The following is a 56,366-nucleotide window of genomic DNA, read 5'->3' as shown; positions in this document are numbered from 1 at the left end:
ACCGCGCGTTCCGCCAGGCCCGGCGTGGACATGTGGTAATCGATCCGCCATCCCGTGTCGTTGTCGAAGGCGCGCCCCCGGTACGACCACCACGAGTACGGGCCGGCGACCTCCGGATGGAGCGCGCGCACGACATCCGTGCAGCCGCCGTCCTGCGGGTCGAGGACCCGGGAGAGCCAGGCGCGCTCCTCGGGCAGGAACCCGGAGCTCTTCTTGTTGCCGCGCCAGTTCTTCAGATCGGCCTCCTGGTGGGCGATGTTCCAGTCGCCGCAGACCAGCACCTCACGCCCGGCCGCCGCCGCCCGCTCCCGCAGATCGCGCAGATAGGGCAGGAACGCCGCCATGAAGCGCTCCTTCTCGTCCTGCCGCTCGGTGCCGACCTCCCCCGAGGGCAGATAGAGGCTCGCGACCGTCAGACCGGGCAGGTCCGCCTCCAGGTACCGGCCGGACTCCTCGAACTCGGGTGTGCCGAAGCCGACCCGCACGCTGTCGGGCTCCCGGCGGGTGAGCAGCGCCACCCCGGCCCTGCCCTTCGCCGAGGACGGTGCCCAGAAGGCGTGCCATCCCTCCGGATGCCGCACCGCCTCGGGCAGCTGCTCGGGCTCCGCGCGGACCTCCTGGAGGCAGACCACGTCCGCGTCGGTGGCCGCCAGCCACTCCGCGTACCCCTTCTTGGCCGCGGCCCGCAATCCGTTCACGTTGACCGTGCTCACCTTGTGCACAACATGCTCCTCATCGGTACGCGCGTCCTTCGCACCATATGCCGGTGCGGCCCGCGACCGACCGCGCCGTCGTCGCCGCCCCACGCCTGCGGCGCCCGCCCTCGGCGGTGGGCTGCCCTGCCTGTGACCGACGACACGGAGCAAGCGTCCGTCCCGCAGCGGCCGACCGGCCGGCCCCCGGCGCTTCCGCCCGCTCTACGATGCCCGCATGCAGATCGTTCCCGTCGGTTACGACCACCCGGACGCCCGGAAGCTCAGCGACCTCGTGCTCCAGGAGTACGCGCTGCGCTACGGCGATCCGGAAGGCGATGCGACGCCGCTGGACCCGTCGATGTTCCAGCCGCCGCGCGGTCTGTATCTGCTGGCCTACGACGCGCAACAGCGGCCGGTCGCGACGGGCGCCTGGCGGGCGCGGGACGCCGCGCACGGGCCGGACGAGGAGGACGAGAACTACGCGGACGGCGACGCCGAGCTGAAGCGGATGTTCGTCGTGCCCGAGGCGCGCGGCCAGGGCCTCGCACGCCGGATCCTGGCGTTGCTGGAGGACGACGCACGGGAGGCGGGCCGCGCCCGCGTGGTGCTGGAGACGGGGCTGCAGCAGCCGGAAGCCATCGCGCTGTACACGTCATCCGGATATATGCCGGCTCCCGCGAAGTTCGGCCACTACCGCTTCCACAGGGAGAGCCGCTGCTTCGTCAAACCGCTGCGCGGAACCCACTGACCGCACCGGAACCTGCGGGCCGTCCGACAACCCGGTCAACAGACGGGCGCGGCGCCCTCTCCGGTCACATCCCCGAACCCGTTCACATCCCCGGTCACGCCTCTGGCGAAGTCGGCGGCCTGTGCGATGCCGATCTCCTCGACGGAGACGACCCGCACCCCGGGCCCCACCGCGTCAGGCCCGCCCCCGGCCAGCCGCGCGGTCAGTGCCCGACCGGGCGGCAGCTCGATCCACCGGTCGGCGCCGGTCCCCCGCAGGGCCGCCGTGACGGCCTCGTGCCGGACCGGCAGCGCGACGGAGCGGGCCAGGTCGTCGAAGACCCCGTTGGCGTCGCCGTGCAGGCACAGACCGCTGGTGCCCGCCACGTAGGGCAGCGTGTGCGCCCGCCGCGGCACCGTGGCCAGGTGCTGTGCCATCCGGATGCCCAGATCGTGCAGGGGCTCCTCCGCCCGCTCCAGGAGTCCCGCGCGCAGCCGCACCGCCCGCAGCGCCTCCGGGAAGGTGAGGAGCCCCGCGACGACGGCCGCCGCGTAGCCGCCGAGCCCGTGGCCCGCCACGGCGGCCGGGAGGACCTCCTCGTCCTCGACCAGCGCCCGGGCACCGGCCACCCCGGCGACCAGCAGACTCACGTGCCGCGCCACCTCGGACCCGGCCAGCGCCTCGGCGGTGTCCAGCTCCGCGACCCCGCCCGGATGGTCCCACTCGGCCTCGGCCAGCACGGTCGCCGAGGCGGCCGTGTCCGGCAGCCGGTGCAGCATGCCGGCCCGCAGCGAGTCGGGGCCGGGGAAGAGGAACGCGACGCTCATGGGGCCACCCTCACCCGCCGCACCCCGCCGGTGCCAGTCGCAGCACCGCACGGATCGCGCGGCGCGGCACCGGACGGGACGGGACCGGTCGAGGATCCGGGCCGCGAGGGCTGCCGTCGGGACGAATCCGCAGGTCGCGCGGGTGCCGCCGGACTGGGGATGCCGGAGCCCGGGAGAGCGCGGATCGTGGGTCGTATGACGGAATACATCGTGTGCGCCGACTTCACCGACCGGGGAACCGGGCCGGCACAGCACGCGCTGGAGAAGCTGGAGCGGGCCCACAGCCAGGGTGCGCTCGACCTGCGGGAGGCCCGGGTGATCAGCCGGGACCCGAACGGGCACGCCGAGATCCTCGGCGAGGTGGACCACATCAGCGGCGCCGCGGGGTTCGCCGTCGGCAGCCTCGTCGGTGCGCTGGTGGGCCTGGTGGGCGGGCCGCGGGGTGCCCTGCTCGGCTTCACCACCGGGGGCCTGATCGGCGGCGGCCACGACGCCCGCCGGGTCGTGGAGACGAACGAGGGGCTGGAGGAGCTCACCGCGGAGATCCCGCCCGCGAGCACGGTGGTGGTGGCCGATGTGAAGGAGACCTCCACAGGTGCCGTGCGGGAGGCGCTGGGACCGGGTGTCAGCCACTATCTGGCGGCCGCGGTGCGGCAGGAGGTCGAGGACATCCTCTCGAAGCCCCAGTCGTGTCCCAACGCCTCCGACGCGCCCACCGGATCCGCGACCACGGGGCACGAGCCGGGGCGCTTCGGCGAGGGCGAGAGGGAACGGGCGAGCGGCCGCGAGACGCACTGGTGGCGGCGCTAGCGGAGACCGGCCGCGGTCGGCGGGGCCGACGGGGCGGATGGCGCCCGGAGCACCGGCGAGGCCGGGGCTTCGGGGGCGGGACCGAGTCCGGACGCCGGGCCCCGGTGGCATCGGCAGGGCGCGCGGAGCGAGGGAGTACCGGATGGGCCTGGCGTGGGGCGTACTGATCGTCTCCGGGTGCCTGGAGACGCTGTGGGCGACCGCTCTGGAGGCGTCGGACACTTTCCACCGGCTGTGGCCCTCGGTGCTCTTCCTGGTCGCACTCGCGGCCAGCATGGCGGGCCTGTCGTACGCCGTCTCGCAGATTCCGCTGGGCACCGCGTACGCGGTGTGGGTGGGGATCGGCGCCGTCGGCACGGCGCTCTACGGGATGGCCGTGCTGGGGGACGCGGTCTCCGTGGCACGGCTGCTGTGCCTGCTGTTGATCGTCGGCGGTGCGGTGGGGCTGAAGCTGCTGCCCTGAACCGGGCCCGCCGCCGCTCCGCGGCGCCCGGAGCGTGTCCCAGGGACGCCCTGACCGCCAATGGCCGTACCACTCGGGGACATTGTTTACATGCCCCTGCCATGCCGCTACGTTGACGCCCGACCACCGCCCCCGACACTCCGCGAGTCGTGCACCCCCCACCCCGTCCCTCGGGAAGGCAGGCACCCATGAGACCCACTCGCCACGCTCGGACCGCACTCCTCGGCGCCGCCGCGGCCGCCGCACTGGCGCTGACCGCGCCGGTGAACGCGCAGGCGGCACAGGCGTCCCCCGCGACCCAGCAGAGCCCCACGCGGGCCGCCGGGAGCCCGCAGCTCCTCGCGAAGCTGACGCACTCCCAGGCGACGTCCATCTTCCGGTCCGCCGGGATCACCTGGACGTCCAGCGGCGGCTGTTCGGACCGGAACAACTCCACCTGCACCTCGTTCCAGGGGCTCCGGTCGCAGACCGCGGACGGCGCCGTCACCCTCAAGAGGGCGTCCGGCTGTGCCGTCCGGCTGACCGGCGGCACGGAGACGGGGCACGCCTCCGGCACCTACAGCCACTGGAACGGCTACAAGCTCGACATGTCCCTCTCGAGCTGCCTGGACAACTACATCACCGGGGCCTTCACCTCCATCGGCGGCTCCAAGTGGAAGTCGGCCTCGGGCAACATCTACTACCGCGAGGGCAACCACTGGGACGTCACCTACTACAACTGCGGCGGCTGCTGAGCGGTACGCGCCGCGCCCTCCGGCAGCCCGGCGAGGAACTCCCGCACATGCCCGAGCCACACCTTGCGGTCCTGCTCGCCCAGGACATGGGCGCCGCCCGGGATCTCCACCAGGGCGGCGTCCGGAAGGGCGGCGGCGAGCCTGCGGGAGCTGTCGGGCAGGACGAGGCGGTCACCGGTGGGCACCGCCACCAGCGCGGGCACCCGGAGGTTCGCGAGATCGCCGCGCACATCGACCCGGCGCACCAGGTCGAAGTGGTCCACCGTGCCCGGCGGCAGCCCCTCCCGGGTCGCCGCGACGGCGTCCTCCAGCGTCTCGGCGGTGAGTGCGCCGAGTTCGCCGTCCGACAGCGCGGACTGGGTGGCGACGCGCGCGACCGCGTCCCACTCCCCGGCCCGCCCCAGGCGGGTGACGAGGGCGGCGGCGAACTCCAGGAGCGGGTCGGCCACCGCGAACCCGGCGGTCAGCACGAGCCCGGTCACCCGCTCCGGATGCCGCGCCGCGGCCCGCAGAGCGACCACCGTCCCCAGGGACTCCCCCAGCACGGTGAAGTGTTCGTGCCCCCGCGAGACCGCGGCCTGCACGAGGGCGTCCGCCAGCGTGTCCAGGTCGAGCGGCGCCGCCGCCCGGGGCGTGCCTCCGGCACCCGGGTAGTGCGGTCCGATCAGCGTGTGATCGGACGCCAGATCGTCCCGTACGTGCCCGAAGTTGGCTTCGATCCCTCCGCCGGCGCCGTGTGCGAGCAGCAGTGCGGGGCCGCTGCCGTGCACGTGTACATCCAGGGTCGGGAATGCGGCCGCGGCCGCGGTGTGCTTCTCGGTCATGCTCCAGAAGCTAAACTCCGACATCGGTGTCAGAGTCAAGCCGCGTCCGGGGCGGGATGCCTCCGGCGGCTCCGAGGAGGTCGACGTGCCGTGCGGATGAAGGAGATGGTGCGCCGTACCGGCGTCCACGAGCGGCTGCTGCGCTACTACGAGAAGCAGGGTCTGCTGAGCCCGCAGCGGCTGCCCAGCGGCTACCGCGAGTACCGCGAGACGGATGTCGACACGGTGCGCCGGGTGCGCTGCCTGCTGTCGGCGGGGCTGTCGACCTCGGCGATCGCGCAGATCCTGCCGTGCCTGCGGGACGAGGCTGATCGCCTCGTGCCGACCTGCCCCGACCTGGTGGGGCAGTTGCTCGCCCAACGCGACCGGATGACCGCGGAGATCGAGGCCCTGCACACCTCGCGCGGTCTGCTCGACGACGTCCTGGCCGCCACCCCCGACCGCCTCAAGCGGGCCGCTGCGGCGAACGCACCCGGGCAGGCGGGAGCGCCGCGGGCCGCGTAGCGGAGGCCACCGCACGGCACGGGGAGGCGGCGGGCCGGGAAGCGGCAGACGGGAGCGCCGCGCCCCGGAGCGCGGCGGCCGGGAAGCGGCGGACCGGACGCGGCGGTCGGCCGCTCGCCGCGCCGGGGCGGGCGGTGCCGGCGGAACGGATCAGCCGGCGGGGGGAAGCGGCCGGTACACCGAGATGCCGAACGACGCCGTGGCCTGCACCCGTTCCCCCAGTGCGGCGGCCCGCTCCCGCAGTTCCTCCGGCTCGACGTGCCGCGCGGCCGGTCCCATGGCGGCGAGGTTCGCCACGTCCGCGGCGGACAGTTCGAGGGGGTACTCCAGGTCCTCGGTCCGCTCCGGCGCGAAGTGCCCGGACAGGGTGCGCTCCAGGCGCTCGGCCTTGTCCGGGTCGACCTCCAGCAGGCCGAGCGCGCCACGCAGTTCCCGCAGATGCCGCCCGGTCGGCGTGACCACCACCAGCGCCCCGCGAGGCCCCAGCACCCTGCGGAACTCCGCGCCGTTGCGCGGCGCGAAGACGTTCAGCACGATGTCCGCGCAGCCGTCCCGGACCGGGAACGGCCGCCAGACGTCCCAACTGGCCGCGCCCGCACGCGGGTGGGCCCGTGCGGCCCGGCGCAGCGCGTGGGGCGACGCGTCGAGCGCCAGCCCGACCGCGCCGGGCAGGGCTTCCAGGACGGCGGCGAGGTAGTGCCCGGTGCCCGCCCCGGCGTCCAGCACCGTGCCCCCCGCGCCCTCCGCGGGGAGGCCGAGCGCGGCGGTGGTCCGGGCCAGCGCTCCGGTCAGCGGCGCGTAGTGCCCGGCTTCCAGAAAGGCCGTGCGGGCCAGCACCATGGCCGCGCTGTCGGCGTTCGCGGTGCGCTTGGCCCCGGAGAGCAGGCTGACGTATCCCTGCCGGGCGATGTCGAAGGTGTGCCGGTTCGGGCAGCGCAGCGATCGTTCCGCCACTGCCAGGGAGTCGCCGCAGACGGGGCACCGCACCGCCTCGACCAGTGCCCCCCAGGGGCCGCGGGGCGCCGGCTCGCGCCGCGCGGGCTGGTCGTGCGCATGACCGTCAGCGCGGCCGGCCTGCGCGCACTCTTCGTGCGTGTACGCGTCACGCGCGGCGGACGGTTCGGTCATGGGGCGGCAGCTCTCTCGGACGGCGGAGCCCCAGGCTACCGGCGTCCGGGAGAACTGCCGCCGGCTCCTCTTCCTGCCCGGCGGAATCGCGCATCCGCCGCAGCGAGCGGGGAGGCCACGCGCCGCATGGTGCGGTCGTAAATCCGGTGAAACGACATCCTGCACATCCGACTCTCTTCCGGCTGCTCCACGCAGGAGTGACATACGTGCGGAAAACCGCATACTCATAAGTCTGAGTACTGCACACAGGGGTTTCCGCCGGCTGGAGCATTCGTTGACCGGGATGTACCCGAGACGGTCATCCCCGTCATCCGCCCTCGCTGGTCGGCGCGGACGACCGGGGCGACGCGGCGTCGGTCACCACCAAGGGCGTCATGCGCGTGCGGGACCGGTCTCGACACAGTCGTCTGAACCTGCCCGCAGAGAAGAGAGTTCAGTCTTGACCGAGACGTCGCACTCGTACACGTCCTACGTACCCCCTGATCCGGACACCGGCTTCCCCGGGCGGAGAAAACCGGCTGAACCGGATGTGCACCCGGCCCACACCTGGGGGGCCGCGCCGGTCAGGAACGACAACGCCGTGCGACTGGACCCCACCGACACCGGGACCCTCGGGCTGACCCGTTTCGGCTCGCCGCACCCCGAGCGCGGCGAGCAGACCGACCACCACGGGGACCTGGACGCCGAACTCGCCCGGTTCCTCGACACGGTCGAGCAGGAGCGCCTGGCGGACTCCTCCGGTGCGGCCACCCGGGCCCGGCACCGCAAGGAACGCCCCCTGGAGCGGGCGAAGCAGCAGCAACAGCGGGGAGAACTGAGCTGGCGGCGGGTCCTGAGCGCCTTCTCGGTCACGCTCACCGCCATGATCGTCCTCCTGGTCAGCTTCCTGGGCGCCAAGGCGTCCTACCCGTCGCTCTACGACCTCGCCCAGGAGTCGGCGCCCCCGGGAGTCGCGCACGCCTGGCCGCTGCTGATCTACGCCCCCTGGGTCGCGGCCACGCTCTCGATTCTGCGCACCCGGGCCTACCGCCGCCGTACGGTGCACTCCTGGCTGGTCGTCCTCTTCTTCGCCGCCGTCGCCTCCCTGCTGTGCGTCGCCGACGCCCCGCCCACCCCGGCGGGCATCGCGGTGGCCGGCCTGCCGCCCATCACGGCGCTGCTCTGCTTCCACCAGCTCGTCCGACAGCTCGACCTGCCACCGGTCCCCACACACCCTTCACGGCACGCCCGCCCCACGCGCGGCACCAATCGCCACCGCTCGGCGGGCTGACCCCACGGCCCGCCGACCGGTGGTCACGGCATCGTCGACCCCGGCGGCGGACCGCCGCCCTGCGCACCCCTGCGTCGCCCCTGCCGCCGCGCTCCCCGGGTTCGTGCGCCACCGCCCGGCGGAGGCCCTCCGCACCCGGACCGCCCACTGCCGCCCCGGTGACTGCGGACCGGCAGGCAGGCGCCGTCGCGAATCAGGCGACCGTCCGCCCGCGCACAGGCCGACCGGGACAGTTCGCTCCCGGACACTGACCGACCAGCATTATCGGAACGGTGGTTCCTTTAAAGGCTTTCTCGTGCTACCTTCGCGGGCATAACGGAACACCAGTCCCGTTACATTCTCGGCGCCCCGCCCTGGACGCATCACGCATCCGCCGCACCGCCCGCCGCACCCTCGACCGCAGCGGTCCACCGGAAGGAAGTCCTGTCATGCCTACAACAACGCCGGAGTCGACCTCGCCGACCCCCGACGTCAGGGCGGTGCCGGAGCCGATGGCCGCACCCCGGCAGCTCACCGGGCGGCTGAAGGTGATCCTGGCCGTGCTGCTGGTCGCCCAGTTCATGCTGGCCGTCGACTTCTCGATCCTGAACGTCGCGCTGCCCGCGATCGGCGACGGGCTCGGCTTCCCCCTCGCCGACCTGCAGTGGATAGCCACCTCGTTCGCACTCGCCGCCGCCGGTTTCACCCTCTTCCTCGGCCGCATCAGCGACCTGGTCGGCCGCAAGAGGATCTTCATAGCCGGCCTCGCGCTGCTGGGCCTGTCCTCCCTCGTCGGCGGCCTGGCCACCAGCCCGGGGGTGCTCCTGGCCGCCCGCGTCGCCCAGGGCCTGGCCACGGCCGCCGCGACACCCGCGGGGCTCTCCCTGCTCACCACGGCGTTCCCCGAAGGCCCGCTGCGGCAGAAGGCACTGGGCATCAACGGCGCTCTCATGTCCGCGGGGTTCACCACCGGCGCCGTCCTCGGCGGAGTACTGACCGACCTGCTCTCCTGGCGCTGGGCGTTCTTCCTCAACGTCCCCGTCGCGCTCGCCGTCGTCCTCGTCGCGCCAGTCGTCATCCGGGAGCCCGCACCCGCCGCCCGGCCCCGGCTCGACCTGCCCGGCGCCCTCACGGTCACCGGCGGACTGCTCGCCCTGGTGCACGGCCTCACCCAGGCCGGCGAGCACGGTTGGACCGCCCCGCACGCCGTGGCCGGCCTCGCCGCGGGCGCCGCGCTGCTGGCCGCGTTCTTCGTGATCGAGCGCAGGGTGGCCCAGCCGCTGGTCCCGCTCAGGGTCCTGGGCCGGCGCAACGTCGCCTGGGGGAACGTGCTCGGGCTCCTCGCCTTCGCCACCGAGACCTCGCTGGTCTACCTGCTCACCCTCTACCTGCAGAAGACTCTCGGCTTCACACCGCTCACCGCAGGCGTCACCTTCGGCGTCCTGGGCATCGGCACCGTCCTCGGCGGACTCGCCGCGCCGAAGGCCATCGCCCGGACCTCCACCCTGACCGCCCTGGTCGGCGGCGGCCTGCTGCAGGCGGTCGCCACCGCCGCCCTCCTCTTCCTGGGCACCACCACCGGTGCCGCGCTGGGCCTGCTGCTGCCCGCCACGTTCCTCGGCGGCGTCGGCAACATGCTCGTCATCGTCGGCTTCATGGTCACCGCCACCAGCGGCCTCCCGGACGCCGAACAGGGGCTGGCCACCGGTCTCGCCTCGATGTCCCAGCAGGTCGGCATCACCATGGGCACGCCGGTCATGTCCGCCGTCGTCACCGCCGGCACCGCGGGCGCGACCACCGCCACCGCGATCCACCACGGAGTCACCACCGCCATCGCGGTCGACACCGCACTCGTCCTCCTCGGCACCGTCCTGGCCGCGCTCTTCCTCCGCACCCGCACGCCGCAGGACACGACGCACGCCTGACCCCGCCCCCTCGGTGCACCCGCACCTCCGACCGGACCTCCCGGCGACCGGGCCCTCCAGACCCCGAGACGTCCGGGTCCCGGCACCTCCCGGGGCCCGGACTGCCGCACACCCGCGGCCCCGACGAACCGGCACACCGCAACCCCCGCAACCCCCCGCCCCGGTGCCCGCACTTCCGCGCCACTTCGCCGAGCTGCGCGACGGCACCCACGCCGGACACCGACCGGTCGCCCGCCTGAGCAACGGCCCGGCCCGCGCCGCGCCGCCGGCTGATCACGTAGGCGGGTCGGGAGTGAAGGCGTACACGCGGACCGGATCGAGGTGCAGTTCGTGGGGGCCTATGCAGTCCGCCGCGAGGGTGGCCAGACGCGTTCCGCAGGCACATGCCATGTTGCGACCTCCGGTGCCGAGCGGCCCACAGCACCCCCAGTGGTCAGTCGAGGCCCCGGTCAACTGGACGGTGGACACGTCATCTGGATGAACGACGACGGAATTCCGGGGCCCGGCGGACACCGTGCCGGTCATGTCGGGCGGCATGAGGAGGGCGCGATTCCCGGAAGGCTTCGGGTGCCGGGAGTCCGGGGCCACGAAGGGTGCTCCCCACGGCTCGGGATCGACGGCGTAGTGGCCGCGCGGGACGGTCGAGGGCGCGAGCCAGGTCTTGCGGTCGCGGTCCCCGTCACTCACGGAAGCGTCCGGAACAGCGGGAAGCTTCTGAAGGTCCGGTGTGAGCCGGGCACCGCACTTCGCGCAGTGGAAGACCGTCATGCCGACCGTTCCACCTCACCGTCCCAGTCGGCCACGACCGCGTTTCCACCCGCTCCAGGACGGCACCGTCCTTCGCCGCGCTGCGACCGCTCTGCGACCGCTCTGCGACCGCTCTGTACGACACGAAAGAGCCCCCGCCGGATGACTCCGACAGGGGCTCTGACGTGTGGTGGACCTGAGGGGATTTGAACCCCTGACCCTCTCGTTGCGAACGAGATGCGCTACCGGACTGCGCCACAGGCCCTTGCGACAGATGAAACACTAGCACCCTCGCCGGGACGGGAGGAAATCCGTTCCCGGGCCTCCCGCGGAACCGTCCACGGCGGACTCACTCGTTGGCGGCGCGGGGTCGCCGTTCGCCTTCGTACTGGTCGAAGAGGGGTGTGCGGTCGCGGTCGGCGGCGGTTTCGTCCTCGGCCGCGGGGTGCGGCCCGGCGGCCGGGACACTGCTGGAGCGGGCCGAGCTCCAGGCGTCGGGAGCCTCCAGGTCGACGCCGCGCGTCGCACGGGGTGCCACCGGGGCACTGACATAAGTGGGCAGCGGTACGGGCACCGGGTCCCAGCCCTCGCCCTCGGAGGAATCCCTGTCCCGTGCGCGCTGCTGGTCGACCCACTCGGCGTGGTCGGTCTGCTCGACCAATGCGCGGCGCTCCGCCGCCTCCTGCTGTTCGGCCCGGGCCCGGGCCTCCGGGGGCGCACCCGCACGGTCAGCAGCGGGGGCTTCCGGACGTGCACCGCTGTGCTCGGCTCCGCGCCGGGGCGCCGCGGCCGGAGGGCCGCCGACCCGGGAGCGGCGCTCCTCACGGGGGTGCTGATCTTCGCCGTGGCGCCGGCCCTGGCGGCCGGTGGCGCCGTCGCCCTCCGTGCGCGCCGGGAGGCCCGGCTCGGTGTCGGTGTGCAGCGCCTCGGCCCGGCGGCGCTCCGCCGGTCCGGCGTCCTCGTACGGCCGTTGGGCGCGCAGACTGCGCGCCGCCGCTTCGGCCCGGCGCCGGTCCATGGTGAAGGCGAAGCGGCGCCGCTCCTGGACGCGGAGGTGGACGATGTAGACGCTCAGCAGGACGGCGGGGACGGCGGGCACCCACAGCAGGGCGAGTCCGCGGACGGCCGCCACGACCGTGCCCACGGTGAACGCGAGGAAGAGCAGCATCGTCGTGCGCCGCCGCCGCGCGAGCAGCTTGGCGCGCTTGGCCTGCTTGGCACGCCGTCCCGCTCCCTGCGCGGTCCGGGAGTCGGCGGTCTGCGGGCGCGCCGTCCCCGCCCGCTCGGCCGCGTTCGTGCGGGACCGGTCCGGACCGCTGCGGTCGGGGCCCTGCTGGTCGTACCGGGCCTCCCCCGGCTGCTCCGAGGGGCGGCCCGGTGCCCTCGCCGGAGCCGTCCCGGGCCCTGCCGCACCGTCGGTGTCCTCCGGACCGCCGTGGCCGCCGTGCGCGGCGGCGGTGCCCGGACGGCCGCTCCGGCTGCCCGGGCGGACCGTTCCGGTGTGCCGGCTCTCCGCACGGTGCGCGTGCACCGCGGTCAGCGCTTCGGCGCCGGGGGCGCCGACCATGGTCTTGGGGTCGGCGAAGGCCCGGACGTCCACCGCTTGCTCGGTGGCGGCGTCCGGGTCACTCCGGTACGCGTCACCGTCGGAGCCGTACGCGGCGGAGGGGCCGGGCTCGTGCTCGGCGCCGGCTCTCCGTGCGTACGGGTCGTCGGCCGCCCACCCCTCGCGGACGCGGCGCCGTTCCGCCTCTCTGGCGTAGCGGCGCTCCATACCGGCCTTGCCGGACAGCAGCCGGATGGCGGTGCTGAAGCGTTCCGTCGGACGGGCTTCGTTCAACTCGTCCTGGCGACGAAGCCACATCGGCACCAAGTAGGCGGCCCAGGCCCCGACGATGACTGCGTAGATGAGGCCACTGCTGCTCACCCTCACACGGTAGAGGGGATTACGTGAGCCCATCTGCCAAACAGCCCGGCGTGTTGCACGATCTGGCCGATCCGTCGAACTTTTTTTGTGACCGGCGGCCCGGGACTATGCGGAATCGGCCGGGAAATGGCCGGAACGCGCGGGCGCGGGAATCCCGTCTCTCCGACCGACCCCACAAATCGAACGTCTATTTTATTTCGGTGGAGTGGCCGGGCCTCGACCGGTGCCAGCGGGTCAGCAGGCCCTCCGGGACCTCCTCCACGGTCAGGGCGAACACCAGGTGGTCACGCCAGGCACCGTCGATGTGCAGATAGCGCGGCCGGATTCCTTCCTCTCGGAAGCCGAGCTTTTCCACCACGCGACGGCTGGGGAGGTTCTCGGGGCGGATGCAGACTTCGACCCGGTGCAATCCGACAGTGCGGAAGCAGTGGTCCACGACCAGCGCCACTGCCGTGGGCATGACGCCCCGTCCCGCCACCGCGCGGTCCACCCAGTAGCCGATATGGCCGGAGCACATGGAGCCCCAGGTGATACCCGCCACGGTCAACTGCCCCGCGAGCCGCCCCTCGTGCTCCACCACGAACGGCAGCATCCGGCCGGCCTGCGCCTCGGTGCGCAGATGCCGCACCATCTGGCGGAAAGTGGGGCGGCGCGGCGGCAGCTGGCCGGGCGGCGCGGGCGGAATCGTGGCCTCCCAGGGACGCAACCATTCCCGGTTGCGCTGGTTGACCTCCCGCCAGGCGCGCTGGTCGCGCAACTTTATGGGGCGGAGGGTCGTGGAACCGTCCGCCAGCTCGACCGGCCATGGGGCGTTCAGCGGGCGTCGTCCCCTCTGTGCCCGCCGGACCGCCGCGGGGAGACCGGCTCGGCGGGACGGTCCGGCTCGGCGGGGTGGTCGCCGCCGTGGATCTGGTCGACGGCATGCGGCAACAGCCGGGCCAGAACGGCCATCCCGTCCTTGACGCCGCCGGTGGAGCCCGGGAGGTTGACGACGAGAGTGCGGCCGGCCACCCCCGCGACACCGCGGGAGAGCGCAGCCGTGGCCACCTTCGCCGCTCCTTCGGCACGGATGGCCTCCGGGATGCCGGGGATCTCCCGCTCCAGGACGGAACGCGTCATCTCCGGAGTCCGGTCGGTCGGGGAGATGCCGGTGCCGCCGGTCGTCAGGACGACGGCGTAGCCCGCCGCCACCGCCTCCCGGAGCACCTCGCGGACGGGCTCGCCGTCCGGCACCACGCGCGGCCCGTCCACGGCGAACCCCATGGTCTCCAGGCCCGCCACGAGCAGCGGCCCGCCCTTGTCCTCGTAGACGCCCGCCGCAGCACGGTTGGAGGCCGTCACCGCGAGCGCGCGGTACGGCCGCGGAGCCGCGGAAGCGCTCGCGGCGGGGCCGTGGGATGCACGGTGGGCGTGCGGCGGTGCCCCGCCACCGTGGTCGTGCGCGGTGGTCCCGCCTCCGTGACGCCGGGCAGCGGTCTCCTCCCCGCGGCCGTGCGGGGCCGACCCGCTCCCGCGGTGCTCGGGACCGCTCATGCGCCCTCCTCGCCGGCCTCGTCGGCGTGCGGCTGCCGCGCCCAGTTCCCCGACGCTCCACCCGCCTTCTCCTCCACCCTGACATCGGTGACGACCGCGGACTTGTCCACGGCCTTCACCATGTCCACGACCGTCAGTGCGGCGACCGTGACCGCGGTGAGGGCTTCCATCTCGACACCGGTGCGGTCCGTGGTCCGCACCCGGGCGGCGATCTCCACGGCGTCGTCGGCGACCGACAGGTCGACCTCGACCCCGGAGACGGCGAGCGGGTGGCACAGGGGGATGAGTTCCGGAGTCTTCTTGGCGCCCATGATCCCGGCGATCCGGGCGGTCGCCAGAGCGTCGCCCTTGGGCACGCCCTCGCCCCGCAGCAGCGCGACCACCTGCGGTGCGACGAGCACCCGCCCGGTGGCGCGGGCCGAGCGCGCGGTGACGTCCTTCTCGGACACGTCGACCATCCGCGCGGCCCCGGACGCGTCGACGTGGGTGAGGTGTTGCTGAGGGCTGGTCATGGTTCTCCCGGTCCTGTGCTGTGCCCGGACACGGTACCGGCAGCGGCCGGTGCGCGGTCTGCCGCGTCCTGCCACGGTCAGTCCAGGGGAACGACGGTCACTTCGTCACCGGGGGCGACGCGGCCGGTCCCCTCCGGGATGTCGATCAGCGCGTTGGCGTGCGCGAGGGCGGCGATCAGGTGGGAGCCGGAGCCTCCGACCGCGCGGACCGTGCCCGCGTCGTCCCGCTCGGCGGACGGGGTGAGGTCGCCGCGGAGGAACTGCCGCTTCCCTTCCGGCGAGGTCAGCGCGGTGTCCCCGGCCAGCCGGGCGCGCACGCTGTGGCGCCGGACGGGCTTCTGGCCCATCAGGTGACGCAGCGCCGGGCGGACGAACAACTCGAAGGAGACATAGGCGCTCACCGGGTTGCCGGGAAGAGTGAGGATGGGCGTGCGGTCGGGCCCGATCAGACCGAAGCCCTGGGGCTTGCCCGGCTGCATCGCCAGCCTGCGGAACTCCACCGTGTCGCGCGCCGGATCGTCCGCGCCGTCCTCCTCCTCGCCGCCGCGGAAGGCGTCCACCTGGGAGAGCGCCTCCTTGACCACGTCGTAGGCGCCGACGCTCACCCCGCCGCTGGTGACGACGAGGTCGGCCCGGATGAGCTGGTCCTCGATGGTGGCGCGCAGCGTCTCGGCGTCGTCGGCCACCGCACCGACCCGGTAGGGGATGGCTCCGGCCGCGCGTGCGGCGGCGGTCAGCACGAAGCTGTTGGCGTCGTGGATCTGTCCGGGGCCCAACGCTTCGCCCGGCGCGACCAGTTCGCTGCCGGTGGAGAGGACGACCACCCGGGGGCGCGGGCGCACCACCACCGAGCCGCGGCCGACGGCCGCCAGCAGACCGACCTGCGCGGGCCCGAGAACGGTGCCGGCCCTGAGCGCGACAGTGCCCGCCTCGACGTCGCTGCCCTTGGCCCGTACATGCTGACGGGCGGCGACCGGACGGTGCACGCGCACCTGGCCCGCGGCGCCCTCCGGCGCGGCACTGTGCGCGGCCATGGCGTCCGCGGGGCCGCCGCCCGTGCCGCCGTCGGTCCACTCGACCGGGACGACGGCCTCCGCGCCGGGCGGCAGCGGCGCGCCGGTCATGATGCGGGCCGCCTCACCGGAGACCACGACCGGCAGTCCGGAGCTCCCGGCGGCGATGTCGCCGACCACGCTGAGCACCGCGGGGAACTCCTCGCTGGCGCCGCGGACATCGGCGGTCCGTACCGCGTAGCCGTCCATGGAGCTGTTGTCGAACGGCGGGAGCGCGGCGGGGACGATGACGTCGTCGACCAGGACGCAGCCCTGCGCGTCGAGCAGGTTCAGCTCGATGGGGTCCAGCGGGCGGACGCTGCGGAGGATGTCCTCCAGATGTTCCTCGACCGACCAGGTCTTGCTCACGACTCACATCTCCTCGGTGACGTATCCACGCAGCCACTCCCGGAACTCCGGGCCCAGGTCCTCACGTTCGCACGCGAGCCGGACAATGGCACGCAGGTAGTCCGCCCGGTCCCCGGTGTCGTAGCGGCGCCCGTCGAAGACGACTCCGTGCACCGGACCGCCCACCGACTCGTCGCTGGAGAGGGTCTGCAACGCGTCGGTGAGCTGGATCTCGCCGCCTCTGCCGGGCTCGGTCTTGCCGAGCACCTCGAAGACGGCCGGGTCCAGCACATAGCGGCCGATGATGGCCAGGTTGCTGGGCGCCTCCTGCACCGGGGGCTTCTCCACCAGGTCCGAGACCCGGACCACGTCCCGGTCGGAGGTGGCGGCGGCCGCCGCGGCGCCGTACAGGTGGATGCTGCCGGGATCGACCTCCATGAGCGCCACCACGCTGCCGCCGCGCTCCTCCTGCACCTCGATCATCCGCGCGAGCAGGGGGTCGCGGGGGTCGATCAGGTCGTCGCCGAGGAGGACGGCGAAGGGCTGGTCCCCCACGTGCGGGGCTGCGCACAGGATGGCGTGGCCCAGGCCGCGCGGGTCGCCCTGGCGGACGTAGTGCATGGTGGCCAGGTCGCTGGACTCCTGCACCCGGGCGAGCTTCCCGTCGTCACCCTTGTCCCGCAGGACCTGCTCCAGTTCGTAATTGCGGTCGAAGTGGTCCTCGAGGGGCCGCTTGTTGCGTCCGGTGACCATGAGCACGTCCGAGAGACCGGCCGTGACGGCCTCCTCGACCACATACTGGATCGCGGGCTTGTCGACGACCGGGAGCATCTCCTTGGGTGTGGCCTTTGTCGCGGGCAGGAAGCGCGTGCCCAGGCCGGCGGCGGGGATGACTGCCTTGGTGATCCGTGAGCGGGGAGTAGTCATGTCCCGCACCATAACCGGTCACTTGATGGGAAAGATAAGCGTCCACGGCGTTTATCGCGTTTGTTGGGTTTGTTGCGTTTCACGCGCGGAAGGAAAGGACGCTCCATGGGCGACCCGGAGACCGTCGGTGACAGTAGTAAGCGCGCATTGCGCCGGGCTGTCCTGCGGGTGAGGAAAACCTTGACCCCCGGTGACCTGGATGCGGCCGCGCACGCGCTGGCCCGGCAGGTACTGGAGCTGCCCGGCCTTCCTGCTGCCGCGACCGTCGCCGCATACGCGTCGGTGGGCAGCGAGCCGGGCACCGGTCCGCTGCTGGAGGCACTGCGCGAACGCGGTGTGCGCGTGCTGCTGCCGGTGCTGCGCGAGGACGACGACCTCGACTGGGCGGTCCACGAAGGCCCCGGGACGCTCGTCCCGGCCGGGCGCGGACTGCGGGAGCCGTCCGGACCGCGGCTCGGCCCCGAAGCGGTCGCACAGGCCGACGCGGTCCTGCTGCCGGGGCTGGCCGTGGACCGGGGCGGACTGCGGCTGGGGCGGGGCGCGGGGTGCTACGACAGGGTGCTCGCCCGGCTGGCGGCCCGCGGCGCGCAGCCGGTGTGCGCGGTGCTGCTGTACGACGGCGAACTGGTCGACCGTATCGACGGCGAGGAGCACGACCGGCGGGTGCCGACAGCCGTGACCCCGAGCGGCGTGCACCACTTCCAGGCCACGGAAGGCTGACGGGGCCACCCCACCGTCGGCGACCGGCCCGGGCCGACCGACCCGGGTGCGCCGGACGGACCGGGCGGGGCCGGCGCGCCGTCGGCCACTTGCGCGGCGCCGGCCCCTCCGACCGCGCCGACCGCGCCGACCGCGCCGACCGCGCCGACCGCACGACGGTGGCCCGGCACAAGCGGTACGTGCCGGGCCACCGTCGTGCACACGTCAGGGCGTGAGCGCCATCTGGTCCTCGGTCGCCTTGTCGACCGCCTTCTCGCTGTAGGGCCACTTGAGGAACTCGCCCTTGGCCCACTTGTCGGTCTGGTCGGTGTAGTGCGCGTTGTAGGCGTGCCCGGAGGCACCGGTGAGGTTGATCCACCGCGAGTTGTCCAGGTCGCCCATGTCGACGACCATCCGCATCGACGGCACCCAGATCACGTCGTATCCGCCGGCCGCGTTCCAGCCGGTGGCGTTGACGGCCGCCTCACCGCCGCCCAGGTCCCAGGGGCCGCGGTTGAGGAGCCACTGCATGAATCCGGGGCCGCTGGTGCCGATCGTCTGGTTCTTCAGCATCAGCCGGTGCAGCCTGCCCCAGCTCCAGGTGTCGATGTCCTTGCCGAGCTTGGAGGTGAGCTCCCAGCGCGCGTCCTTCATGGCGTGCGCCAGCAGGTCGTCGCGGTTCCTGTCGCCCTTGCGCACCGAGGTGTCGCGGGTCTTCCACCACTCGCTGTCCGGCTGCTTGAGCAGCTTGCGCACGACCTCGAACCAACGGTCCCCGCCGTCGGGCTGCGCGGAGTCCGCCGAGCGCTGCCCGCACTCGCGCACCAGCCGCTGGTTGCCGTTCAGGTCGTCCACCGGGCCGGAGTCGTCGGAAGGTGCGACGTACAGGCAGTCGCCCTTGACGCGCAGTGCCTTGGGGAGCTTGTCGCCGAAGGCCAGCTTGAGGAGGTTGCGCCAGACGGCGTTGAAGTAGGCGGCGGGCGCCGAGTCGGAGTCCTGGGTGTAGTCCCAGCCCTCCAGCAGCTTCTGCGCGTTCCGGACGTACTTGTCGCGGACCTCGATCTTCAGCAGGTAGGGCACCAGCAGCTTGGCGATCTCGCTGCTGTTGTCCATCTGCATCGTCTCCATGTCGTCCATGGAGATCTTCCCGCCGTCCTTGATCTTCGACTGGACGAGGTCGTCGATCCGCTGGCTGCGCGCGCCGTAGCCCCAGTCGTCGGTGAGCAGGTACGGGTACTTCTCGCGGTCCACGACGGCCTGGTTGGCGGTCACGATGTAGCCGCGCTCGGGGTTGTACTCCCACGGCAGGGCGCGCTGGGGGATGTATCCCTTCCAGCGGTAGCGGGGATCCCAGCCGGGCGCCGGGTAGCGCCCGTCGCCCTTGCCGCGCACCGGGATGCTGCCGGGGGCCTGGTACCCGATGTTGCCCTTGGTGTCGGCGTAGATGAGGTTCTGCGAGGGGACGGCGAACTCGCGGGCCGCCGCGCGGAAGTCGGAGAAGTCGGCGGCCCGGTTGAGCTTGAAGACCGCGTCCATGGTCTTGGAGGGCTCCAGCGCGGTCCATCGCAGGGAGATCGCGTAGCCGTCGCCGCGGTCGGGCGCCGCGTTGCCCACGGGGGCCGTGTCGCCGACCTTGCGCAGTTCCTTGTTGCGGTCCGAGACGATCGGGCCGTTGTTCGTCTCGCGGACGGTGATGGTCCGGTCCTTGCCGCCGGCGACCTTGATGGTCTCCTCACGGGTACGGTACGGGACCTCCTTGCCGTCGTAGAGGTACTTCCCGTCGCGGACCTTCTCCAGGTAGAGGTCGGTCACGTCGGCGCCGAGGTTGGTCATGCCCCAGGAGATGTGCTGGTTGTGGCCGATGACGACGCCGGGCATGCCGGAGAAGGTGAAGCCGGAGACGTCGTAGGGGCAGGACTTGTCCAGCGAGCGGCAGTGCAGGCCCATCTGGTACCAGACGGAGGGCAGTTGCGGCGCCAGGTGCGGGTCGTTGGCCAGCAGCGGCTTGCCGGTGGTCGTGTACTTGCCGGACACCACCCAGGAGTTGGACCCGATGCCGCTGCCGTTCGGCCCGAGCAGACCGGGGATCTCGTCCAGCTTGTCGGCCACCGCACCCATCTGCGTGGTGGCACCCTCAGCCGCCTCGCCGGCCCCCTGGGTGCTATCGGAGGCCCCGGGAGTCCCCGTGCCGCCGCCGGTGCCCGCAGCGGGCTGCCCGGTGTCTCCGGCGCCCGTCCCGGATCCCGTGCCCGTCCCGTTGCCCGTGCCCGTCCCGGTGCCGTTGCCGGTGCCGGTATCCGATCCGGCCTCGCCGCCCTCGGCCTTCGGGTCGAACTTCTTGGTGGCGGGGTCGACCGATCCCTGGCCCACGATCGGCTTGTTCCGGTCGACGGGGTACTCCGGGTACAGGTCCTCGATCTGGTCCTTGTCCAGGCGGCCGGTCATCAGCGCCCGGTCGACCTCGTCCGACATGTTGCCCCGCAGGTCCCAGGCCATCGCCTTGAGCCAGGCGACCGAGTCGACCGGGCTCCAGTCGGCGGGCTGGTAGTCCTCGCCCGCCAGGTCCAGCGCCGCGTACTCCACGGAGAGCGCGGAGCCCTTGTGGTCCTTGAGGTAGGCGTTGACCCCGGCGGAGTACGCCTTGAGGTAGTCCCTGGTCTCCTCGGGGAGTTGCTTGTACTCCTTCTCCGCCACCCGGCGCCAGCCCAGGGTGCGCAGGAAGGCGTCCGTCTCCACCTGTCCGTCGCCGAACATCTCCGAGAGCCGCCCGGAGGTCATGTGGCGGCGTACGTCCATCTCCCAGAAGCGGTCCTGCGCCTGGACGTAGCCCTGCGCCAGGAAGAGGTCCTTCGCGTTGTCCGCGTAGATCTGCGGGATGCCGCTGCCGTCCCGTTTGACGCTCACCGGTGCGGCCAGACCCTTGAGTTTGAGCGAACCGGTGGTCTGGGGGAAGGAGTCGCGGACGGTGCTGATGCCCCAGTAGGTGCTGCCGCCGACGCCGGCCACCAGCAGCAGCACGACGACGATCACGATGAGGCGGGCGCGTCGCGAGGTCTTCTTGGCGGGCATCGCTGTCCTTAGCGGGGCAGGGTGGACCGTTACGAGGGACCGGACGGGCCCGGTCCGTACGGAGCAACCATAGGCCGACCGTCCGCGCGCCCGGACAGCGAGTCACCCTCAGCAGATTCCCGCCGGGGCATATTCAAGTAATGGTAAATTGTTAGCTACCCAAACGAACTAGCCGCTGCCGGACATCGGTCCGGGAGCAGTGGCCCCGCCATGGTCGAGGCGTTAAGAACACGTCAGGAAAGCGTCAGGAGGCCGTCAGAACCATCGCGCGCACCCGCTCGTCCACTCAAGGAACCCCGCCCCGGCGCCGATTCCCCGCGTCCGGAGCACCCGACTCGTGCACTCAAGGAGAGAGCCCCGGCCAGAGAGGACCCGTGCCCTGACCGTCCACAGCCTCAACCAGCTCCTGCTCTTCAGCGCCCTCGTCCTGCTCGTCGCCATCGCCGCTGTCCGGCTCTCCTCCCGCAGCGGGCTGCCCAGCCTGCTGGTCTACCTCGGGATAGGCATCGCCATAGGGCAGGACGGCATCGGCTTCGGCTTCTCCGACGTCGCGCTGACCCAAACCCTGGGATACGCCGCCCTCGTGGTGATCCTCGCCGAGGGCGGACTCGGTACGAAGTGGCGCGACATCCGGCCGGCCGTGCCCGCAGCCGCCGTGCTCTCGACGTTCGGCGTGGCCGTCAGCGTGACCGTCACCGCCCTGGCCGCGCACTACCTGGTCGGCCTCGAGTGGCAGGCATCCCTCCTGATGGGCGCCGTCGTCTCCTCCACGGACGCCGCCGCGGTCTTCTCCGTACTGCGCAGAGTGCCGCTGCCCAAGCGGCTCACCGGCATCCTGGAAGCCGAATCCGGCTTCAACGACGCCCCCGTCGTGCTGCTGGTCGTCACCTTCTCCTCGTTCGGTTCCGAGCACCACACCTGGTACTTCCTGCTGGGGCAGATCATCCTGGAGCTCGGCATCGGGCTGGTGGTGGGACTGATCGTCGGCAAACTCGGCGAACTCGGCATGCGCCACGTGGCGCTGCCCGCCTCCGGCCTCTACCCCATCGCCGTGCTGGCCCTGTGCTTCCTGGCGTACGCGGGCGGCGCCATGGCGCACGGATCCGGCTTCCTGTCCGTCTACGTGGCCGCGCTGATCTTGGGCAACGGCAAGCTGCCGCACCGGCCCGCCGTGCGGGGTTTCGCCGACGGAGTGGCCTGGATGGCGCAGATCGGCCTCTTCGTCCTGCTCGGTCTCCTGGTGACCCCGCACCAGCTGTGGAAGGACTTCTGGCCCGCCGTGCTGATCGGACTGGCCCTGACCCTGGTCGCCCGGCCGCTGTCCGTCTTCCTGTGCCTGGACCGCTTCCGGCTGCCCTGGCAGGACAAGGTGCTGCTCACCTGGGCCGGACTGCGGGGGGCCGTGCCCATCGTGCTGGCGACCATCCCGATGGTCGCCGAGGTCAAGGGCAGCCAGCGGATCTTCAACATCGTGTTCGTGCTGGTGGTCGTCTTCACCGTCCTCCAGGGACCCACCCTGCCCTGGCTGGCGCGGAAACTGCGGCTGAACGAGCCGGACGAGGCCGCCGACCTCGACATCGAGTCCGCGCCCCTGGAGCGGCTGCGCGGGCATCTGCTGTCCGTGGCCATCCCCCCGTCCTCCCGGATGCACGGCGTCGAGGTCACCGAGCTGCGGCTGCCGCCGGGCGCCGCCGTCACCCTGGTGGTGCGGGACGGCGAGAGCTTCGTCCCCCTGCCCTCCACGGTGCTGCGGCACGGCGACGAACTCCTGGTCGTCACGACCGACCCGGTCCGGGACGCGGCCGAACGGCGGCTGCTGTCGGTCAGCCGCGGCGGCAAGCTCGCCGGCTGGCTGGGCTCCGGAGGGAGCACAGCGGTGCGGCGGTGACGGCCCGCACCGTCCCCGGGGCCCGATCCGCTCGTCGCGGGCCGGACCCCGGGGGACGGTGCGGGAGCGCCGGTGCACCGGACGGAGAGCGGTGCGGGCGCACCGGACCGAGGGCGGTGCAGGTGCACTGCTGCGGGGCTGGTCGGCGCTGCGGGCCCGTGCCGTCGTGCGGCCGGGGGCGACCGCAGGCCGTGCCGCGTGCTCGCGGTCTGCGCCTCCTGTTACCGAATACCGCCGCCGGCCGCTATCCTCACAAGGTAAAGATTCACCCCGACTCTGCCTGATGCAGAGCTGGCGCGACCGCTCGGCGGCCACGGTCCGGAAGCCCACCCTTGCACCGGACCGGGTATCTACCCCGGTCCTGCGCGAGAGGACAGCTCTCGGCGCGTCACCCTGAGCGCGCTACCAGGCGGCAGAAAGGCCCGGCCGTGGAATCCCCGGCCACCGAGACCGACACCGCACGGACCGACGAGAACACCGGGAACCGGCACTCCAAGCGCTCCTCCCGGCGCCCCGGATACGGGCAGCTGCTGCGGACCGAGGGAGCCTGGTCCTTTCTGCTGCCGGGCTTCCTGGCCCGCCAGCCCTACGCAATGCTCACCATCAGCATCGTCCTGCTCGTCCAGCACACCACCGGATCCTTCGGCCGGGCCGGCGCGGTGTCGGCGACGGCCGGCATCGCCATGGCCGTACTGGCGCCGCAGAGCGGCAGGCTCGCCGACAGGTTCGGGCAGGGCGCGGTCCTGGTCCCGCAGGCGTTCCTGCACGTCCTCACCGTCGGTGCGCTGATCGCCGCGGCCCTCCTGGACGCGCCGCTGTGGGCGCTCTTCGTGGCTGCCGTACCGGCAGGTGCGACCGCTCCGCAGATCAGCCCGATGGTGCGGGCCCGCTGGGCGTCGCGGCTGCAGGGATCCCCGCTGATGACGACGGCCGCCGCCTTCGAGTCGGTGACGGACGAGTTCACCTTCGTGGTCGGCCCGGTCCTGGCCACGGCGCTGTGCACCGGGGTGCATCCGGCCGCGGGGCTCGCAGCCGAGGCGGCCATCTCGCTGGTGGGCGGACTGGTCTTCGCCGCGCAGCGCCGCACGCAGCCGGTTCCGTCGGCCGCCGGGCGCCCGGCCGGGCGGGGCGCGGACACCGCGCGCGGACAGGGCGCGGACGGCCGGCCGTCCGCGCTGGCGGCGCCGGGCGCGCGGGTGCTCGTCGCGGCGCTGCTGGGCATCGGCATGGTCTTCGGCGGTATGCAGGTCTCGCTCACCGCGTTCACCGAGTCGATCGGCCGGCCGGGCGCCAACGGGCTGATGTACGGCGTGTTCGCCGCGGGCAACATGCTGGCCGCTGTCGCGGTGGGCGCGGTCCGGTGGAAGCGCGGGCCGCAGACCCGGCTGCTGACCGCCTACCCGGCGCTGGTGGCGGCCGCGGCGCTGGTGGCGCTGACCGCGCAGCTCGCCCCCTGGGCGGTCGCGCTGGGCGCGCTGGGCATGCTGACCGGACTGTGCGTGGCGCCCTGCATGATCACCTGCTTCACCCTGATCGAGTCGCTCGTCCCGGCGGGTGCCAGGACCGAGGCCTTCACCTGGCTGACCGGGGCGGTCGCGCTGGGCCAGGCGACCGGCTCGACAGTGGCGGGCCAGCTCGCGGACCGCGCGGGGGCCGGGGCCGGGTTCCTCACCCCGCTGATCGGCACCGGGCTCGCGCTGCTGGTACTGCTGGCCTTCCGCAAGGCGCTGCACCCCGCCCACGGCGGACTGGTCGCGGCACGTGGGCTGGGTCACCGAACGACAGTCGCGGTGGACTGACGCGCGGGAATGCTGCACTATGGACCGTTGTTAGCACTCAACGAGTGAGAGTGCCAGGAGGAAGAACGTGCCGACCTATCAGTACCAGTGCACCGAGTGCGGCGAGGGCCTCGAGGTGGTGCAGAAGTTCACGGACGACTCGCTGACCGAGTGCCCCGGCTGCCAGGGCCACCTCAAGAAGGTGTACTCGGCGGTCGGCATCGTCTTCAAGGGCTCCGGCTTCTACCGCAACGACAGCCGCAGCTCCTCGTCGAGCAGCAGCCCGGCCGCCAACGGCTCCTCCTCGGACTCGACCGCGAAGAGCGGCGAGACCAAGGGCTCGGCCTCCTCCTCGGACTCCTCGTCGTCCGGGTCCTCCTCGTCCTCCTCGGAGACGAAGTCCTCCGGGAAGAGCGAGAGCAAGAGCAGCAGCAAGGCGTCCACTTCGGCCTGACCGCCGCTTCGGCCTGAACCGCCATGTCGGCCCGGCTGCCACCGCGGACCGGGGCTGTGCCTCCGCCGCACGCGCCGGTGGGCCCGGCGCCGGACGGCACAGGCCCCTCCCGGTCGCCGTCGTCGCCCGGCCCGGCCCGGCCCCCTGCCCCGCATCCGGCGTGCGCCCTTAGGGTGACCGCATGAGCGAACAGGCAGAGATCGGCATCATCGGCGGTTCCGGCTTCTACTCCTTCCTCGACGAGGTGACCGAGGTCACCGTCGAGACGCCCTACGGGCCGCCGAGCGATTCACTCTTCCTGGGCGAGACCGGCGGCCGCCGGGTGGCCTTCCTCCCGCGCCACGGCCGCGGCCACCATCTGCCCCCGAACCGGATCAACTACCGCGCCAACCTGTGGGCGCTGCGCTCGGTGGGCGTACGCCAGATCATCGCGCCGTGCGCGGTGGGCGGCCTGCAGCCGGAGTTCGGCCCCGGCACCCTCGTGGTCCCGGACCAGCTGGTGGACCGCACCAAGTCCCGGCAGCAGACCTTCTTCGACGGTCAGGAACTTCCCGACGGCAGCGTGCCCCGGGTCGTCCACGTCGCTTTCGCGGACCCCTACTGCGAGGCGGGCCGCCAGGCCGGGTTGCGGGCGGCCCGCGCCCGGGGCTGGCAGGCGGTGGACGGGGGCACGCTGTGCGTGGTCGAGGGCCCGCGCTTCTCCACCCGCGCCGAGTCCCGCTGGCATGCGGCCCAGGGCTGGTCGGTCGTGGGCATGACCGGGCATCCCGAGGCGATCCTGGCTCGCGAGCTGGAGCTGTGCTACTCCTCGCTGGCGCTGGTCACGGACCTGGACGCGGGTGCGGAGGCCGGGGAGGGCGTCTCGCACGAGGAAGTGCTGCAGGTCTTCGCCGAGAACATCGGCCGGCTGCGCGAGGTGCTCTTCGAGGCGGTGAGCGAACTGCCCGCCGCCGACGAACGCAAGTGCGAGTGCGGCTCGGCGTTGGGTGGGATGGAGCCCGGCCTCACGCTCCCCTGACCGCTTCCGTCCCCCTCCCGGGGGACGGAGTTGTCCACAACTGCGCGGTCATCCACAGGTTTTCGGGCCTGTCGGCGGGATTCCGGCCCAGCGTCCAGGGTGGTCACCGAAGGCCGTGAACAGGCGGCTCTTCTCCCTGCGCCGGCTGGTGGTGAGCGTCGTGCCCGGATCCCGGAAACCCTTCCCGGAGGATCTTCCACTCCGTACGTGCCCGCGCGCTCCGGTGCCCGACTTCCCGCCCGTCCGGGCCGGGCACGGCGCTCGCCTCCCGCGCCCCGGCAAGCGGGGGCGGCGCCGGTTCCTCCCGGCCGCGCTCGCCGCCGGTGCGGCGGCGCTCGCCCTCACCGCGACGAGCAGCGGTCCGCCGCCGCGGGACGGAAGCGGTCCGGCGGTCTCCGGCCCGGCAGCGGAACGGCGGAGCGCCGGGAGAACGGCCCCGGGCGAGGAGGCGCGGGAGGCCCCCGTCTCGGCTCCCGTTCGGATCGCCGACGCGGCGACGGTCCGGCTGCTGAGCCCCGGTGATCGGATCGATGTGCTCGCGAGCACATCCAAGAGCACTTCCGCCCGTGTCGTGGCGACACATGTCCGAGTGGCCCAGGTGCCCGAGTACCGGGACACTGTCTCGGGCGACGGAGCCGAGGGGGCGCTGATCGTCGTCGTCGTCACCCGGCGGACAGCGGCGGCGCTCGCGGGCGCCGCGGCGAAGTCGCGGTTGGCGGTGACGCTGTGCTGAGCCGTCCGTCGTCCCCGCGGCTTCGGAGGCAGCGGGTCCGGTCGTGCATGAACCCGTGGGCGCGAGGGCAGGCGAGCACCCGGTCCCGTCCGCGGGCGCTGCCGGTTCCGTGCGCCGCCCTCGGTCTCCCGCTCGCAGTCAGCATCGTCATCTGGTTCTGGAAGAGGAAGTCCGTTGAGCAACGACACCCCCGCACCCGAGAAGAAGGGCGTACTGACCGGCTTCAGGGAGTTCCTGATGCGCGGCAACGTGGTCGAACTGGCCGTCGCCGTGGTCATCGGAGCAGCCTTCAGCAAGATCGTCGAAGCCGTCGTCAACGGCTTCATCAACCCCCTGGTCGGCGCCATCGGGACCAAGGACCTGGACAAGTACCGCTCCTGCCTGAAGGGCCCCTGCGAGGTCAGTCCGACGGGCGAGGTGACCTCGGGCATCCCGATCAACTGGGGTCCGGTGCTCAGCGCAACGCTGACCTTCGTGATCACGGCGGCGGTCGTCTACTTCCTCATGATCCTGCCGATGAACAGGTTCAACGAGCGCCGGGCGGCCAAGGCGGCCCCGGAGGAGACCGCTCCGGAGGAGGCGGGCAAGACCGAGGTCGAGCTGCTCACCGAGATCCGCGATGCCCTGCTCGCCCAGCGCGGAGGCGGGAGCGACCCCGCGGAGAGCCCTGCGTCAGCCGGTGCGGCCACCGCTGCGGACAGCCCGGTGGGCCCCCAGCGCGACGGGGGCGCCGGCACCCGGAAGTAGCGCCGGAGACCGCCGAGGAGGCACCGCACCGCCCTGCGGACAGCGGGAATCCCCGTTGTCCACGGAAGGGTCGCCGTCCGGGCCACGGCTGCTGCCCCGAGGGTCACAGTTCCCCGGCGGGCCACCGCTCCCCCAGGAGCGGCCACCGCCCGGCCGGGGACCACGGTCCGGAGGGCGGCGACTGCCCGCCGGAGGAGCACGGCGTCCGGAGAACGGCGGCGGCCCGTCGGCGCTCCCGGGGCGTAGCCGAGCGGGCTCAGAGGTGGTGGGGCGGTTTCTCGTCCAGGAAGCGCGCGAGGTCAGCGCCGACTCCCGCGGAGCCGCTGCCCGCGCCCTCGCCCCAGCCCCGGTCGGTGTCGTCGGCGGACGGGCGGGTCAGCGGGTCGTCGAAGACCAGCGAGGCCGCCGCTTCACGCGGGCTGCCGGGCCGGTCGGAGGAGTGCGGGTCGACGCTCATGGCTCAAGCGTACGGCCGTCGCACGTGGCTGCTGGTATTGATGCCCCATGGAGACTCACGGCGGCCAGGAGCCGCGCCCCGCGCAGGAGCAGCCGACCCGCACCCGGGACGCGCTGACCGACGTCCCCGGCTTGCGCGTGGGCCACGCCCAGCGCGACGGGGACGGCTGGCTCACCGGGACGACCGTGGTGCTGACCCCGCACGAGGGTGCCGTCGCGGGGGTCGACTGCCGGGGCGGGGCCCCGGGCACGCGCGAGACGGACGCGCTGGACCCGCGGAACCTGGTGGAGCGCATCCACGCCGTCGTCCTCAGCGGCGGCAGTGCGTTCGGCTTGGACGCCGCCACGGGCGTGATGAGCTGGCTGGAGGAGCAGGGCCGGGGTGTGCGGGTGGGAGCCGACCCTGCGCAGGTCGTGCCGGTGGTCCCGGCGGCGGTCATCTTCGACCTGGGGCGCGGGGGCCGCTGGACCGCCCGGCCGGATGCGGAGCTGGGCCGCCAGGCGGTCGAAGCGGCCGCGGCGACACCGCCGGGGGCGCCGGTGGCGGAGGGCAGTGTCGGTGCCGGGACGGGAGCCGTCGTCGGCGGCCTCAAGGGCGGCACGGGCACGGCGAGCACCCGGCTGGCCTCCGGGGCGGTGGTGGGCGCGCTGGTGGTGCTGAACGCGGCGGGTTCGGCGACGGACCCGGCCACGGGTGTGCTCTACGGCGAACTGGCCGACGGTCTGCCGCACATCCCGTCCGAGGACGAGCACACCGAGGCCGAGATACTGCGTTCGGAGGCCAAGGAGGAGACCGACCGGCGCGTCGCGGGGACGCTGCGGCCCGCCCTGAACACCACGCTCGTGGTGCTGGGAACGGACACGGGGCTCACCCGCGCACAGGCGCAGCGGCTGGCCGGGAGTGCCCACGACGGCCTGGCCAGGGCGGTGCGCCCGGTACACCTGATGCACGACGGCGACACGGTCTTCGCCCTGGCCACCGGGGCACGCGAACTGGGGACCGGCGAGTTCAACGAGGTGCTGGCGGCGGGTGCCGACGTGGTGGTCCGGGCCGTGGTCAAGGCGGTGCGGGCGGCGGAGGGGGTGGATGGGCCGGGCGGTGTCTTTCCGTCCTACAGCGATCTCTACGGTCCCGCGCTCTCCGGAGCGGACGAGGAGGGCTCCTCCGCGCAGGAGGAGGGTTCCTCCGCCGGGCACGAGGAGCGCGACGCCGGACACTGACCGGGTTCCCGCGGTCCCGGTCGGCCGGGACGCGACGCCCGAGGCGGCCGGCGGCACCGGCCGGTCCGGCCCGCCGGGCGGCGGGCCGGGAACCGGTGCCGCGGCGGGCAGGGCCGGGCCGGCCGTCCGACGGGACGGACGGACCGCCGGGCGGCCTCCGCTCAGACGCCTGCCGTTGCCCGCGGCTCCGCACTGTCCTGCGCCGGGCTGCTCCGAACCTCCGGCGACTGCTTGCGGGCACCCTTGAGGAGGAGCGTCGCCCCGGCCGTGACCAGGGTTCCGGCCGCGATGGCGACGAGGTAGAGCAGCGGGGAGCCGATCAGCGGCACGACGAAGATGCCGCCGTGCGGCGCCCGCAGCGTGCTCCCGAAGCCCATGGAGAGGGCCCCGGTGACGGCTCCGCCCGCCATGGAGGCGGGGATCACCCGCAGCGGGTCGGCGGCCGCGAACGGAATCGCCCCCTCGCTGATGAAGGAGGCACCGAGGACCCAGGCGGCCTTGCCGTTCTCCCGCTCGGTCCTGGTGAACAGGCTGCCGCGCACGGTCGTGGCGAGGGCCATGCCCAGGGGCGGGACCATTCCGGCTGCCATGGCGGCGGCCATCACCATCAGGCTGCCGTTGCCGGGGTCGGCACTGGCGATACCGCCGGTGGCGAAGGTGTAGGCGACCTTGTTCACGGGCCCGCCCAGGTCGAAGCACATCATCAGGCCGATGAGCAGCCCGAGCAGGACGGCGTTGGTGCCGGTGAGGCCCCCGAGCCAGTCGGTCATGGCCTGCTGCGCGGTGGCGATGGGCTTGCCGACCACCACGAACATCAGGGCGCCGACGAGCGCCGACGAGAGCAGCGGGATGACGACGACGGGCATGATGCCGCGCAGCACGGCCGGAACACCGACCCGCTGGACGGCCATCACGAGAGCACCCGCGAGCAGCCCCGCCACCAGCCCTCCCAGGAAGCCCGCCTCGATCTGGACCGCGACGGCACCGCCCACGAATCCCGGCACGAGGCCGGGCCGGTCGGCCATGCCGTAGGCGATGTACCCGGCGAGAACGGGAACCAGGAACCCGAAGGCGAGTCCGCCGATCTGGTTGAGCAGGGCGGCCCAGCTGTGGACCTCGGTCCACACGAAGTGGTCGGCGACGGACTTGGCCCCGGCGATCTCGTAGCCGCCGAGCGCGAAGGAGAGGGCGATCAGCAGCCCTCCGGCGGCGACGAACGGGACCATGTAGCTGACGCCGGTCATCAGCCAGGTCCGCAGCCGGGTGCCGAACCCGTCGCCCTGCGCGGCCCCTGCGTCCATGGGCGCGGAGGCGGCGGGCCGGGGTGGGTGCTCACCTCTTTCGGCCCTGTCGCGGGCCTCGCGGAGCAGTTCGGCGGGGCGGTTGATGGCGGCCTTGACCCCGACGTCGACGGTGGGCTTGCCCGCGAAGCGTTCCCGCTCCCGCACTTCGACGTCGTGCGCGAAGATCACGGCGTCCGCGGCGGCGATCACCGCCGGGTCGACCCGCTGGAATCCGGCCGACCCCTGCGTCTCGACGGTGAGCACGGTGTCGGCCGCGTCCTCCGCCGCCGCCCGCTCCAGCGACTCGGCGGCCATGTAGGTGTGGGCGATACCGGTGGGGCAGGAGGTGACGGCGACGATTCGGAAGGGCTCGGACGGCGCGGCGCCGGCTCCGGTCGTCCGGGGCTCCTGCGGCTGCTCCGGCAGCTCGGGGCGCTCCGGCTCCGGGCCCGCTGGATCCGCGCCCTGCGGCGCCGTCTGCTGCGCTTCCTGTCCGCTCGGCGCCGCCCCGGGATCGGGCTCCGAGGGCTCCTGGAGCTGCTCGTCCGCCGCGCGCGTGTCCGGGGCGGAGTCGCCGCGTATCAGTGCCGACGCCTGCTCCGGGTCCGCGGCGGAGCGGAGGGCTGCGGTGAACTCGGGGTCGGCCAGCCGGCGTGCGAGCGAGGACAGGATGGTCAGATGTTCGCTGTCCGCCCCGTCGGGCGCCGCGATCAGGAAGACGAGGTCGGCGGGACCGTCGGGAGCGCCGAAGTCGATCGGCTCCGGTGGGCGGCCGAAGGCGAGCGTGGGCTCGCTGACGTGGGTGCTGCGGCAGTGGGGGATGCCGATCCCCCCGTCCAGGCCCGTCGGCATCTGCGCCTCGCGGGCCGCCACGTCGGCGAGGAATCCGTCGAGGTCGGTGACGCGGCCCAGCGACACCATCCGCTCCGCGAGCGAGCGGGCGGCATCGGACTTGGTGGCGGCGGACAGGTCGAGATCGACGAGTTCCGCGGTGATCAACTGGCTCATCGGACGGCTCCGTTGACGTCGGGGAGAAGGGGAAGGTCCAGCGGGACGTCGGTGGTCACGGTGACCGCTTCCGGACGGATGTCGTCCGGTCCGGGCATCTGGCTGCCGCGGAGCTGCACGGCGGCGGCGCCGTGCGCCACGGCCGAGACCAGCGCCCGGGCCCGTGCGCCGCCGGCTGTCAGGAAACCCGCCAGCGAGGCGTCACCCGCGCCGACATCGCTGCGGACGGTGGCGACGGGAGCGGTCCCGAAATAGGTCCCCGTGGTGTCCACGAGGAGTTGTCCGGTGGCACCGAGGCTGGCCAGGACCGCTCCCGCGCCCGCCGCCCGCACCTCGTCGGCTGCCTTGACGGCGTCCCCGACGGTGGTGAGGGTGCGGCCGACGACCTCGGCGAGTTCCTCGGCGTTGGGCTTGACCACGTCGGGGCGCGCGGAGAGGGCCGCCGCCAGCGCAGGTCCCGAAGTGTCGAGCGCGACCTGGACACCGTTCTCACGTGCCCGGCTGACGACGGCCGCGTACCACGCATGGGAGAGGCCGCGGGGAAGGCTGCCGCTGCACACCAGCCAGCGGGCGCGGCTGCGGGCGGCCTCGGCCGCCAGCGTGTCCAGGAGCGCCCGGGACTCGGCGGGGCCGATGTCGGGCCCGGCGGCGTTGACCTTGGTCAGTGTGCCGTCCGGTTCGGCCAGGGCGACATTGACCCGGGTGGAGCCGTCCACCGGCACTCCGGCCACGGCGACGCCGAGTCCGCCGAGCAGTTGGGCGAGGAGGGCGCCCTCGGGGCCGCCGAGCGGCAGCACGGCCACGGTGGGGTGACCTGCCGCGGCCACCGCTCGGGAGACGTTGACGCCCTTGCCGCCCGGATCGACCCGGTCGGATCCGGCGCGCAGCACGGCGCCGCGGTCGAGCCCGGGAATCTCGTAGGTGCGGTCCAGGCTGGGGTTGGGGGTGATGGTGAGGACGGTCATGGGGGTCCAGAGGTTGGTGCGGCGTGCCGGTGCGGAAGGGAGGGCTCAGACCCGTTGGACCCGGGTGCCCTGGCCTTCGACGGCCCGTGTCTCGGCGGGGCTCAGGCCGGTGTCGGTGATGAGGACGTCGACCTGGGAGAGGTCGCCGAAGCGGGCGAAGTACTCCTCCCCCGCTTTGGTGGAGTCGGCCAGGAGCACCACGTGCCGGGCGGCCGCCATCATCGTGCGCTTGACTGCCGCTTCGGCCAGATCGGGGGTGGTGAGGCCGCCGTCGACGGAGAACCCGTTGGTGGCGAGGAAGAGCACATCGGCCTTGATCTCGCCGTAGGTCCGCAGGGCCCACGCGTCGACGGCAGCCCGGGTGCGGTGCCGTACTCTCCCGCCGACGATGTGCAGCTCGATCCCGGGGTGGTCGGCCAGGCGGGCCGCGGTGGGCAGGGCGTGGGTGAGGACGGTCAGCGAGATGTCGGCGGGCATGTCCGAGGCGAGCCGGGCCGTGGTGCTGCCGGCGTCGAGCATCACGCTGCCTTCCCGCGGGAGGTGCGCCAGGGCGGCCTGGGCGATGCGCTCCTTCTCCTCGGTGGCCGCCGACTCCCGGGCGGCCAGGTCGGGCTCGAAGTCGATGCGGCCTGCTGGGATGGCCCCGCCGTGGACGCGTCGTACGAGTCCGGCACGGTCCAGGGCCTTGAGGTCGCGGCGCACCGTCTCGGCGGTGACGTCGAACTCGGCGGCCAGGGACAGCACGTCCACCCGCCCCTGCTCTTCGGCGGTACGGAGGATGGCCTGCTGGCGCTCCGGTGCGTACATGTGGATTCAGGTCCGTTCCATGCCCGATCGTGTGACTTCTGCGTGAGACTACGACCGGTAACCCAGAAAGTAAACACACTCGGGCATTCTTTCGGGCGCGAACGGACCCGGGAACGGTGGAGGCGGCGGGAGGGCGGGGTCGGGGGGGGAGAGGGGAGGGAGGGGAGGAGGGGAGGCAGACGCCGGGCGCCCGGGGCGGACAGCAAAGAGCCCCGGTGCTCGGGGGAGGGCACCGGGGCTCGTCTGTGGGGGCGGCGACGGGGGCGGGCCGGAGAACCGGCCTGAGGAGTTACGCCGCCTCGTCGAAGCCCGTGTCATGGGCCATCTTCTTCAGTTCCAGGAGGGCATGCTTCTCGATCTGGCGAATCCGCTCCCGCGTGAGGCCGTGCTGCTTGCCGACCTCCGTCAGGGTGCGCTCACGGCCGTCGACCATGCCGTAGCGGGCCTTGATGATGGAGGCCGTACGGTCGTCGAGCCTGCCGATCAGGTCGTCCAGTTCCTCGCGGCGCAGCACGGTCAGTACCGACTGCTCGGGGGAGGCGGCCGAGGTGTCCTCCAGCAGATCGCCGAACTGGGTCTCGCCCTCGTCGTCGACGGACATGTTCAGACTCACGGGGTCGCGGGCCCAGTCGAGCACGTCGGTGACGCGCTCGGGGGTGGAGTTGAGCTCGGCGGCCACCTCCGCCGGCTCCGGGTCGCGGCCGTGTTCGCGGTTGAACTCGCGCTGGACCCGGCGGATGCGCCCCAGCTCCTCCACGAGGTGGACGGGGAGCCGGATGGTGCGGGACTGGTCTGCGATGGAGCGGGTGATGGCCTGGCGGATCCACCATGTCGCATAGGTGGAGAACTTGAAGCCCTTGGTGTAGTCGAACTTCTCCACGGCGCGCACGAGTCCGGCGTTCCCCTCCTGGATCAGATCCAGCAGGGGCAGGCCACTGCGCGGGTAGCGGCGGGCCACGGCCACCACGAGGCGCAGGTTGGAGCGGATGAAGACATCCTTGGCCCGCTCGCCCTCGGCGACGATGGCCTCCAGGTCCTCCCGGCTCGAGGTGGCGCTGGCCGAGTCGCTGGAGACCGGCTTCTCGAGTCCGTCGAGGATGCGCTGGGCGTAGACGCCCGCCTCTATCGCGAGAGACAGATCGACTTCCTTGGCGGCGTCCAGCAGCGGAGTGCGAGCGATCTCGTCGAGATACATGCCGACCAGGTCGCGGTCCGCGACTTCGCTGCCAGCGGTGCGAACACTGCTTGCCGTGTCGGAGACACCGGTGGTGTTCTCCTGACGACGGGCGACGGCACGGGTTGCCATGCGTGCTCCCTTGCGAGTGATCTGAAACTTTGGCCTGGTGGCTGTCGGACACTTCACGGGTGCCCGTCCTTCGTGGATGTCAACGGCTGGAATCCGGACTAAATTCCCAACCTGCGCAACATTTTTGGGATCATGCAGTAAACTGCGCCGCTACCCGGACGGACAGCACGGTGACTGAGCGCACTCAGGCGCTGGTCGGAGCGGTATGGAGCTGCTCCCGGCGGGCTCCCGAACCCGGTCCGCGGCTGCCGGAAGGCTGTCGTCGTCGACACCCTTCACCCGTGTAGACGGCTGATGTTCCCTGTTGGTTGCGTGCCCCTGCCCGCTCCGGCCCGCGGCACACCTGCGGCATCGGGGCGACGGCTCCGCGGGCCGCCCGACGAGTGCGCCCGGCGACACGAGTGGACACCCCGAGGGCCCCGCACGGCCCCGGAGGCGCCCGGCGGGCGCCTCCGGGGCCGGCGGCCGGGAAAACGGGAGCGGCCCCCGCGTCCCATCGGGGACACGGGGGCCGCGGCAGCCCGGTGGCCGGCACGGTGACCGGCGCGCTGGACTCTCGTCAGTGCATGGCTGCCAGCACCGGCTCCGGCTCGTCGCCGGGGCGGTCGCTGCCCGCCTCGCCGTCGAGCGTCTTGCCGGGGGCCGGGCTGCCGCCGCCGCGCGCGTTCACGAAGACCGTGACGATCGTGGCGGAGACGAGCAGGATGCCCACCGCCCACCAGATCGCCGAGGTGTAGCCGTGCACCATGGCCTCCAGCTTCAGCATCTGCTGGGCGGGCTTGGTGGTGGCCTCGGCGACGTGCGCGGTGACGTACGAGGTGGTGGCGCTCGCCGCGATGGTGTTCAGCAACGCCGTACCGATTGCGCCGCCCACCTGCTGCGAGGTGTTGACCATCGCGGAGGCGACACCGGCGTCGCTCGGCCGTACACCGTGCGTGGCCAGCGACATCGCGGGCATGAACGCCGTGCCGAGCCCGAGGCCCAGCAGCACCTCGGCCGGGAGGATCAGCGCCGGGTAGGAGCTGTCGACCTCCAGCTGGGTCAGCAGGAGCATGCCCACCGCCGCGGTCAGGAAGCCCGGCGCCATCAGCAGGCGGGCCGGTACGCGGGTCATCAGCCGCGCCCCGATCTGCGTGGAGCCGGTGATCATGCCGGCCACCATCGGCAGGAAGGCCACACCGGTGCGCACCGGGGAGTAGTCCTTGACCACCTGCAGGTAGTACGTCAGGAACAGGAAGAGGCCGAACATGGCGATGACCGCCAGGCCGAGCGACAGGTAGACGCCGCCACGGTTGCGGTCGGTGACCACACGCAGCGGCAGCAGCGGCGCCCGGAGCCGCGATTCGACCACGGCGAACGCGGTCAGCAGCGCGACGGCGGCGATGAACATGCCGATGGTGCCGCCCTCGCTCCAGCCGTCCGTCTCCGCACGGGTGAACCCGTACACCAGCGAGACGAGGCCGAGTGTGGAGAGGACCACGCCGGGGATGTCGAGCGCGGACCGGTTGCGGGTCCCGGACGGCTCATGGATGACGCTGATGGCACCGAGCGCGGCGATGGCCGCGAACGGGACGTTGACGTAGAAGGTCCAGCGCCAGTCCAGGTACTCGGTCAGTACACCGCCGAGGATCAGCCCGATCGCGCCGCCGCCACCGGCGATGGCGCCGTAGATGCCGAACGCCTTGGCGCGCTCCTTGCCGTCGGTGAACATCACCGCGAGCAGGGACAGCGCAGCGGGTGCCAGCAGTGCGCCGAACGCGCCCTGCAGGGCACGCGCCGACAGCATCATGACCTCGCCGTTCGCGGCACCGCCGAGGGCCGACGCGAGCGCGAAGCCGATGAGTCCGGTCACGAAGGCGCGCTTACGGCCCCACATGTCGGCGATCCGGCCGCCGAAGAGCAGAAGTCCGCCGAAGGCGAGGGCGTAGGCGGTGATGACCCACTGCCGGTTGGCGTCGGATATGCCCAGGTCGACCTGGGCGGAAGGAAGCGCGATGTTCACGATCGTCGCGTCGAGGACGACCATGAGCTGCGCGATGGCGATGAAGGCCAGCGCCTTCCATCGCCGGGGGTCGAGCCCGGCCTGCGCGTCGGCCGGAGATGGCGTTTCTGGCATGGATGTGCCTACCTCACGGTGCGGAATACGAAAAATGGGATGTCGGGGAGGCGCTGCTGAGCTGAGTGCTCAGCACGGCTCTCGTCTGGTGCGGGACTTGCGCCGCGGGGAGGTACGAGCCCCCCGCGCTCGTACCTCCCCAGGTGTCGGGAGTACGGGGAGTACTGGAGGTGTGGACCCGGGAGAGGAGGAAAAGTGAGCGGTGCGGCAACCGCTCGGCGCTGCGGCTACGGAGTTCAGTGGTCCTGTCGCAGTTCCTCCAGAGTCGCGGCGTGGCCGGGTAGTTGTGACTTGGCGGGGGCGCGCAGCCCGTCGAGGAAGAGCTGCACATGACGTTCGACGAAGCGTTCGATGCGCTGGCAGCCGACGCCCGGCAGCGGCCGGGAGAGCTGGCTGAGCGCGACCATCACGTCGCCGACGTCGATGTCGGTGCGCACCTCGCCCGCCTGCTGGGCCCGCCGGATGAGTTCCTGGGTGAGCCGTTCGACCCGGGTGCGAGCAGCCAGGGACTGCGGCTCCGTGGGGTCGAAGCGGCCGGAGAGCATGGGGCAGAGCGCGCCGATGCGCTCTTCCACCGCGGCGAAGACGAAGCGGCGCAGCGCCTCGAAGGAATCCTCCTCCTCGGCGAGCGCCTTCTCCGCCCGCCCCGCGATCCGCTCGGTCACGGCATGCATGACTCCGTGCACGAGCGAGTCCCGGTCGGGGAAGTGCCGGTAGAGGGTCGCATTTCCGACCCCGGCAGTGCGAGCGATTTCATCGAGGGAGGCGTCCGCCCCGTGGACGACGAACGCCTCGCGGGCCGCGGTGAGGATGCGCTCGCGGTTGCGCGCCGCGTCGGCCCGTCCCTTGGGAGCCGCGCAGTCGACGGTGACGCGCTTGGTGGCGTCGGTGGCGCTGCCCATCTGTGACTCCTTCGTTCCCTCGGGGGCTGGTGCGTGTGGTCTCGGTTGCTGCTGGTCGTGGGATCGGGTCCGGTTGTGCTCCTCGGTCGGCTCGGTGCTGCCGACGAGTGTGACGTGCGGGTGTGGCGCTGTGCGTCGTACCAGGGTTGGCATGACAGCAGTGCTTTGGTGGCACTGGAGGTGGTACTGCGGTCCTCCATCCGGGGACCTGGTCCCCGTTTTGCGGAGACGGCTATGTAAACGGGGACGCGATCCCCGGTTATTTCCCTGACTCCTGTGACTCACCTCACTCGCGCAACAACCGCCACACAGCCAACCCGTCCGGACGGGTACACGACCCCGACCCGGACCCAGACCACCCCGGCACCAGCACCAGCCCCGAACCACGGCAGCACCGGAGGACGAAGCCAGCGCGGCAGACAGCACAGGAGGCGCAGAAGGCGCAGAAGGCGCAGAAGGCGCAGAAGGCGCAGAAGGCGCAGAAGGCGCAGAAGACGCAACGAGACGAAGAACCGCACAAGAGATCCAACGGAATCCGACCCCGCACAAGAAGCATCGAGAACACGCCCCACGAAAGGACGGAGCGGCATGTCCAAGTCCACCCCGGTCAAGGTCGCGGTCATCTACTACTCCGCGACCGGCACCATCGCCACCCTCGCCAAGGAGATCGCCGACGCTGCGCAGTCCGCGGGAGCGGAGGTCCGGCTGCGCCGCGTCCAGGAGCTGGCGCCGCAGTCCGCCATCGACTCCAACCCCGCCTGGGCCGCCAACGCACGGGACACCGCGGACATCCCCGAGGCCACCCCGGACGACATCGACTGGGCGGACGCGGCGATCCTCGGCACCCCCACCCGCTATGGGAACGTCACCTCCCAGCTCAAGCAGTACCTCGACACCCTGGGCCCGCTGTGGGCCGAGGGACGGCTGGCCGACAAGGTCTACAGCGGCTTCACCTCGTCCTCGACCCTGCACGGCGGGCAGGAGAGCACGCTGCTCGCCCTCTACAACTCGGCTCACCACTTCGGCGGCATCATCGTCCCGCCGGGTTACACCGACCCCTCGAAGTTCGAGGACGGCAACCCCTACGGCACCTCGCACGTCGACGCACAGGGCCAGAAGCCGGTCGACGGCACCGCGCTGAAGGCGGCCCGTGTGCAGGCCGAGCGGGTGGTCCGGACCACGCGCGCGCTCAAGGCGGGGCTCGCGGAGGAGTAGGCCGGACGCCGAGGGCGCGACCGGGCCGGATGCCACTGGACTGGACCCAAGAAGTCCCGCGCGGCGTCTGGCCCGGGGCGGCGCCGCGCTGGGACGATGCTGCTGCATCAAGCGGTGACCTCCACATGACACGTGCTCCACCCACACATGCACAGGTGAGGAGCGTTCCGATGCAACAGCCCACCTCTCGCAGACACCTCCTCGCCGCCGCGGCAGGCACCGCCGCCGCGCTCGGCGCGACGGCGTCGCCCGCGAAGGCCGCGGCGCGCCCAGTCGGCAGCGGCGAGCTCTCCGGCGCCGTCCCCGGCCATCGGCACGGCCGTTCGGCGCATGCCTCCTCGGCCGCCGTCCACGCTCGTGCGGCGGCTCTGCTGCGCCGGATGAGCCTCGACGAGAAGATCGGCCAACTGTTCGTCGTCGAGGTCTACGGCGCGTCCACGGAGACGGAACACGACAGGAACCGCGCGCTGTACGGCGTACCGACACCCGCGGACGTGGTGCGGAAGTACCGCCCCGGAGGCGTCATCTACTTCGACGCGCGCCGCGGACCTGACAACGTCCAGGAGCCGCGTCAGATCGCGCGCCTCTCCAACGGACTCCAGGGCGCCGCCAGGCGGGCCGGGGCACGCGTGCCGCTGCTCATCTCCATCGACCAGGAGGGCGGCAGCGTCGTCTACCGGATGCTGGAGCCCGCCACCCAGCTCCCCGGCAACATGGCACTGGCCGCGACCCGCTCCACCCGCGACGCCTACGACAGCGCCGACATCATCGGCACGGAACTGGCCGCCGTCGGCATCAACCAGAACTACGCACCCGTCGCCGACGTCAACATCAACCCCGCGAACCCCGTGATCGGCGTCCGCTCGTTCGGCTCGGACACCGCACTGTGCGCGGAGTTCGTGGCCACGGCCGTACGCGGCTACCACCAGGGCGGCGTCGCCAGTGCGGCGAAACACTTCCCCGGACACGGTGACACCGATGTCGACAGCCACACCGGACTGCCGGAGATCAAGCACACCCGGGCCGAGCTGGACCGGATCGACCTGCCGCCGTTCCGCGCCGCCATCCGGCGCGGCGTCGACACGATCATGACAGCCCACATCGTCGTCCCGTCCCTGGACCCCTCCAGGAAGCCCGCGACGATGTCGCATCGGATCGTGACCGGGCTGCTCCGCGAGGAACTCGGCTTCACCGGCCTGATCGCGACGGACGCCCTGGACATGCGCGGCGCCACCGCGGACTTCCCACCCGACATCGCCCCCGTGCGCGCCCTCCAGGCCGGTTGCGACCAGCTCGTGCTGGCTCCGAAGCTGGACACCGCCTTCGGAGCCGTACGAGAGGCCGTGCGCTCCGGCGCCGTCCCCGAGGAGCGACTGGACGGCTCGGTGCAGCGGATCCTCGAGCACAAACTGCGGCGCAAGCTGTTCCCCGCGCCGTACGTCAACGAACGGCGCGCGGCCCGCACCGTCGGCAGCAGGCGGCACCGCTCCCGGGCCCGGCAGATCACCGAACGGACGATCACGCTGGTACGGAACGAGAACGGGGCCCTCCCGCTCCCCCGCGACCTGGGAACCGTCCTGGTCACCGGGTGGGGCACCGCACCCCTGGCCGCCCTCGCCCACGCCCTCGACGCCCAGCGCGGCCGGCGGACGACCACCATCGAGACCGGCACCCGACCGGACACCACGAAAATCGCGGAGGTGACCGAGGCGGCCCGCACACACGACGCCACGGTCGTCCTCGCCAACGCCGCCGCGGCAGGCAGCGAAGAAGGCGTCGCCCAGGCCCGACTGATCGACTCGCTGACCGCCACCGGCCGCCGGGTGATCGTGGCGGGCGTCCGCCTCCCGTACGACATCCGCCGCTTCCCCGAGGTCCCCGCCTACCTGGCCACCTACAGCTACGGCACCCCCTCCATGACCGCCCTCGCCCGCACCCTCTCCGGCGAAGTGGCCCCACGCGGCACGCTCCCCGTCCCCATCCCGGCCCTCGACGACCCGAACCGCGACCTGTACCCCTTCGGCCACGGCCTGCACTACTGACAGCACCCCCGCGGACACGACGACGTTGCCGACGCCACTCCCCCATCCGCTAGGCTAGGCGCGCGGATCTCCCGGATCCGCGCGCCTCCGTAGCTCAGGGGATAGAGCACCGCTCTCCTAAAGCGGGTGTCGCAGGTTCGAATCCTGCCGGGGGCACCAGCGCAAAGGCCCCGGACCGATCATGGTCCGGGGCCTTTCTGGCGTGAACATCTGGCTGCGCAGCGCCCAGGAGAGCAATCGTTGCGTCCACCGTCCAGGGGCTCCGCCGCCGAGAGCTCGGTCTCACATCGAGTGGCATGAGACCGAGCTGCGGACGGCTGCCGATTTCCGCCGGGGAGTCTCTCGGAGAGGATGCCGGCGCTCGTGGCCGACGGGGACGGCGGGGGTGTGCTCGGGCGTGGGGTCGGTGACGAGGTGCGGGCCGCCGCAGGTTCCGGGGGGCGGGTGTCCGCGGATCCGGGGCGAGGGGCTGCCGCATTTCGGGTGCGCGGTCGAGCGGTTGGGGCGCCCGGTAGAGCGGTGGGTGGTCGGGCTGGTGGGACCGGGGGTCAGGTGAGGGCGGTGGCCAGCAGGGCGAAGGCGGCGATGATGACGGCGACGCGGGCGTAGTGCCAGCGCCCCCAGCGGTTCAGCTGCTGCTTCCAGTCGGCGGGCCGGTTCTCGGGGGTCCAGGTCCTGTTCCGGTTGTTGATCGGAACGAGCAGCAGGACCGACATGGCCACGCTCAGGGCCAGTAGTCCGCCGGCGGTGACGACGAGGCCGGTGCCGTGGTGGTGCCACCCGGCGGCCGCCCAGACGGCGACGAGGACGAGCGAGCCGATGTACCAGACCGGCATCACCGCGCCGAGCATCCGGCCGCCGTGGGCGTGACCGAGCTGGCCGCTGTCTCCCGGGAGGGCGTTGAGGATCCGGCTCATGATGAAGGCGACGGAGAACTCCACCCCCACCATCACGCCGACGATCACGGTGGTGACGACCTCGAGTGCGTTGAGCATGGCGAACCTCTCGACATCTAGTGCTGCTAGCTGATGAGTCAACGCTAGACCTTCTATTGCTCGAATGTCTAGCGGTGCTAGGGTCGAGTCATGTCGGTACAGGAACGCAAGGAACGCGAACGGGCGGAGCGCGAGCACCTCATCGTGGCGACGGCCCGCGAACTCGCCGAGCAGCAGGGCTGGGAAGCGGTCACCACCCGCCGGCTCGCCGAGCGCATCGAGTACAGCCAGCCTGTCCTCTACAGCCACTTCCGCGGCAAACGGGAGATCATCGGCGCCGTCGCCCTCCAGGGCTCCACCGAGATGGCCGCCGCGGTGCGCGCCGCGACCGCCACCGCGGGCGGCCCGCGCGCCCGGGTCCGCGCCCTCGCCCGCGCCTACCTCGACTTCGCCGAACGCAACCCGGCGGTCTACGACGCCATCTTCCAGCTCGACGGCGGCCTCGCGTACGCACAGGAGGACACCCCGGAACCCCTCAAGGACGCCTTCGCCGCGCTGCTGGAGTGCCTCGGCGAGGTCGCCGGAGAGGGCGTCGCGCCGGGTCTGTTCACCGAGGTCTTCTGGGCGTCCCTGCACGGGGTGGCGACCCTGACGCGGTCCGGACGGCTGCCGCCGGAGGACACCGAGTCGAGGGTGGAGCTGCTGGTGGACCGGCTCCCCGTGGACTGACACGGCAGCCCGGCAGGCGCGCAGCCGGAGCCCCGGGCCCGTCGCCGCCTGCCTGCGGTCCTCTCGGCGCAGCCGCGGAGCCGGCCCCCTCGACCCGCACGCCACCCGCCCCGGAAGCCGCGGCGCACACCGATCACGACCCGACAGGTGCCGGTACGTACCGTCCGAGTTGCCGGACGTGGAGCGGAACAGCTCCACGTCGCTGATCCGGTACGGCCGAGGGCTGCTTCTTCGGCTGTGACCACTCGGCCCGGCCTGCCTCCGGGCGGCGCCCCGTTCCCGGAGCGGAGTTCCCCGGAGCGGAGCCCCCGGAGCGCCGGGGCCGGACCGAGTGGTGTCGCGGCGCAGCGGGCGCGGGTCAGGGGGGAGTGAGGGTGTCGAGTTGGGCGGCGAGGTCGGGGTGGGTGGTGGCCAGATGGGGGCGGGTGGCGGCCAGCGGGGCGATGAGTTCGGCGGGGTCGTTGTGGGCGAGTGCCGCATGGAGGTCGCCGAGCGGGTGGCGGGCGGCTGCGGGCAGGTCGGTGAGGGCGGAGATCTGGCCGGCGAGGCGGCGCAGGCCGGCTGCGTTGTGGCGGGCCCACGCGGTGGTGGTGCGCTTGGCGGCGCGGGCCTGTCGGGTGGCGGTGATGCGCTGTTCGCCGGTGGCGCCGGCGGGTCCGGGGCGGCCGCGCAGGTAGCGGCGTTCGGCGGCCTGGCGACTGGTGACACCGAGGGGCTGGGCGAGGTCGGCCCAGCTGGCGCCCGCGTCGCGAGCGGTTTCGATCAGGCCGGTCTCCCATCCGGCGAGCTGTTCGCGCACCTGCCGGAGCAGCAGCAGGGAGGCCAGGGCCTGCTCCGGTTCCGGTCCGGTGCCGGAGCTGTCAGGAGTCTCGTGCCGGGCGGTGTGCAGGGCGTCGTCTATGACATTGAGGGCCGCGGCGGCGGCCAGGAAGGACGCCGGGCTGTGGGCGTCGTTGCTGGTCGCGGGCGGCTGTTCTGCTGCGGTCATGGACACCTCCCTCGGAGGTCATCGCGTCGTTGACATCGTGCTTGTCATCTACTGGATGACATGCTACAACAATGACTGCGAGGCGCATTGGCAGCAACTGCCCGACCCTCTGGAGGTGTTCACGATGTTGATGCGCACTGACCCCTTCCGCGAGCTGGACCGGCTGGCACAGCACCTGGTGGGCCCGGGGACCTGGTCCCGGCCCTCGCCGATGCCGATGGACGCCTACCGCGAGGGCGACGAATACGTCGTGGCCTTCGACGTCCCCGGTGTCAGCGCGGACGCGATCGACATCGACGTCGAACGCAACATGCTGACCGTCAAGGCCGAGCGCCGGCCCGTGGCGAAGCCCGACGACGTGCAGATGGAACTCGCGGAACGGCCACTGGGCGTCTTCTCCCGGCAGATCACGCTCGCCGACACACTCGACACCGAGCGCATCCAGGCGGACTACGACGCGGGCGTGCTCACCCTGCGCATCCCGATCGCCGAGCGTGCCAAGCCCCGCAAGATCTCCGTCGGCGTCGGGACCGGCCGCAAGGAGATCTCCGGCTGACACCTGCCGGAGCGGCGTGGGAGGACGGGGCGGCCTCCCCCAGCACCCCGCCCTCCGCACCCGGTGAGCGAACCGACAAGAAGGGGAACGGCGGCCGGTGGCACTTCGGCCGCCGTTCTTTCGCCGCTGGGGGAGAACGCGGCGCACCGAGCGTGCGCGAACGACCGCGCGAAAAGCAGACATTCCCGTCTCACGCCCCGTCGGCCGTCGCCCACGAGCCCCGTCTCGTGGGCGACGATCACGAGCTGGGCGCGGTCTCGGGCACGCAGTTCGGCGCGCAGACGGCCGATGTGGGTCTTCACCGTGGCCAGCCTCGGGTGGAGGGGAATCGCCGTGACGCTGACGCCTACGCGCTCCGCTGGGGAAGAGCCATCGGCGGGGGCGACGGGGCCGCCGGATGGCGTGGGAAGGCGACCGTCGTCACCGGGGCACTCTCCCTGCTCCTCGCCTCGGCGCTGCCCCTGGTCGCTCTGGCAGGCTGCTTCGACGGCCACGCCTGGGCCCCGGTCCTCGTGTGCGACATCGACACCGGCGAGGGGAACCGGCGCGGGCGGGTGGTGGAACTGAGCCGGACCGGGCCGGGGGTCGTCGGCTGGGACCTGGCCGGGCGGGAGGCGGTCAACGGCGTCAACTGCGCCGCCTCCGGCAACCAGCAGGTGCGCGCTCCCTGGTGGCGAAGCTGACCCCACTCGGGCGGTCGCCCCGGCGCAGTCCGGACGGAGCGGACTCGCGGAACCGGGCACCCTAGGCGGCACCGGGGCGTACCGGTGGGAGGCACACCGGACAGTGAGAACCGGGCGGTGCACTGTTGGATTTTCCTCACAGTGCGAAGACTTCCCGACCCTCGACGACCGGTGGCGTCGTACCGTCGCCGCATGCCCGCAGACGGACACACAGCCCCGCCCTCCCTGCGCCGGCGGCGCAGGGCCGCCGCCACCCAGGAGATCCTGGACGCCGCCGAGTCGCACATCGCGGCGGAGGGCCCCGGAGCCCTGTCCCTGCGGGCGATCGCCCGCAGCCTCGGCATGACCGTGCAGGCGCTCTACCACTACTTCCCCAGCCGGGACGCCCTCGTGACGGCACTGGTCACCAAGGCGTACGACGACCTTGCCGACGCCGTGCAGGAGGCCGTCGACGCCGCGCCGGACGCATCCGAGGTGCCGCGCCTGGTCGTGGCGGCGGAGGGGTACCGGAGGTGGGCCATCCGCCACCCCGAGCGCTTCCAGCTCCTCTACGGCACACCGCTGCGCTACTACACGGCGCCCGCCGACGGTCCGACCACCCAGGCGATGCGCAGGATGAGCGACATCTTCCGGCGCGAGATGTTCGACGGGTTCACGACAGCGCAACTGGCGCAGGCCGACACCGCCGTCCCGGCGTCGCTCCGGGAGTTCCTGGAGGGCCTGCCGCTCGGCGGTCCGGACGCGCTGCCGCCGGCGGCGGCCGCTCTCCTCTTCAGCGCCTGGGGGCACATGCACGGCCTCGTCGTCCTGGAGGTGTTCGGGCACACCTCCTTCATCGGCGACCACCAGGCCGACCTCTTCCACATGGCGATGCGGAACCTGCTCGCGGACACCCACCGCCGGATTCCCGGCGTCGCCGGATCCTCCTGAGCCGAAGCCCTGCGGTCGCGGGGGCGGCACCGGCCCCATTGCCATGCACTGCCGTCGCTCGTCTCCGTCCCTCGTCTCCGTCCCTCGTCTCCTTCACGCGCTTCCGTCACGGGCTGCTGTCACGTGCTCCCGTCACACACCGGCATCGTCGGCAGACAGTGCGACATCTCGGGACGTGGCGAATAACCGATCGACATACAGATGGATATACAGATGGTCTCGGTGTGCATCCCCGCGCCGGGGACGCCGGTCTGGTTCTGCGGAGCTCTGCGCCGCACATGAGCACGGAGCCTTGAGCACAGGGAGATGCAAGTGCGAGTCGCTATCCGCCGTACGGTCCTGACCGCTTCCGCGGTCTCCTTCGCCCTTCTGGCCACTGCCTGCGGTGGTGGCGAGAGCGGCGACGAGGACAAGAAGGCGAAGGGCGGGGCGGGCGCCGAGAAGCCGGCGGCGAAGGCGCTGTCCGCCGGCAAGCTGGAGAAGCTCGTCGTCACCAAGGACGACCTCGAGGACCACGAGGTCAAGAAGCCGGGCAAGGACGAGGCGTTCGAGCCGGGCTCCGTCTCCGTCGAGAAGGCCGAGTGCAAGCCCGTCGCGCAGGCGCTGTCGGCCCTGCCGGCGGGCGACCCGGCGGCGACCGCGCAGCGGCTCGTCGTCCACAAGACCAAGGCCGCCGAGAAGGGCATGCCCTCGGTGGAGGAGCTCGGCGAGATGACGGAGAAGCAGGCCGAGGAAGCGACGCTCGACTCGCTCGACATCACCAAGACGCTGACCTCCCTGTGGTCCTACGACGCCGACGGGGCCGAGCAGGCGCTCGCCACGCTGCGGAAGGCCGGCAAGAAGTGCGCCGGAGGCTTCACGATGACCGCCGACGGCGAGAAGCAGCAGGTCACCAAGGTCACCGAGGAGAAGGTCTCCGCCGGGGAAGACGCGGTCGCCTGGACGATCGGCACCAAGCAGGACGGCTCCGCGGCCGACACCAAGGTCGTCGTCTTCCGGCAGGGCACCACGCTCGCCGGGTTCTCGTCGTTCAACATCGCGTCGGTCACCCGGGGCGAGGACTACAAGCAGCCGACCGCCCTCATCGACGCGCAGGCGGCGAAGCTCGGCTGATTCCGCAGCCGGGCCGCGCCGCCTGCACCGAGGTCATGGTGCGGGCGCCGGCGCCGGGTGCGCGGGGAGCCCTCCGGCGGAGTCCGGCGACGCGCAGGTCCGGCGGCCCTGCCGTCCGCACGGGCGGCAGAACCGTCCGTCGGCACGGCACGTTTCGGATGCGCGGGCGTGCCCGGGGCGTTCGCCGTCCCGGAGCGGCGGCCGGGCGCCGCGGATTCAGCCCCGCTCCTGCGAAGGCGCGGCCTGTGTGGGCGCGGCCTGCTGGGGCGGGGCGGGGCGGGGCCGGGGGCCGAGGTTCTGGGTGATGGTGGCGTGCAGGGCGGCGTGCAGGGCGGCGGTCGGCGTCAGGGAACCGGCCGGGGTGCAGGGAACGGCCCAGTGCGGCCCGGGCGGATGCAGGCGGCTGCTGGGCGGCACCGTCACCCAGCTCGCCTCGCCCAGCACCTGCACGGCGGCGAACTCGCAGAAGGACCACCCCTGCGCGCTCTCCGGCTCGACGAGCCAGTACAGCCTGCTGCCGTAGGGGTCGCGGATGACCGCACCGGACGCGGAACCGAGCCGGGTCAGCACCCCCTCCCCCAGGTAGGCGGGGACGCGCACCGCGTCCCACCACTCCCCGGCGGGTAACAGCACGGCATCCAGGCCCTTCGGCAGTGGCCACCACACGGTCACGGCTTCTCCTGTGCGTCTTCAGCGGCTTCGGCCTCTTCGGCACCACCACGGCGTGGCGCCGGTCGTCCCCGACGCTGTCGGGCGCGTTCCACGTTCCTCACGCTCTTCGCATCTCTCTCCGTGTGGTGACGCGTCTCCATGTGTGGGGACGCGACCCACTTTGCCGACGGCGCCGACCGGAAAGTGTCACCAATGTGTGACACTCCCGTCGCACACCGTGGCCATGAACACGTCCGCTGCCCGGTCCGTCACAGGCAGAGCCACGCGGCCATGTTGTCCAGCGAATCGGGTGTGCGGCGGCGCTGGGCCACCAGGCCGTTGATGGTCTCGCGTGCTCCGGGGTGGTATCGGGTCTGCTCCGGCGCCAGCCTGCGCGCCGTCACCACGGACTCCAGTGCCGCGTCGCAGTGGCCCGTCTCCATCTCGGCTCGCGCGCGGTCCACGTAGAAGTGCGCCCGCCGCGACATCGGCCAGCCGTTCGGCAGGCGGACGTCGCGGGACTTCTCCAGCGCCTTCCCGTAGCGCCGCAACTCGACCTGCGCGGACACCTCGTGCACAGCCACGTTCGCCGGTCCGAAGCTCAGCCAGTGCACCCGTCCGGCCTCTCCGGTGCGTTCGGCGTAGGAGGCCGCCTCCCGCAGGTGGCGCTCCACCGCGTCGCCGTCGTGTGCGCGGGCCGCGATCACGCTCGCACCCAGGTGCAACTGGCCGCGCACGACGAGGGTGTCGCGCGCCTCCGGCGCCGCACTGCCCGCACCGCCGGTTCCGGAGAGGACTCTGTGTCCCGCCTCGATCAGCCGCAGGCCGATGGTGTGCTCCCCCTCGCGGAAGTAGGAGAGTGCGCGCATGTACTGGCGCACTGCGGCCAACAGGGGGTCCGAGGCGCGTTCGGCGGCCCAGCCCACCCGGTCGAGCGCGATGGTGGCCAGGTCGTAGAAGCCGAGCTTGGTGGCGATGTCGTGCGCCGTGCGGTACGCGGATCCGAGCGTCTGCCACCGTGCCGTGCTGCGCTCCCGGTGGGCTGCCGCGGTGGCCTCCGCGATGAAGGGCGGCAGGGCGTGCGCCGCCTTGCTCAGCTGCGTGGCGCGCACCATGCGGCACAGGTCGTCGGCGCGGGCGGCGAGTTCGGCCGGCGGCAGGACTCCGGCGCCTTCGCCCTGCCCGCTCGTGCCGCGCAGTTCGTGCGCGTCGGTGAGGTCGTTCACGTCGTGCAGGTCGTAGAGGTCGAGCGCCTCGCGGATCGGACGGATGAGGGCTGCGAGGCGGTCCTGCTGGAGTTCGGTGACGTAGGGCTGGCCCGTCAGCACCGTCACGTCGATGCGCAGCACCCGCGCCACCGCCGAGACCAGGTCGGGCGAGGCGTTCTTGCGGCCTTCCTCCACCTGCCGTAACAAGCTGTAGGAGTACGGGAGCCGCGCGGCGAGCCCGCGCTGCGTCAGCCCGGCCAGCTTGCGCTGGTGGGCGATACGTACGCCCGCGTGTTCTTCGTGCTGCCCGCGCATCCGCGGCTCCGTTCCTCGATGGCCCCGGAAACGTACGCACGGTGAGCGGCAGCGGCGGATTTCAGCCGCGAGCACCACTCGATCGGGTGCAGTCGAGTTGCACGAGTGCGCCGCGGTGTGAAAACCGCGCCGGGGTGCACGAGCGGCGGCGGATGCCGTCGGCGTGCGGGCCGTTGCGGGCTGCGCGGCCGCACCGGTCGCAGGCTTCGTGGTGAAATGCGGCATGGCTTCACGCGTCCTGTACCTGCTCGGCTGCGCGGCGCCACCCGTGCTGCGGATCGCCGACGTCGTCCGCAGCGCCCAACGGGGCGGCTGGGACGTGTGCCTGGGGCTGACCCCCACCGCGGCCCACTGGCTGGCGGCAGAGCTCCCGGAGCTGGAGCGGCGGACGGGACATCCGGTGCGCTCCCGCTACAAGGTGCCCGGTGGGCCAGACGTCTGGCCGCCCGCGACGGCCGCCGTGGTGGCACCCGCGACCTTCAACACGGTCAACCAGTGGGCTCTGGGGCTCACGGAGAAGTTCGTCGTCGGGTTCGCCGCCGAGGCGATCGGCAAGGGCGTCCCGCTGGTGACGATGCCGTGCGTGAACGCGGCCTACGCCCGTCACCCGCAGTTCGCGCGCTCCCTCGAGACCCTGAGCAGCGCCGGAGTACGGGTGCTGTACGGAGCGGAGGGCTTCACCCCGAACCCGCCCGGCGAAGGCCGCCCGGACGCGTTCCCCTGGGAGTGCGCGCTGACAGCCGCGGCCGAGGCGGTGGCAGCCGCGCCCGGCCCCCGCGAGGCGGCCCCGGGGGAGACGGACGAGGCGCCTCCGGCGGAGAGCGGCGGAGCGGGCCGCCGCTGACCGCACGGGGTCACCGCAAGGGGGTCACCGCACGGGGTCACCGCGGGGAGGCGACCACCGGGAGGCGACCGCCGTGGGCGGTGCGGGCGGCGGCTTCGGCGGGCTTCCGGCGTGCCTCGGACGGGCTTCCGAAAATTCCGCGAAGAATCTTTCCCGGCTGCGATGAGTTCTGCCGTCGCGCGCCGTCCAACCTGTGTAGCGCCTTCCACCCCGCCGCGGGAGGAGGGACGGTCCCGAGGGGCGTCGCCGAGTGGCGCCCGAACGCGCGGAGCAGCGCAGAGAAGAGGCACACCATGTCCCGGAAGATCTTCGTCAACCTGCCGGTGAAGGACCTGGACCGCAGCGTCGAGTTCTTCACCGCATGCGGTTTCTCCTTCAACCCGCAGTTCACGGACGAGAACGCCACCTGCATGGTGGTGAGCGACGACATCTTCGTGATGCTGCTGGTGGAGCCGTTCTTCACGTCCTTCTCGCAGCGGGAGATCCCCGACACCGCGCGGACCAGCGAGGTGCTGGTGTGCCTGTCGGCCGACAGCCGCGCGGACGTCGACACGCTGGTGGACTCCGCTCTGGCGGCCGGGGCGGCGGCGCACGGTGACCCGATGGAGCAGGGCCCGATGTACGGGCGCTCCTTCACCGACCCGGACGGCCACATCTGGGAGGTCATGTGGATGGACCCGGCTGCCCTCCAGGGCTGAGCGGCGGCCTGCGGCCACCCGCACGGGTGGCCGCACAAGTGGCCGCACGGGTACCGGCCGCAGGTGCCCGCCGCCTCCGCGCGCCCCGCACGGGAGGCGACGGCGCACTTCGGCGGAAGCCCTCCACGGGTCAGCGGAAGTCCGCCACGTGGTCGCGGGCCCACTGCGCGAAGCTGCGTCCGGGGCTGCCGGTGAGCTGCTCGACTCCCGGTGACACCTCCGCGGGGACGTCGACCGAGCACGCGGCGAGCTGGAGCAGGACATCGGCGAACTCACCCGGCGTACCGGCGGCGATCATGTCGGCGCGGGCCTCCGCGTGCGGAATCTCCTCGAACCGCAGACTCCGCCCGGTCGCCTCCGCGAGGAGTCGGAGCTGGTCCTCCTGGGTCAGCGATTCGGGGCCGGTCAGCACGGGGGTGGGGCCGTCGCCCGCCAGCTCCCCGGTGAGCGCGAGGGCGGCGACAGCGGCGATGTCGTCCTCGTGGAGGGGCGCCGCGTGCGCTCCGGCGTAGGCGGCGCGCAGTACGCCGTCCCGCCGCAGGGACTCCGCCCACGCGAGGGTGTTGGTGGCGAACGCGCCGGGCCGCAGGTGGGTCCACGCCATACCGGCGGCTGCCGCGGCCTCCTCCACCTCGGCCTCCATCGTCCGGTGGTGCTCGGCGATGGGGTTGTCCGGCTCCAGCGGCATGGCCGAGGACACGACCGAGGACGAGGACAGGGTCACCACCCGCCGCACTCCGCGTTCGGACGCCAGCCGCAGCAGTTCGCCGGTGCCGCGCCAGAACGCGGCGGGGTTCAGGAAGACGGCGTCTGCGCCGTCCAGTGCGGCGCCGAGGTCGTCGGCCGCGACCGGTAGGGCGCCGTCGGGCAGCCGGGCGCGGTCCGGGGACCTCGTCAGACCGCGGACCTTGTGTCCTGTGGCGGTGAGGCGCTCGACGAGCGGTCGGCCGACGTTCCCGGTCGCTCCGGTCACCAGAATCATGCTGTTCCCCCTTGCTACGACGGCTCGTACGGCGCTGCCGACACCTCGGCGGCCGTACGGCGTTGGCTTCCGACACGGGGCCCGTTCCGGCTCCTGCGGCAGCGGGACGCCCCGCCACACATTCTTCAACCAACTGGATGAAGAAATCAACCGAATAGATGAACCAGCTGGAGCTGCGGCTACGCTGGACCTCGTGAGCGACGCATCCGCACCCCCGCCCGACTCCCGCCGCCCGCGCCGTGCGCCACGCGCCGAGGAGCGCAAGCTCGACCCCGAGCGCTCCTGCCGACGGCTGCTGGACGCGGCGATGGACGAGTTCGCCGCCAAGGGGTACGCCGGCGCCCGGGTCCAGGACATCGCCGACCGGGCGGGACTCAACAAGCAGTTGATCGCCTACCACTTCGGCGGCAAGGAAGGGCTGTGGAACGCGCTGAACCGGCGCTGGGCCCGGCGCGAGGAGACGTTCAACCGGCCGGACGCACCGCTGGACGAGGTGATGGCGCGCTATCTGCACCTGGCCCTCGACGACCCCCGCGGCCCCCGGCTGTCCGCCTGGACGGGGCTGACGGGCGCGGAGCCGGAGGCCGAACGCGAGGACCTGTCGGACATGGAACGCCGCAAGCAGGCGGGCGAGATCGCGGCGGAGCTCGATCCCGGCGCCGTCCTCCTGCTGCTGATGGGCGCCGTCGCCACCCCCGCGGTGACCCCGCAGACGGTCCGCTCGGTGCTCGGCATGGACCCGGCGTCCTCGGAGTTCCGGGAGTTCTACACCGAACAGCTGCGCCGGATCGTCCGCCGGCTGGCCGAGGGCGGGGGCCGGGACGGACACGGGAACGGGGACGAGCACGAGCACGAGCGCAGGAGCGGGGACGGGCACGGGAACGGGGACGAGCGCGGGAACGGGGACGAGCGCGGGAAGGGGCACGGCCGCGCGGGCGGAGGCTGAGTCCGCGGTCCTACGACCAAGGTCCGGGGCGGACCCCGGCATTCCGGCGCCGGAACCGGAGTTGTACCGGGCGAGGGGCCTACCGGGTACCGGACACCGGGCCCCGGCCCATACCCGATCCAGAAGGAGACACGGGATGCCGGTCCAGCTCAACCACACGATCGTGTACGCCAGCGACAAGAAGCGGTCCGCGCAGTTCCTCGCCGATCTGCTGGGCTTGGAGGTGCGGCCCCAGTTCGGCCCGTTCCTGCCGGTGGTCACCGCGAACGACGTGGCGCTCGACTTCGCCGACGCGGGGAAGAACCCGATCACGCCGCAGCACTACGCCTTCCTCGTCTCCGAGGAGGAGTTCGACCTCGTCTTCGGCCGGATCGAGGAGGCGGGGCTCACCTACTACGCCGACCCGACGCGCACCCGCCCCGGTGAGATCAACCGCAACGACGGGGGCCGCGGTGTCTACTGGCTCGACCCGGACGGACACGTCCTGGAGATCATCACCCGGCACTACGGCGGCGAATGACGGCCCGGGACGCCGTCCCCGCCGGCTCCCCGCAGCGATAGGCCTCGGTACGGCTCGGTACGGCTCAGTACATCTCGGTGCGGCTCAGTCGCCGGAGTCCCCGTCGTCCTCGTTCTCGGGGCACGGTGTACCGCGCGGCAGCTTGTAGGGGGCCGCGATCCGGTAGACCCCCGGGCGCGGCGCGTCCAGCACCGTCCAGGTGTCCAGGACCGGCTTGTCCTGCCCCTCCGGGGGCGGGCCGCCGAAGGTGGGCTCGGCCTTGCGCAGGCAGCCGTTGAGGTTCTCGCCGTCGTGGGAGGGCGGCGCCACCCGGTCGCCGTCCGCGTCGACGAGTCCGAGCCACGGCGAGTAGGGCACCCGCACGAGCACGCGCCCGCTCTCCCGCACCCGCACGGTCACGCTCTCCGCGTCGGCGCGCTCCACCGACGCGGAGGCGTCGACCAGCGGCACCGGATCCTTGACCCGGAAGAGCCGCCAGCTGTCGTCGGACCAGATCTCCTTCAGATACGGCTGGCCCTCCCCCACCAGCTTGGCCTCGGCGACGCCCCCGGCGATGTCGGGCGGGTCGGCGGGGAGGACGACGTAGTGCACGGCCCAGCGCCGCAGCCAGGCGTGGTAGCGCTCGGGGCTGAGGTCCTTCTCGTAGAAGAGCGGGTTGCGCTCCAGGTCGGCCTGCCGGTTCCAGCCGCGGGCCAGGTTGACGTACGGCGCGAGGGCCGACGCCTCCCGATGGCTGTTGACCGGCACGACCTCGACCCGGGCCCGGTCGGCCTCCGCCTTCCTGAGCTGGGTGAGCAGCGGTTTCAGCTCGCGGGACCAGTCGGTGTCGGGCGTGGTGTGCAGTACGTCCCAGGTGGGCTTGCCGATCTGCCAGCCGAACGTCACCAGCAGCGCCAGCGCCATGGCCAGTCCGCGGCGGGACTTCCACGGCTGCCATCCCTGCCCCACCACGATCGGCACGGCCGCCAGCAGCGCCACACCGCCGAACAGCAGCCCCAGCCGTTCCACATTGGAGCCGACCTGCGAGGGGATCGCCCAGGTCAGCACGATGCCCAGGGTGTAGATGGCGCCCCCGACCCGCACCGCCGTCCAGCTCCTGGGGACCAGCAGGACGACGGCGACGGCGCCCAGGACGGGGAAGATCAGCGACACGAACGGCATCGGCTGCACACCGGTGAACGGGAAGAGCAGCGCCGAGCAGGCCACGACCGCCGGGGGCGGGAGGGCGACCGCGAACATCGCGGCGGGCCGGCGGGCCAGCAGCAGCGAGGCGGCCACCACCTCCAGGAACAGCCCGGCGACCGGGCTGGCCGCCGTCGCCAGCGCGGCCAGCAGCACCGCGAGCGCCGCCCGCGTGTACCGCGCGGGCCGGCTCGCCCGCCCGCCGCGCCAGCGGGCCGGCCAGGTCCACACGACCGCCACGGCCCCGAGCCCGAACAGCACCCCGAGCGCGAAGGTGACCCGCCCGGAGGCGGCGTTGCACGCGAAGGCGAAGGCGCCCCACAGCGAGGGCACCAGCGGCCGAGACACCGTGCGGGCGAGCAGCAGCGACAGCAGGCCCGCCGACAGCACTCCGGAGACCATCAGCGTGGTGCGGACCCCGATGACGGCCATCAGGTAGGGCGAGATGACGCTGTAGGAGAAGGGGTGCAGCCCGCCGTACCAGGCGAGGTTGTAGGCGGAGCCCGGGTGCTCGCCCGCGAACTCGGCCCAGGCGTCCTGCGCGGCCAGGTCGCCGCCGCCGCTGGCGAGGAACCACAGCCAGAGCAGATGGAGGAGCACCGCGACGGCCAGCGTGATGCCGACGACGGGGAGCGGCCGGGTGACCGCTTGGCGGCGACGCTGCCGGGCCCCGCCCGGCGACGCGGTGTCCGTGCCGTGCCCGGGGGGCTCCGAGGCGGTGCGCGTCTCCGCGCCGGGCCCCGTCCCCGAACCGGTCCCGGAGTCCTCGCCGCCGGTCCCGGTTGCGGAGTCCTCGCGGCCGGCCGCGGCCCCGAAGGTCTCGTCCGTCCCGCCGCCGGAGGTCTCCGGGGCGGTTGCGGACCGGTCCGCAACCGCCGCGCTCTCGGCCGTTTCGCCTTCCGGCACCGGCTGCTTCCGCTCCGGGCGCTGCCCGGGAACGGGTGTGCGAACGGTGCCCGTGGCGTCGTCCACGCCCGGACTCCCGGCTATCTCACCGGCGCCGGGGTCAGGCTCCGACTCCGGCGTCCGCGATGGGTGCACAGTGGCCACTGCGCTCTCTCCCAGTCCTCCCCGTACGGATGTGCGGCACAGATCCGCACGACGTTACCGGACGACACCCCCGCGCTCGCCCCCTGCCCCACGCGCTGCGGCGCATACGCCGCGGGTCGCGCGGGGCTCGGGCGAGCCGTGAGCCGGAAATGCCGACCGGAACGGGGGACGCAGTGCGGCACGGAATGGTTCAGCCGACGCGGGCCAGCTTGTCCCCGAACCCGGGCTCCGTCAGGTCGTCCTGCAGCGCGACGGGCACCTTGACCTGGCCCGGACCGTCACCGGCGGTCAGGCTGCCGACCTTGGTGCCCGGACCGGCCTCGTGCGGGATCGCCTTCCCGCTGTCGGTCAGTGCGAGCTTCACCTTGAGGCCGGGCCAGCCCACGGCGGTCACGTCCTTGGTGGCCACCACGGGGGTCCGATTGCCCAACTGATCGTCCACATAGCCGACGACCTGGCCCTTCTCGACCACCTTCCGCGCGGTGAGCGCGTCCTGGCCGGCATCGATCAGCTTCTTGCTCGCTGCGAGCACGGTGTCCAGGATCGAGGGCTGGTACTGGCCCAGCACCGCGCCGATGATCAACTGCTTGGTGCCTCCGATCTCCTTCTCCGCCGCGAACAGCAGATTGCCGCCCGCCTTGGTCGTCGTGCCCGTCTTGATGCCCACGACACCGTCCATCGGAACCAGCCTGTTCCAGTTGGACTGGTTCTTGCCGTTGGCGTCCTGGTAGGAGGGCTGCCGCACCACCTCGCGGAACAGCGGGCTCTCCATCACCTTCTTGCCCAGCTTGACCTGGTCGGCGGCGGTGCTCACCGTCGAGGCGGTCAGTCCGCTGGGGTCGGTGTAGTGCGAGTTGGTCATGCCCAGGTCCTCGGCGGCCGCGTTCATCTTCTTCACGAACGCCTTCTCCGACCCGGCGTCCCAACGCGCCAGCAGCCGGGCCACGTTGTTCGCGGAGGCGATCATGATGGCGTCGAGCGCCTCGCGCTGCGTGATCTTGTCACCGGCCTCGACCTTGACGGTCGACTCGTTCTGCGCGCTCAGCCCCGCCTCGTCCTCGGCCTTCTGGTCGACAGGGATCATCTCGCCCTTCGAGCCCTTCTTGACCGGGTGATCGCGCAGTATGACGTAGGCGGTCATCACCTTCGCGACGCTCGCGATCGGCACCGGCTTCTGCTTGCCGTGGCTGCCGAACGAACCGAGACCGTCCACGTCGATCACCGCCTGCCCCTCGGAGGGCCAGGGCATGGCGGGCTCGGAGCCCTTGAAGGTGTACGTGCCGGAAGCCGTCATCGACAGCTCCGGATCCGGCAGCGGGCGCACCGCCTGCACGACGACGAAGACCACGACGAGGAGCAGCACCAGCGGCGTCCAGATCTTCAACCGGCGGGTGAAG

51 protein-coding genes and 2 tRNA genes (2 of these 53 running past the window's edge) are annotated in these 56,366 nt (G+C 72.6%); 27 read left to right on the top strand and 26 right to left on the bottom strand.

Annotated features, from left to right (window positions below; genetic code table 11):
• Positions 1 to 722: the 5' portion of an exodeoxyribonuclease III gene (locus tag A949_RS0129150; RefSeq protein ID WP_019359589.1), read on the bottom strand. It extends 82 nt beyond the left edge of the window; only the first 722 of its 804 coding nucleotides appear in the window; the start codon lies at positions 720 to 722; the stop codon falls past the left edge of the window.
• Between the two features lie 208 nt (positions 723 to 930).
• Between A949_RS0129150 and A949_RS0129145 the strand changes: the two genes are divergently transcribed.
• The gene (locus A949_RS0129145; protein WP_019359588.1) at positions 931 to 1,443 is read left to right on the top strand and encodes a GNAT family N-acetyltransferase; all 513 of its coding nucleotides are present in this window, start codon (positions 931 to 933) and stop codon (positions 1,441 to 1,443) included.
• A gap of 35 nt (positions 1,444 to 1,478) precedes the next feature.
• Here the strand turns inward: A949_RS0129145 and A949_RS35800 are convergent, their stop codons facing one another.
• Positions 1,479 to 2,249, bottom strand: a complete 771-nt coding sequence (locus A949_RS35800; protein WP_019359587.1) for an acyltransferase domain-containing protein — start codon at positions 2,247 to 2,249, stop codon at positions 1,479 to 1,481.
• A gap of 195 nt (positions 2,250 to 2,444) precedes the next feature.
• Here A949_RS35800 and A949_RS0129135 point away from each other — a divergent pair, with 195 nt between their 5' ends.
• The 3 genes from A949_RS0129135 (at position 2,445) to A949_RS0129125 (ending at position 4,256) form a co-directional block, all read left to right on the top strand.
• On the top strand, positions 2,445 to 3,059 hold the full coding sequence (locus A949_RS0129135) for a hypothetical protein (RefSeq protein ID WP_019359586.1): 615 nt from the start codon (positions 2,445 to 2,447) through the stop codon (positions 3,057 to 3,059).
• Positions 3,060 to 3,201: 142 nt separating this feature from the next.
• Complete coding sequence (locus A949_RS0129130) at positions 3,202 to 3,522, top strand: SMR family transporter (protein WP_019359585.1); 321 nt, start codon at positions 3,202 to 3,204, stop codon at positions 3,520 to 3,522.
• A gap of 188 nt (positions 3,523 to 3,710) precedes the next feature.
• Positions 3,711 to 4,256, top strand: a complete 546-nt coding sequence (locus A949_RS0129125; RefSeq protein WP_019359584.1) for a hypothetical protein — start codon at positions 3,711 to 3,713, stop codon at positions 4,254 to 4,256.
• Here the strand turns inward: A949_RS0129125 and A949_RS0129120 are convergent.
• On the bottom strand, positions 4,235 to 5,080 hold the full coding sequence (locus tag A949_RS0129120; protein WP_019359583.1) for an alpha/beta fold hydrolase: 846 nt from the start codon (positions 5,078 to 5,080) through the stop codon (positions 4,235 to 4,237). The two genes, A949_RS0129125 and A949_RS0129120, sit on opposite strands and share 22 nt — an antisense overlap.
• A 96-nt stretch (positions 5,081 to 5,176) precedes the next feature.
• Here A949_RS0129120 and A949_RS0129115 point away from each other — a divergent pair, with 96 nt between their 5' ends.
• On the top strand, positions 5,177 to 5,584 hold the full coding sequence (locus A949_RS0129115) for a MerR family transcriptional regulator (protein WP_019359582.1): 408 nt from the start codon (positions 5,177 to 5,179) through the stop codon (positions 5,582 to 5,584).
• Between the two features lie 150 nt (positions 5,585 to 5,734).
• Here A949_RS0129115 and A949_RS0129110 read toward each other — a convergent pair whose 3' ends face one another.
• A complete protein-coding gene (locus A949_RS0129110) occupies positions 5,735 to 6,712 on the bottom strand; it encodes a putative RNA methyltransferase (protein WP_019359581.1) in 978 nt (325 codons plus the stop codon).
• Between the two features lie 580 nt (positions 6,713 to 7,292).
• Here A949_RS0129110 and A949_RS0129105 point away from each other — a divergent pair.
• Positions 7,293 to 7,982 carry a DUF2637 domain-containing protein gene (locus A949_RS0129105; RefSeq protein ID WP_237735938.1) on the top strand — a complete coding sequence of 230 codons (690 nt, stop codon included), beginning with the start codon at positions 7,293 to 7,295 and terminating at the stop codon, positions 7,980 to 7,982.
• 491 nt (positions 7,983 to 8,473) lie between these two features.
• Positions 8,474 to 9,886, top strand: a complete 1,413-nt coding sequence (locus tag A949_RS0129100; RefSeq protein WP_019359579.1) for an MFS transporter — start codon at positions 8,474 to 8,476, stop codon at positions 9,884 to 9,886.
• Positions 9,887 to 10,821: 935 nt separating this feature from the next.
• Here A949_RS0129100 and A949_RS0129090 read toward each other — a convergent pair.
• The 7 genes from A949_RS0129090 to galU all read right to left on the bottom strand — a co-directional run bounded on the left by A949_RS0129090 (position 10,822) and on the right by galU (position 16,932).
• Positions 10,822 to 10,898 (bottom strand) — tRNA-Ala (locus tag A949_RS0129090).
• Between the two features lie 84 nt (positions 10,899 to 10,982).
• Positions 10,983 to 12,560: a gephyrin-like molybdotransferase receptor GlpR gene (locus tag A949_RS0129085; protein WP_026005138.1), complete on the bottom strand. Its 1,578-nt coding sequence runs from the start codon at positions 12,558 to 12,560 to the stop codon at positions 10,983 to 10,985.
• A 187-nt stretch (positions 12,561 to 12,747) separates the two neighbouring features.
• Entirely contained in the window at positions 12,748 to 13,377 is a 630-nt protein-coding gene (locus tag A949_RS0129080) for a GNAT family N-acetyltransferase (RefSeq protein ID WP_026005142.1), read from the bottom strand.
• A complete protein-coding gene (locus A949_RS34990) occupies positions 13,374 to 14,093 on the bottom strand; it encodes a MogA/MoaB family molybdenum cofactor biosynthesis protein (RefSeq protein WP_019359575.1) in 720 nt (239 codons plus the stop codon). Before A949_RS34990 ends, A949_RS0129080 begins: the two co-directional genes overlap by 4 nt.
• Positions 14,090 to 14,605, bottom strand: coding sequence for a cyclic pyranopterin monophosphate synthase MoaC (gene moaC, locus A949_RS34985; RefSeq protein ID WP_019359574.1), 516 nt, complete (start codon positions 14,603 to 14,605; stop codon positions 14,090 to 14,092). Before moaC ends, A949_RS34990 begins: the two co-directional genes overlap by 4 nt.
• Before the next feature lie 77 nt (positions 14,606 to 14,682).
• Positions 14,683 to 16,026, bottom strand: coding sequence for a molybdotransferase-like divisome protein Glp (gene glp, locus A949_RS0129065; RefSeq protein WP_019359573.1), 1,344 nt, complete (start codon positions 16,024 to 16,026; stop codon positions 14,683 to 14,685).
• 3 nt (positions 16,027 to 16,029) lie between these two features.
• Positions 16,030 to 16,932, bottom strand: coding sequence for a UTP--glucose-1-phosphate uridylyltransferase GalU (gene galU, locus A949_RS0129060; protein ID WP_026005137.1), 903 nt, complete (start codon positions 16,930 to 16,932; stop codon positions 16,030 to 16,032).
• Between the two features lie 105 nt (positions 16,933 to 17,037).
• On the opposite strand from galU, the gene A949_RS0129055 reads away from it, so the two are divergent.
• Positions 17,038 to 17,652: a 5-formyltetrahydrofolate cyclo-ligase gene (locus tag A949_RS0129055; protein ID WP_037708065.1), complete on the top strand. Its 615-nt coding sequence runs from the start codon at positions 17,038 to 17,040 to the stop codon at positions 17,650 to 17,652.
• Between the two features lie 204 nt (positions 17,653 to 17,856).
• Here A949_RS0129055 and A949_RS0129045 read toward each other — a convergent pair whose 3' ends face one another.
• Positions 17,857 to 20,700: a penicillin acylase family protein gene (locus A949_RS0129045; RefSeq protein ID WP_019359569.1), complete on the bottom strand. Its 2,844-nt coding sequence runs from the start codon at positions 20,698 to 20,700 to the stop codon at positions 17,857 to 17,859.
• A 337-nt stretch (positions 20,701 to 21,037) separates the two neighbouring features.
• On the opposite strand from A949_RS0129045, the gene A949_RS0129040 reads away from it, so the two are divergent.
• The 6 genes from A949_RS0129040 (at position 21,038) to mscL (ending at position 27,318) form a co-directional block, all read left to right on the top strand.
• A complete protein-coding gene (locus A949_RS0129040; RefSeq protein ID WP_019359568.1) occupies positions 21,038 to 22,588 on the top strand; it encodes a potassium/proton antiporter in 1,551 nt (516 codons plus the stop codon).
• 428 nt (positions 22,589 to 23,016) lie between these two features.
• A complete protein-coding gene (locus A949_RS0129035; protein ID WP_019359567.1) occupies positions 23,017 to 24,387 on the top strand; it encodes an MFS transporter in 1,371 nt (456 codons plus the stop codon).
• A 67-nt stretch (positions 24,388 to 24,454) separates the two neighbouring features.
• Positions 24,455 to 24,820 (top strand): FmdB family zinc ribbon protein, encoded by a 366-nt coding sequence (locus A949_RS0129030; protein ID WP_019359566.1) that lies wholly within the window; start codon positions 24,455 to 24,457, stop codon positions 24,818 to 24,820.
• A 181-nt stretch (positions 24,821 to 25,001) separates the two neighbouring features.
• On the top strand, positions 25,002 to 25,838 hold the full coding sequence (locus A949_RS0129025) for an S-methyl-5'-thioadenosine phosphorylase (RefSeq protein ID WP_019359565.1): 837 nt from the start codon (positions 25,002 to 25,004) through the stop codon (positions 25,836 to 25,838).
• A 223-nt stretch (positions 25,839 to 26,061) separates the two neighbouring features.
• Positions 26,062 to 26,571, top strand: coding sequence for a hypothetical protein (locus tag A949_RS34980; protein ID WP_051019676.1), 510 nt, complete (start codon positions 26,062 to 26,064; stop codon positions 26,569 to 26,571).
• 174 nt (positions 26,572 to 26,745) lie between these two features.
• Positions 26,746 to 27,318, top strand: coding sequence for a large conductance mechanosensitive channel protein MscL (gene mscL / locus A949_RS0129015; protein WP_019359563.1), 573 nt, complete (start codon positions 26,746 to 26,748; stop codon positions 27,316 to 27,318).
• Positions 27,319 to 27,574: 256 nt separating this feature from the next.
• On the opposite strand, the gene A949_RS0129010 is transcribed toward mscL, so the two are convergent.
• The gene (locus A949_RS0129010) at positions 27,575 to 27,775 is read right to left on the bottom strand and encodes a hypothetical protein (RefSeq protein ID WP_019359562.1); all 201 of its coding nucleotides are present in this window, start codon (positions 27,773 to 27,775) and stop codon (positions 27,575 to 27,577) included.
• Between the two features lie 47 nt (positions 27,776 to 27,822).
• On the opposite strand from A949_RS0129010, the gene A949_RS0129005 reads away from it, so the two are divergent.
• Positions 27,823 to 28,995 carry a P1 family peptidase gene (locus A949_RS0129005; protein ID WP_019359561.1) on the top strand — a complete coding sequence of 391 codons (1,173 nt, stop codon included), beginning with the start codon at positions 27,823 to 27,825 and terminating at the stop codon, positions 28,993 to 28,995.
• A 161-nt stretch (positions 28,996 to 29,156) separates the two neighbouring features.
• On the opposite strand, the gene A949_RS0129000 is transcribed toward A949_RS0129005, so the two are convergent.
• The 6 genes from A949_RS0129000 to A949_RS0128975 form a co-directional block, all read right to left on the bottom strand.
• On the bottom strand, positions 29,157 to 31,286 hold the full coding sequence (locus tag A949_RS0129000) for a PTS fructose transporter subunit IIABC (protein WP_019359560.1): 2,130 nt from the start codon (positions 31,284 to 31,286) through the stop codon (positions 29,157 to 29,159).
• Positions 31,283 to 32,251 (bottom strand): 1-phosphofructokinase, encoded by a 969-nt coding sequence (pfkB, locus tag A949_RS0128995; protein ID WP_019359559.1) that lies wholly within the window; start codon positions 32,249 to 32,251, stop codon positions 31,283 to 31,285. Before pfkB ends, A949_RS0129000 begins: the two co-directional genes overlap by 4 nt.
• Before the next feature lie 45 nt (positions 32,252 to 32,296).
• On the bottom strand, positions 32,297 to 33,058 hold the full coding sequence (locus A949_RS0128990) for a DeoR/GlpR family DNA-binding transcription regulator (RefSeq protein ID WP_019359558.1): 762 nt from the start codon (positions 33,056 to 33,058) through the stop codon (positions 32,297 to 32,299).
• Positions 33,059 to 33,347: 289 nt separating this feature from the next.
• Positions 33,348 to 34,364, bottom strand: coding sequence for a sigma-70 family RNA polymerase sigma factor (locus tag A949_RS0128985; protein WP_019359557.1), 1,017 nt, complete (start codon positions 34,362 to 34,364; stop codon positions 33,348 to 33,350).
• A 559-nt stretch (positions 34,365 to 34,923) separates the two neighbouring features.
• Positions 34,924 to 36,480, bottom strand: a complete 1,557-nt coding sequence (locus A949_RS0128980) for an MFS transporter (RefSeq protein ID WP_019359556.1) — start codon at positions 36,478 to 36,480, stop codon at positions 34,924 to 34,926.
• Positions 36,481 to 36,716: 236 nt separating this feature from the next.
• Positions 36,717 to 37,382 (bottom strand): TetR/AcrR family transcriptional regulator, encoded by a 666-nt coding sequence (locus A949_RS0128975; RefSeq protein ID WP_019359555.1) that lies wholly within the window; start codon positions 37,380 to 37,382, stop codon positions 36,717 to 36,719.
• A gap of 588 nt (positions 37,383 to 37,970) precedes the next feature.
• On the opposite strand from A949_RS0128975, the gene wrbA reads away from it, so the two are divergent.
• The 3 genes from wrbA to A949_RS0128960 all read left to right on the top strand — a co-directional run bounded on the left by wrbA (position 37,971) and on the right by A949_RS0128960 (position 40,798).
• A complete protein-coding gene (wrbA, locus tag A949_RS0128970; protein ID WP_019359554.1) occupies positions 37,971 to 38,597 on the top strand; it encodes an NAD(P)H:quinone oxidoreductase in 627 nt (208 codons plus the stop codon).
• Between the two features lie 170 nt (positions 38,598 to 38,767).
• Positions 38,768 to 40,639 (top strand): glycoside hydrolase family 3 protein, encoded by a 1,872-nt coding sequence (locus A949_RS0128965; protein WP_019359553.1) that lies wholly within the window; start codon positions 38,768 to 38,770, stop codon positions 40,637 to 40,639.
• An 83-nt stretch (positions 40,640 to 40,722) separates the two neighbouring features.
• A tRNA-Arg gene (locus A949_RS0128960) sits at positions 40,723 to 40,798 on the top strand.
• Between the two features lie 389 nt (positions 40,799 to 41,187).
• On the opposite strand, the gene A949_RS0128955 is transcribed toward A949_RS0128960, so the two are convergent.
• Complete coding sequence (locus tag A949_RS0128955) at positions 41,188 to 41,634, bottom strand: DUF1772 domain-containing protein (protein ID WP_019359552.1); 447 nt, start codon at positions 41,632 to 41,634, stop codon at positions 41,188 to 41,190.
• 90 nt (positions 41,635 to 41,724) lie between these two features.
• Between A949_RS0128955 and A949_RS0128950 the strand changes: the two genes are divergently transcribed.
• Positions 41,725 to 42,303, top strand: a complete 579-nt coding sequence (locus A949_RS0128950; RefSeq protein WP_019359551.1) for a TetR/AcrR family transcriptional regulator — start codon at positions 41,725 to 41,727, stop codon at positions 42,301 to 42,303.
• A 358-nt stretch (positions 42,304 to 42,661) separates the two neighbouring features.
• Here A949_RS0128950 and A949_RS0128945 read toward each other — a convergent pair whose 3' ends face one another.
• Positions 42,662 to 43,291 carry a hypothetical protein gene (locus A949_RS0128945; RefSeq protein WP_019359550.1) on the bottom strand — a complete coding sequence of 210 codons (630 nt, stop codon included), beginning with the start codon at positions 43,289 to 43,291 and terminating at the stop codon, positions 42,662 to 42,664.
• A gap of 124 nt (positions 43,292 to 43,415) precedes the next feature.
• Between A949_RS0128945 and A949_RS0128940 the strand changes: the two genes are divergently transcribed.
• The 4 genes from A949_RS0128940 to A949_RS0128925 all read left to right on the top strand — a co-directional run bounded on the left by A949_RS0128940 (position 43,416) and on the right by A949_RS0128925 (position 46,573).
• The gene (locus A949_RS0128940) at positions 43,416 to 43,847 is read left to right on the top strand and encodes an Hsp20/alpha crystallin family protein (RefSeq protein WP_019359549.1); all 432 of its coding nucleotides are present in this window, start codon (positions 43,416 to 43,418) and stop codon (positions 43,845 to 43,847) included.
• A gap of 227 nt (positions 43,848 to 44,074) precedes the next feature.
• Positions 44,075 to 44,530, top strand: a complete 456-nt coding sequence (locus A949_RS39810; RefSeq protein ID WP_019359548.1) for a hypothetical protein — start codon at positions 44,075 to 44,077, stop codon at positions 44,528 to 44,530.
• 192 nt (positions 44,531 to 44,722) lie between these two features.
• Positions 44,723 to 45,460, top strand: coding sequence for a TetR/AcrR family transcriptional regulator (locus A949_RS0128930; RefSeq protein ID WP_019359547.1), 738 nt, complete (start codon positions 44,723 to 44,725; stop codon positions 45,458 to 45,460).
• A gap of 312 nt (positions 45,461 to 45,772) precedes the next feature.
• Positions 45,773 to 46,573, top strand: coding sequence for a hypothetical protein (locus A949_RS0128925; RefSeq protein WP_019359546.1), 801 nt, complete (start codon positions 45,773 to 45,775; stop codon positions 46,571 to 46,573).
• Positions 46,574 to 46,789: 216 nt separating this feature from the next.
• On the opposite strand, the gene A949_RS0128920 is transcribed toward A949_RS0128925, so the two are convergent.
• Both A949_RS0128920 and A949_RS0128915 read right to left on the bottom strand, forming a co-directional pair.
• Positions 46,790 to 47,245 carry a hypothetical protein gene (locus A949_RS0128920; RefSeq protein WP_019359545.1) on the bottom strand — a complete coding sequence of 152 codons (456 nt, stop codon included), beginning with the start codon at positions 47,243 to 47,245 and terminating at the stop codon, positions 46,790 to 46,792.
• A 248-nt stretch (positions 47,246 to 47,493) separates the two neighbouring features.
• A complete protein-coding gene (locus tag A949_RS0128915; RefSeq protein WP_019359544.1) occupies positions 47,494 to 48,747 on the bottom strand; it encodes a helix-turn-helix domain-containing protein in 1,254 nt (417 codons plus the stop codon).
• Positions 48,748 to 48,970: 223 nt separating this feature from the next.
• On the opposite strand from A949_RS0128915, the gene A949_RS0128910 reads away from it, so the two are divergent.
• Together A949_RS0128910 and A949_RS0128905 are read left to right on the top strand one after the other, a co-directional pair.
• Positions 48,971 to 49,591, top strand: a complete 621-nt coding sequence (locus tag A949_RS0128910; protein WP_019359543.1) for a flavoprotein — start codon at positions 48,971 to 48,973, stop codon at positions 49,589 to 49,591.
• Positions 49,592 to 49,884: 293 nt separating this feature from the next.
• The gene (locus tag A949_RS0128905; protein ID WP_019359542.1) at positions 49,885 to 50,289 is read left to right on the top strand and encodes a VOC family protein; all 405 of its coding nucleotides are present in this window, start codon (positions 49,885 to 49,887) and stop codon (positions 50,287 to 50,289) included.
• Positions 50,290 to 50,419: 130 nt separating this feature from the next.
• On the opposite strand, the gene A949_RS0128900 is transcribed toward A949_RS0128905, so the two are convergent.
• A complete protein-coding gene (locus tag A949_RS0128900; protein WP_019359541.1) occupies positions 50,420 to 51,271 on the bottom strand; it encodes an NAD(P)H-binding protein in 852 nt (283 codons plus the stop codon).
• Positions 51,272 to 51,464: 193 nt separating this feature from the next.
• Here A949_RS0128900 and A949_RS0128895 point away from each other — a divergent pair, with 193 nt between their 5' ends.
• On the top strand, positions 51,465 to 52,217 hold the full coding sequence (locus A949_RS0128895; RefSeq protein WP_019359540.1) for a TetR/AcrR family transcriptional regulator: 753 nt from the start codon (positions 51,465 to 51,467) through the stop codon (positions 52,215 to 52,217).
• Between the two features lie 136 nt (positions 52,218 to 52,353).
• Positions 52,354 to 52,737 (top strand): VOC family protein, encoded by a 384-nt coding sequence (locus A949_RS0128890; protein WP_019359539.1) that lies wholly within the window; start codon positions 52,354 to 52,356, stop codon positions 52,735 to 52,737.
• Between the two features lie 84 nt (positions 52,738 to 52,821).
• On the opposite strand, the gene A949_RS0128885 is transcribed toward A949_RS0128890, so the two are convergent.
• Together A949_RS0128885 and A949_RS0128880 are read right to left on the bottom strand one after the other, a co-directional pair.
• Positions 52,822 to 54,891, bottom strand: coding sequence for a hypothetical protein (locus A949_RS0128885; protein WP_019359538.1), 2,070 nt, complete (start codon positions 54,889 to 54,891; stop codon positions 52,822 to 52,824).
• Positions 54,892 to 55,159: 268 nt separating this feature from the next.
• Positions 55,160 to 56,366: the end of a serine hydrolase gene (locus A949_RS0128880; protein WP_337463737.1), read on the bottom strand. The gene runs 1,319 nt beyond the window's last position; only the last 1,207 of its 2,526 coding nucleotides appear in the window; its start codon lies off the right edge, out of view; it ends in the stop codon at positions 55,160 to 55,162.

The organism is Streptomyces sp. AA1529 (genome assembly GCF_000280905.1).
Lineage (GTDB): Bacteria > Actinomycetota > Actinomycetes > Streptomycetales > Streptomycetaceae > Streptomyces.
The sequence above is the reverse complement of the archived record's forward strand: the minus strand, read 5'-3'. Positions and strand labels throughout refer to the sequence as shown.

Coding starts and splice junctions, on each gene's coding strand:
- A949_RS0128990 (WP_019359558.1), bottom strand. CDS start 33,058: ATGTACGCACCGGAGCGCCAGCAGGCCATCCTCCGTACCGCCGAAGAG.
- A949_RS0129000 (WP_019359560.1), bottom strand. CDS start 31,286: ATGAGCCAGTTGATCACCGCGGAACTCGTCGATCTCGACCTGTCCGCC.
- A949_RS0128910 (WP_019359543.1), top strand. CDS start 48,971: ATGGCTTCACGCGTCCTGTACCTGCTCGGCTGCGCGGCGCCACCCGTG.
- A949_RS0129005 (WP_019359561.1), top strand. CDS start 27,823: ATGGAGACTCACGGCGGCCAGGAGCCGCGCCCCGCGCAGGAGCAGCCG.
- A949_RS0129010 (WP_019359562.1), bottom strand. CDS start 27,775: ATGAGCGTCGACCCGCACTCCTCCGACCGGCCCGGCAGCCCGCGTGAA.
- pfkB (WP_019359559.1), bottom strand. CDS start 32,251: ATGACCGTCCTCACCATCACCCCCAACCCCAGCCTGGACCGCACCTAC.
- A949_RS0129125 (WP_019359584.1), top strand. CDS start 3,711: ATGAGACCCACTCGCCACGCTCGGACCGCACTCCTCGGCGCCGCCGCG.
- A949_RS0129100 (WP_019359579.1), top strand. CDS start 8,474: ATGGCCGCACCCCGGCAGCTCACCGGGCGGCTGAAGGTGATCCTGGCC.
- A949_RS0128940 (WP_019359549.1), top strand. CDS start 43,416: ATGTTGATGCGCACTGACCCCTTCCGCGAGCTGGACCGGCTGGCACAG.
- A949_RS0129115 (WP_019359582.1), top strand. CDS start 5,177: ATGAAGGAGATGGTGCGCCGTACCGGCGTCCACGAGCGGCTGCTGCGC.
- A949_RS0129145 (WP_019359588.1), top strand. CDS start 931: ATGCAGATCGTTCCCGTCGGTTACGACCACCCGGACGCCCGGAAGCTC.
- A949_RS0128945 (WP_019359550.1), bottom strand. CDS start 43,291: ATGACCGCAGCAGAACAGCCGCCCGCGACCAGCAACGACGCCCACAGC.
- wrbA (WP_019359554.1), top strand. CDS start 37,971: ATGTCCAAGTCCACCCCGGTCAAGGTCGCGGTCATCTACTACTCCGCG.
- A949_RS0128980 (WP_019359556.1), bottom strand. CDS start 36,480: ATGCCAGAAACGCCATCTCCGGCCGACGCGCAGGCCGGGCTCGACCCC.
- A949_RS0128890 (WP_019359539.1), top strand. CDS start 52,354: ATGCCGGTCCAGCTCAACCACACGATCGTGTACGCCAGCGACAAGAAG.
- A949_RS0129110 (WP_019359581.1), bottom strand. CDS start 6,712: ATGACCGAACCGTCCGCCGCGCGTGACGCGTACACGCACGAAGAGTGC.
- moaC (WP_019359574.1), bottom strand. CDS start 14,605: ATGACCAGCCCTCAGCAACACCTCACCCACGTCGACGCGTCCGGGGCC.
- A949_RS0128930 (WP_019359547.1), top strand. CDS start 44,723: ATGCCCGCAGACGGACACACAGCCCCGCCCTCCCTGCGCCGGCGGCGC.
- A949_RS35800 (WP_019359587.1), bottom strand. CDS start 2,249: ATGAGCGTCGCGTTCCTCTTCCCCGGCCCCGACTCGCTGCGGGCCGGC.
- A949_RS0129135 (WP_019359586.1), top strand. CDS start 2,445: ATGACGGAATACATCGTGTGCGCCGACTTCACCGACCGGGGAACCGGG.
- A949_RS0129025 (WP_019359565.1), top strand. CDS start 25,002: ATGAGCGAACAGGCAGAGATCGGCATCATCGGCGGTTCCGGCTTCTAC.
- A949_RS0128975 (WP_019359555.1), bottom strand. CDS start 37,382: ATGGGCAGCGCCACCGACGCCACCAAGCGCGTCACCGTCGACTGCGCG.
- A949_RS0128985 (WP_019359557.1), bottom strand. CDS start 34,364: ATGGCAACCCGTGCCGTCGCCCGTCGTCAGGAGAACACCACCGGTGTC.
- A949_RS0128900 (WP_019359541.1), bottom strand. CDS start 51,271: ATGATTCTGGTGACCGGAGCGACCGGGAACGTCGGCCGACCGCTCGTC.
- A949_RS0128965 (WP_019359553.1), top strand. CDS start 38,768: ATGCAACAGCCCACCTCTCGCAGACACCTCCTCGCCGCCGCGGCAGGC.
- A949_RS0128915 (WP_019359544.1), bottom strand. CDS start 48,747: ATGCGCGGGCAGCACGAAGAACACGCGGGCGTACGTATCGCCCACCAG.
- galU (WP_026005137.1), bottom strand. CDS start 16,932: ATGACTACTCCCCGCTCACGGATCACCAAGGCAGTCATCCCCGCCGCC.
- A949_RS0128905 (WP_019359542.1), top strand. CDS start 49,885: ATGTCCCGGAAGATCTTCGTCAACCTGCCGGTGAAGGACCTGGACCGC.
- A949_RS0129055 (WP_037708065.1), top strand. CDS start 17,038: ATGGGCGACCCGGAGACCGTCGGTGACAGTAGTAAGCGCGCATTGCGC.
- A949_RS0129130 (WP_019359585.1), top strand. CDS start 3,202: ATGGGCCTGGCGTGGGGCGTACTGATCGTCTCCGGGTGCCTGGAGACG.
- A949_RS0129045 (WP_019359569.1), bottom strand. CDS start 20,700: ATGCCCGCCAAGAAGACCTCGCGACGCGCCCGCCTCATCGTGATCGTC.
- A949_RS0128955 (WP_019359552.1), bottom strand. CDS start 41,634: ATGCTCAACGCACTCGAGGTCGTCACCACCGTGATCGTCGGCGTGATG.
- A949_RS0128950 (WP_019359551.1), top strand. CDS start 41,725: ATGTCGGTACAGGAACGCAAGGAACGCGAACGGGCGGAGCGCGAGCAC.
- A949_RS0129120 (WP_019359583.1), bottom strand. CDS start 5,080: ATGACCGAGAAGCACACCGCGGCCGCGGCCGCATTCCCGACCCTGGAT.
- A949_RS34990 (WP_019359575.1), bottom strand. CDS start 14,093: ATGAGCGGTCCCGAGCACCGCGGGAGCGGGTCGGCCCCGCACGGCCGC.